At 64.3% G+C, this 57671-nt stretch carries 50 protein-coding genes and 1 pseudogene (1 of these 51 running past the window's edge); 24 read left to right on the forward strand and 27 right to left on the reverse strand.

Going from position 1 to position 57671, the window contains the following annotated elements; genetic code table 11:
• Nucleotides 1-110: pseudogene (locus P0R31_RS06515) on the reverse strand (IS5/IS1182 family transposase); the annotation flags it as partial.
• Nucleotides 111-506: 396 nt separating this feature from the next.
• Between P0R31_RS06515 and P0R31_RS06520 the strand changes: the two are divergent.
• Nucleotides 507-950, forward strand: coding sequence for an SRPBCC family protein (locus P0R31_RS06520; protein WP_275513346.1), 444 nt, complete (start codon nucleotides 507-509; stop codon nucleotides 948-950).
• A gap of 228 nt (nucleotides 951-1178) precedes the next feature.
• The gene (locus P0R31_RS06525; protein ID WP_275513347.1) at nucleotides 1179-1628 is read left to right on the forward strand and encodes a c-type cytochrome; all 450 of its coding nucleotides are present in this window, start codon (nucleotides 1179-1181) and stop codon (nucleotides 1626-1628) included.
• Between the two features lie 41 nt (nucleotides 1629-1669).
• Here the strand turns inward: P0R31_RS06525 and P0R31_RS06530 are convergent, their stop codons facing one another.
• Nucleotides 1670-2995, reverse strand: coding sequence for an Hsp70 family protein (locus P0R31_RS06530; RefSeq protein WP_275513348.1), 1326 nt, complete (start codon nucleotides 2993-2995; stop codon nucleotides 1670-1672).
• 123 nt (nucleotides 2996-3118) lie between these two features.
• Nucleotides 3119-4324: a zinc metallochaperone GTPase ZigA gene (gene zigA, locus P0R31_RS06535; RefSeq protein WP_275513349.1), complete on the reverse strand. Its 1206-nt coding sequence runs from the start codon at nucleotides 4322-4324 to the stop codon at nucleotides 3119-3121.
• A gap of 260 nt (nucleotides 4325-4584) precedes the next feature.
• Here zigA and P0R31_RS06540 point away from each other — a divergent pair, with 260 nt between their 5' ends.
• From P0R31_RS06540 to P0R31_RS06610, 15 genes are all read left to right on the forward strand, one after another.
• The gene (locus P0R31_RS06540) at nucleotides 4585-4722 is read left to right on the forward strand and encodes a hypothetical protein (RefSeq protein ID WP_165935988.1); all 138 of its coding nucleotides are present in this window, start codon (nucleotides 4585-4587) and stop codon (nucleotides 4720-4722) included.
• Nucleotides 4723-5180: 458 nt separating this feature from the next.
• Nucleotides 5181-6185 carry a Bug family tripartite tricarboxylate transporter substrate binding protein gene (locus P0R31_RS06545; protein ID WP_275513350.1) on the forward strand — a complete coding sequence of 335 codons (1005 nt, stop codon included), beginning with the start codon at nucleotides 5181-5183 and terminating at the stop codon, nucleotides 6183-6185.
• A gap of 87 nt (nucleotides 6186-6272) precedes the next feature.
• A complete protein-coding gene (locus tag P0R31_RS06550; protein ID WP_275513351.1) occupies nucleotides 6273-6770 on the forward strand; it encodes a tripartite tricarboxylate transporter TctB family protein in 498 nt (165 codons plus the stop codon).
• 42 nt (nucleotides 6771-6812) lie between these two features.
• Entirely contained in the window at nucleotides 6813-8312 is a 1500-nt protein-coding gene (locus P0R31_RS06555) for a tripartite tricarboxylate transporter permease (protein ID WP_275513352.1), read from the forward strand.
• Nucleotides 8313-8722: 410 nt separating this feature from the next.
• Nucleotides 8723-10015, forward strand: a complete 1293-nt coding sequence (gene oxlT / locus P0R31_RS06560) for an oxalate/formate MFS antiporter (RefSeq protein WP_128262568.1) — start codon at nucleotides 8723-8725, stop codon at nucleotides 10013-10015.
• A gap of 246 nt (nucleotides 10016-10261) precedes the next feature.
• Nucleotides 10262-11584, forward strand: coding sequence for an oxalate/formate MFS antiporter (gene oxlT, locus P0R31_RS06565; protein ID WP_275513353.1), 1323 nt, complete (start codon nucleotides 10262-10264; stop codon nucleotides 11582-11584).
• A 173-nt stretch (nucleotides 11585-11757) separates the two neighbouring features.
• On the forward strand, nucleotides 11758-12186 hold the full coding sequence (locus P0R31_RS06570; RefSeq protein WP_036005729.1) for a CBS domain-containing protein: 429 nt from the start codon (nucleotides 11758-11760) through the stop codon (nucleotides 12184-12186).
• Nucleotides 12187-12366: 180 nt separating this feature from the next.
• On the forward strand, nucleotides 12367-13386 hold the full coding sequence (locus tag P0R31_RS06575; protein WP_275513354.1) for a 2-dehydropantoate 2-reductase: 1020 nt from the start codon (nucleotides 12367-12369) through the stop codon (nucleotides 13384-13386).
• Nucleotides 13386-14168 (forward strand): fumarylacetoacetate hydrolase family protein, encoded by a 783-nt coding sequence (locus tag P0R31_RS06580; RefSeq protein WP_275513355.1) that lies wholly within the window; start codon nucleotides 13386-13388, stop codon nucleotides 14166-14168. Before P0R31_RS06575 ends, P0R31_RS06580 begins: the two co-directional genes overlap by 1 nt.
• Before the next feature lie 551 nt (nucleotides 14169-14719).
• Nucleotides 14720-14923 carry a hypothetical protein gene (locus P0R31_RS06585; RefSeq protein ID WP_275513610.1) on the forward strand — a complete coding sequence of 68 codons (204 nt, stop codon included), beginning with the start codon at nucleotides 14720-14722 and terminating at the stop codon, nucleotides 14921-14923.
• Nucleotides 14924-14974: 51 nt separating this feature from the next.
• Entirely contained in the window at nucleotides 14975-15637 is a 663-nt protein-coding gene (locus P0R31_RS06590) for a hypothetical protein (protein WP_275513356.1), read from the forward strand.
• A 311-nt stretch (nucleotides 15638-15948) separates the two neighbouring features.
• Nucleotides 15949-16944 (forward strand): NAD(P)H-dependent flavin oxidoreductase, encoded by a 996-nt coding sequence (locus P0R31_RS06595; protein ID WP_271545181.1) that lies wholly within the window; start codon nucleotides 15949-15951, stop codon nucleotides 16942-16944.
• Nucleotides 16945-16969: 25 nt separating this feature from the next.
• Nucleotides 16970-17941 (forward strand): zinc-binding dehydrogenase, encoded by a 972-nt coding sequence (locus tag P0R31_RS06600; protein WP_057030077.1) that lies wholly within the window; start codon nucleotides 16970-16972, stop codon nucleotides 17939-17941.
• A gap of 207 nt (nucleotides 17942-18148) precedes the next feature.
• Nucleotides 18149-19522, forward strand: coding sequence for a cation-efflux pump (locus tag P0R31_RS06605; protein WP_275513357.1), 1374 nt, complete (start codon nucleotides 18149-18151; stop codon nucleotides 19520-19522).
• Between the two features lie 226 nt (nucleotides 19523-19748).
• Nucleotides 19749-22079: a PAS domain-containing sensor histidine kinase gene (locus P0R31_RS06610; protein WP_275513358.1), complete on the forward strand. Its 2331-nt coding sequence runs from the start codon at nucleotides 19749-19751 to the stop codon at nucleotides 22077-22079.
• A 3-nt stretch (nucleotides 22080-22082) separates the two neighbouring features.
• On the opposite strand, the gene P0R31_RS06615 is transcribed toward P0R31_RS06610, so the two are convergent.
• Nucleotides 22083-22976 (reverse strand): LysR family transcriptional regulator, encoded by an 894-nt coding sequence (locus P0R31_RS06615; protein ID WP_275513359.1) that lies wholly within the window; start codon nucleotides 22974-22976, stop codon nucleotides 22083-22085.
• A 225-nt stretch (nucleotides 22977-23201) separates the two neighbouring features.
• Here P0R31_RS06615 and P0R31_RS06620 point away from each other — a divergent pair, with 225 nt between their 5' ends.
• From P0R31_RS06620 to P0R31_RS06640, 5 genes are read left to right on the forward strand one after another with little or no spacing between them, the layout of a single operon-like run.
• Nucleotides 23202-23678 (forward strand): formate dehydrogenase subunit gamma, encoded by a 477-nt coding sequence (locus P0R31_RS06620; RefSeq protein WP_275513360.1) that lies wholly within the window; start codon nucleotides 23202-23204, stop codon nucleotides 23676-23678.
• On the forward strand, nucleotides 23675-25231 hold the full coding sequence (locus tag P0R31_RS06625) for a formate dehydrogenase beta subunit (RefSeq protein ID WP_275513361.1): 1557 nt from the start codon (nucleotides 23675-23677) through the stop codon (nucleotides 25229-25231). The genes P0R31_RS06620 and P0R31_RS06625 overlap by 4 nt, the downstream gene beginning before the upstream one ends.
• Before the next feature lie 10 nt (nucleotides 25232-25241).
• On the forward strand, nucleotides 25242-28115 hold the full coding sequence (gene fdhF / locus P0R31_RS06630; RefSeq protein ID WP_275513362.1) for a formate dehydrogenase subunit alpha: 2874 nt from the start codon (nucleotides 25242-25244) through the stop codon (nucleotides 28113-28115).
• Between the two features lie 5 nt (nucleotides 28116-28120).
• The gene (fdhD, locus tag P0R31_RS06635) at nucleotides 28121-28948 is read left to right on the forward strand and encodes a formate dehydrogenase accessory sulfurtransferase FdhD (protein WP_275513363.1); all 828 of its coding nucleotides are present in this window, start codon (nucleotides 28121-28123) and stop codon (nucleotides 28946-28948) included.
• Nucleotides 28938-29171, forward strand: coding sequence for a formate dehydrogenase subunit delta (locus tag P0R31_RS06640; RefSeq protein ID WP_275513364.1), 234 nt, complete (start codon nucleotides 28938-28940; stop codon nucleotides 29169-29171). The genes fdhD and P0R31_RS06640 overlap by 11 nt, the downstream gene beginning before the upstream one ends.
• Here the strand turns inward: P0R31_RS06640 and P0R31_RS06645 are convergent.
• From P0R31_RS06645 to P0R31_RS06690, 11 genes are all read right to left on the reverse strand, one after another.
• Nucleotides 29146-32115: a bifunctional [glutamine synthetase] adenylyltransferase/[glutamine synthetase]-adenylyl-L-tyrosine phosphorylase gene (locus P0R31_RS06645; RefSeq protein WP_275513365.1), complete on the reverse strand. Its 2970-nt coding sequence runs from the start codon at nucleotides 32113-32115 to the stop codon at nucleotides 29146-29148. The two genes, P0R31_RS06640 and P0R31_RS06645, sit on opposite strands and share 26 nt — an antisense overlap.
• On the reverse strand, nucleotides 32112-33572 hold the full coding sequence (locus tag P0R31_RS06650; RefSeq protein WP_275513366.1) for a sensor histidine kinase: 1461 nt from the start codon (nucleotides 33570-33572) through the stop codon (nucleotides 32112-32114). The genes P0R31_RS06645 and P0R31_RS06650 overlap by 4 nt, the downstream gene beginning before the upstream one ends.
• Nucleotides 33573-33734: 162 nt before the next feature.
• Complete coding sequence (locus P0R31_RS06655) at nucleotides 33735-34064, reverse strand: hypothetical protein (RefSeq protein WP_275513367.1); 330 nt, start codon at nucleotides 34062-34064, stop codon at nucleotides 33735-33737.
• Nucleotides 34061-34465 carry a transposase gene (locus P0R31_RS41030; RefSeq protein ID WP_430516812.1) on the reverse strand — a complete coding sequence of 135 codons (405 nt, stop codon included), beginning with the start codon at nucleotides 34463-34465 and terminating at the stop codon, nucleotides 34061-34063. Before P0R31_RS41030 ends, P0R31_RS06655 begins: the two co-directional genes overlap by 4 nt.
• 65 nt (nucleotides 34466-34530) lie before the next feature.
• Nucleotides 34531-35361, reverse strand: coding sequence for an energy transducer TonB family protein (locus P0R31_RS06660; protein ID WP_275513368.1), 831 nt, complete (start codon nucleotides 35359-35361; stop codon nucleotides 34531-34533).
• On the reverse strand, nucleotides 35358-35849 hold the full coding sequence (exbD, locus tag P0R31_RS06665; protein ID WP_275513369.1) for a TonB system transport protein ExbD: 492 nt from the start codon (nucleotides 35847-35849) through the stop codon (nucleotides 35358-35360). Before exbD ends, P0R31_RS06660 begins: the two co-directional genes overlap by 4 nt.
• A gap of 5 nt (nucleotides 35850-35854) precedes the next feature.
• Nucleotides 35855-36805, reverse strand: a complete 951-nt coding sequence (gene exbB / locus P0R31_RS06670) for a tonB-system energizer ExbB (protein ID WP_430516813.1) — start codon at nucleotides 36803-36805, stop codon at nucleotides 35855-35857.
• Nucleotides 36806-37141: 336 nt separating this feature from the next.
• A complete protein-coding gene (locus P0R31_RS06675; RefSeq protein WP_275513370.1) occupies nucleotides 37142-37765 on the reverse strand; it encodes a biliverdin-producing heme oxygenase in 624 nt (207 codons plus the stop codon).
• A gap of 104 nt (nucleotides 37766-37869) precedes the next feature.
• Nucleotides 37870-41244 carry a TonB-dependent receptor domain-containing protein gene (locus P0R31_RS06680; RefSeq protein WP_275513371.1) on the reverse strand — a complete coding sequence of 1125 codons (3375 nt, stop codon included), beginning with the start codon at nucleotides 41242-41244 and terminating at the stop codon, nucleotides 37870-37872.
• A gap of 177 nt (nucleotides 41245-41421) precedes the next feature.
• A complete protein-coding gene (locus P0R31_RS06685) occupies nucleotides 41422-42399 on the reverse strand; it encodes a FecR family protein (protein WP_275513372.1) in 978 nt (325 codons plus the stop codon).
• A gap of 114 nt (nucleotides 42400-42513) precedes the next feature.
• Nucleotides 42514-43023 carry a sigma-70 family RNA polymerase sigma factor gene (locus tag P0R31_RS06690; RefSeq protein ID WP_275513373.1) on the reverse strand — a complete coding sequence of 170 codons (510 nt, stop codon included), beginning with the start codon at nucleotides 43021-43023 and terminating at the stop codon, nucleotides 42514-42516.
• A gap of 752 nt (nucleotides 43024-43775) precedes the next feature.
• On the opposite strand from P0R31_RS06690, the gene P0R31_RS06695 reads away from it, so the two are divergent.
• Nucleotides 43776-44576, forward strand: a complete 801-nt coding sequence (locus tag P0R31_RS06695) for a CbbQ/NirQ/NorQ/GpvN family protein (protein ID WP_275513374.1) — start codon at nucleotides 43776-43778, stop codon at nucleotides 44574-44576.
• Nucleotides 44564-46888, forward strand: a complete 2325-nt coding sequence (locus P0R31_RS06700) for a nitric oxide reductase activation protein NorD (protein WP_275513375.1) — start codon at nucleotides 44564-44566, stop codon at nucleotides 46886-46888. The genes P0R31_RS06695 and P0R31_RS06700 overlap by 13 nt, the downstream gene beginning before the upstream one ends.
• 78 nt (nucleotides 46889-46966) lie before the next feature.
• Here P0R31_RS06700 and P0R31_RS06705 read toward each other — a convergent pair whose 3' ends face one another.
• From P0R31_RS06705 to P0R31_RS06760, 12 genes are all read right to left on the reverse strand, one after another.
• A complete protein-coding gene (locus P0R31_RS06705; RefSeq protein ID WP_275513376.1) occupies nucleotides 46967-47815 on the reverse strand; it encodes an urease accessory protein UreD in 849 nt (282 codons plus the stop codon).
• The gene (ureG, locus tag P0R31_RS06710) at nucleotides 47781-48434 is read right to left on the reverse strand and encodes an urease accessory protein UreG (RefSeq protein WP_275513377.1); all 654 of its coding nucleotides are present in this window, start codon (nucleotides 48432-48434) and stop codon (nucleotides 47781-47783) included. Before ureG ends, P0R31_RS06705 begins: the two co-directional genes overlap by 35 nt.
• Before the next feature lie 3 nt (nucleotides 48435-48437).
• Nucleotides 48438-50147: an urease subunit alpha gene (ureC, locus tag P0R31_RS06715; RefSeq protein ID WP_275513378.1), complete on the reverse strand. Its 1710-nt coding sequence runs from the start codon at nucleotides 50145-50147 to the stop codon at nucleotides 48438-48440.
• Between the two features lie 21 nt (nucleotides 50148-50168).
• Nucleotides 50169-50864 (reverse strand): urease subunit gamma, encoded by a 696-nt coding sequence (locus P0R31_RS06720; protein ID WP_275513379.1) that lies wholly within the window; start codon nucleotides 50862-50864, stop codon nucleotides 50169-50171.
• A 12-nt stretch (nucleotides 50865-50876) separates the two neighbouring features.
• Complete coding sequence (locus P0R31_RS06725; protein ID WP_275513380.1) at nucleotides 50877-51548, reverse strand: urease accessory protein UreF; 672 nt, start codon at nucleotides 51546-51548, stop codon at nucleotides 50877-50879.
• A gap of 3 nt (nucleotides 51549-51551) precedes the next feature.
• Entirely contained in the window at nucleotides 51552-52085 is a 534-nt protein-coding gene (ureE, locus tag P0R31_RS06730; RefSeq protein ID WP_275513381.1) for an urease accessory protein UreE, read from the reverse strand.
• A gap of 77 nt (nucleotides 52086-52162) precedes the next feature.
• Nucleotides 52163-53200, reverse strand: coding sequence for an aliphatic amidase (locus P0R31_RS06735; RefSeq protein ID WP_275513382.1), 1038 nt, complete (start codon nucleotides 53198-53200; stop codon nucleotides 52163-52165).
• Between the two features lie 35 nt (nucleotides 53201-53235).
• A complete protein-coding gene (gene urtE / locus P0R31_RS06740) occupies nucleotides 53236-53931 on the reverse strand; it encodes an urea ABC transporter ATP-binding subunit UrtE (protein ID WP_275513383.1) in 696 nt (231 codons plus the stop codon).
• On the reverse strand, nucleotides 53931-54674 hold the full coding sequence (urtD, locus tag P0R31_RS06745; RefSeq protein ID WP_126258933.1) for an urea ABC transporter ATP-binding protein UrtD: 744 nt from the start codon (nucleotides 54672-54674) through the stop codon (nucleotides 53931-53933). The genes urtE and urtD overlap by 1 nt, the downstream gene beginning before the upstream one ends.
• 3 nt (nucleotides 54675-54677) lie before the next feature.
• A complete protein-coding gene (gene urtC / locus P0R31_RS06750; RefSeq protein WP_275513384.1) occupies nucleotides 54678-55826 on the reverse strand; it encodes an urea ABC transporter permease subunit UrtC in 1149 nt (382 codons plus the stop codon).
• Between the two features lies 1 nt (nucleotide 55827).
• Entirely contained in the window at nucleotides 55828-56721 is an 894-nt protein-coding gene (urtB, locus tag P0R31_RS06755) for an urea ABC transporter permease subunit UrtB (RefSeq protein ID WP_275513385.1), read from the reverse strand.
• A gap of 59 nt (nucleotides 56722-56780) precedes the next feature.
• On the reverse strand, nucleotides 56781-57671 hold the 3' portion of the coding sequence (locus tag P0R31_RS06760) for an ABC transporter substrate-binding protein (RefSeq protein ID WP_275513386.1). Its footprint extends 366 nt past the window's final position; the window shows 891 of its 1257 coding nt (coding positions 367-1257); its start codon lies off the right edge, out of view; its stop codon occupies nucleotides 56781-56783.

Here is a 57671-nt window from a genome sequence, read left to right on the forward strand (position 1 = left end):
CGCGGGGGCATCTTCCGGGCGATCAGCGCCCATTCGGCATCGGTCAGATCGCTTGCGTAACGCAGTCCACTGCGCTGATACTTGATACGAGCGGCTTTGGTCCACGGCATGGTGTCCTCCCTCGAATCTTTGCAAATCCGAAGGAATCACAAGCCCGCTAAAGCCGCTCACCTTTTTTTCGGTCAGGCTCTCAGGATGAGGCTAGTCAGCGTCAGAGCGCGTTGAAACTGCTGCCGCGCACTCCGCCCTCATCCTGAGGAGCCCGCCCAAAGCGGGCGTCTCGAAGGATGGCCATAGGTGAGGTCACTCCCATATGCGATTGCCCTCCTCTGCGCAGAGGGGACGTGCATCAGGCCCGATTGGCGAGCGGGCTCGCGACGTCGGTCGCCCCTGCGACAAATAATCTGCGAGACCCCTGTCGGATCGGCGGCTTGCCCGTCGTCCTCGTGACATGAATGGGCCGTAGAGGCCAGCTCGGACCCATCAATCATCGAAGGATAACAACCATGCCCAATACCGTCCGCCTGCACCGCGTTCTCGCCACCAGCCCGGAGAAGGTCTATCGCGCCTTCCTGGAAGCCGACGCGATGGCGAAATGGCTTCCGCCGAACGGCTTTACATGCACCGTGCATCATTTCGAGCCCAAGGTCGGCGGCACGTTCAAGATGTCGTTCCGGAACTTCACGACGGGCAACAGCCATTCGTTCGGCGGCGAATATCTCGAGCTCGTGCCGGGCGAACGCCTCCGCTACACCGACAGATTCGACGACCCCAACCTGCCGGGCCTGATCGAGGTGACGGTGAACCTGAAGAAGGTCTCGGTTGGTACCGAGATCGACATCACGCAGTCCGGCATCCCCGACGTCATTCCGCCGGAGGCCTGCTATCTCGGCTGGCAGGAATCGCTGCGCAATCTGGCCAAGCTCGTCGAGCCGGAGATCAACCAGTAGCACCGACATCAGCATCGTGGGTGGGCAAAGCAACTCGTCCGTCGTAGCTCGAAGAGCGAAGGCGGAAGCGTGCCCACCCATGCTCTCGATCGCGCAAAGATGGCGGGCACGGCGCCCTGCGCCGTTGCCCACCGACCCGCACCGCATGTGCGGCCTTGATGTGCGTCAAACTGTCGGAAGGACATTGCGGTAGGAGCAGAAGTCTTCCCTGCGCGCGTCGGAGGCGAAATGATGCGATCTGCTATCGAATGGTTGATCATTGCCGGTCTTGCCGCCGGTTTCGCCACCGCCGCCATGGCCGAAGACGTCGACATCGGCAAGGCGGAATTCCAGTCGTCGTGCGCGAGTTGTCACGGCGCCGACGCAAAAGGCAAAGGACCGGTCAGCGGCCAGCTCAAGACAGCACCTTCCGACTTGACGATGTTGACCAAGAGCAACAACGGGGTGTTTCCCACCAACGCCGTTTACGAAACCCTATATGGGTCGAAATCGGTCCCGGCGCACGGCACCCGTGAAATGCCGATATGGGGCGAGCGCTTCAACCCCATCGTCAACCTGCCTCACGCGGTCGATTCCTATTACTGGCAAAAGGCGGGGCCGCAGCAGAACCCGGAGGTCGTCGTGCGGACTCGCATTCTCGCGGTGATCGACTACCTGAACCGAATTCAGCAAAAATAGCGATCCAATGGCGGCGCCGCACGGACGCGGCTCGCCGTCTGCTATGCCTTCGCGGCAGGCCCCCCGCCTGCCGTCCAGCGGTCGGGATCCGGACTGTGCCCGATCAGCGCCAGGCCATAGGCGATCGACTCGAACTGGTCGCCCGACATCAGCCGGTCGTTGCCGAAGCGGTCGGCGAACAATTTTCGGACCGCGGGCACAAACGAGGTGCCGCCGGTCAGAAACACCTTCTCCACCTCACGCGAGGCGATGCGGGCCTCGGCCAGCACCTTGTCGACGGTGGCACCCAGCCGGGCGATGTCGTCGGCAATCCAGGCTTCGAATTTCTTCCGCGTGATCGCGGCGCCAATATCGACGCCACCACCCCTGAAGCGGAAATCCACCTCGTCCTGTGCGGACAGGGCGACCTTGGCGTCGGACACCGCTCGGTAGAGGGAGAAGCCGAGATCGAGATCGACGATGGTGATGAAGTCCTCGAGCAGCTCCGGCTTCAGCGCGGTGCGCGCGAGCTCGCGGAGCTCGCGGAGATCGCCGTTGCTCTTCATCATCGCGAGCTGGTGCCAGCGCGCCAGATTGGTGTAGTGGCCGGTCGGAACCGGCAGCACCTTGTCGAACGAGCGGAAGCTGGAGCCCTTGCCGAGCCGCGGCGAGACGATGTGGTCGACGATGCGATAGTCGAAGGTGTCGCCGGCAACGCCGATACCGGCGTGACTGAGCGGCTCGGCGCGAAGGACGCCGCCCGTACGCGAGAAACGCATCACGGAGAAATCGCTGGTGCCGCCGCCGAAATCGGCCACCAGCACGGTGGCATCGCGCTCCAGCCTGCGGGCAAACGAGAACGCCGCGCCGACGGGCTCGTAGACATAGCGCGCGTGGCCGGCGCCCAAGCGCTCGAACGCGGCGCGGTAGCGCTGCATCGCCAGCGCCTCGTCGGGATTGCCGCCGGCAAAGCGCACCGGGCGGCCGACCGTGATGTTCGCCGCGTCGAAGCCGAACTTGTCCCCGCCGTGGCGCGCCAGCGTGCGCAGGAACGCCGCCAGGATGTCCTCGAATTTGTAGCGCTGCCGGAAGACTTGCGTGGTGTTGAAGCTCGAGCTCGCTGCGAAGGTCTTGAACGATTGCAGGAAGCGGTAGACGTGGCGTCCTTCGAGGAACTGCTCGATCGCCCATGGCCCGCCCTCGGCCTGGGCACCGGCGCCCGGCCGGTCCTCCCAGAAGCACAGGGCCGACACGTAGACGCTGTGGCGTTGCCCGCCATGGTCGAAGCGAATGGCCTCGACCCGGCGGTCGTCCGCCGCCAGCGCAACGACCGTGTTGCTGGTGCCAAAATCGATGCCGATCGAGACGGCGGGCGAGGCGCTCGACATGAACCACTCTGAATGATGCTTGGAAAGGGGGCAGAGCACTAACGGCTTTGCCGCCCCCTTGCAAGACCTGGTCCGAGATGGTCGAGCCCGGACCTCACGCCGAGTGGCTGGCAGGTACGTCGATCAGTTGGACTGATCGCCTCGACGCCAGGCCGGAAACGGATCAGCGAGAGCGGACCATGCGGCGATGTCCATGGTGGACGTATCAGGGACAAGGCATGCGTCCAGCCTGCCACGGATCTCGGCTTCGTCCATGCCGGTGCCGATGAACACGATCTCCTGGCGACGATCGCCGTACAGCTTGTCCCAATACTGGCCGAGCCGCTTGCGCCAGGCCTCATCGTTCGGCCACCGCTCCTTTGGAACGCTCGCCCACCAGAACCCCAGCGCTTCGGTCCTCACGATCGCTCCCGCCTGGCTGATCTCGCCGAGCCATTGCGGCCTCGTCGCCAGCCAGAAATGACCCTTCGCCCGGATCACGCCTGGCCAGGATGCCTTGACGAACTTGTCGAACTTCGCCGGATCGAACGGCCGGCGGGCGCGGTAGACGAAGTTCTTCACGCCATATTCCTGCGTTTCAGGCACGTGGTCGGCGAAACCATAGAGCTCCTTGTACCAGAGCGGATGCTGCTGGGCCTTCTCGAAGTCGAACCGGCCGGTGTTGAGCACGCGGTCGAACGGCACGCGGCTGTGATTGGCCTCGATGATGTCGGCTTCGGGATTCAACGAGCGGATGATCTGCCGTGCCGCCTCGCGCTGTTGCGGCGAGGCATCGTCCACCTTGTTGAGGACGATCACGTCGGCGAACTCGATCTGCTCCACCAGGAGATCGACCAGCGTCCGCTTGTCGCCGTCCAGCGCCTCGCCGCGCTCGCCGAGGAACTCGGTCGAGGAATAGTCCCTCAGCAGGTTGGCGGCGTCGACCACCGTCACCATCGTGTCCAGGTGGGCGACGTCGGAGAGGCTTTCGCCCTCTTCCGAGCGGAAATCGAACGTCGCTGCGACCGGGAGCGGCTCCGAAATGCCCGTCGATTCGATCAGCAGATAATCGAAGCGCCCGCTTTCGGCGAGCGCACGTACTTCCCTCAGGAGATCGTCGCGCAAGGTGCAGCAGATGCAACCGTTGGTCATCTCCACCAGTTTCTCATCCGTCCGCGAGAGGTTGGCACCACCATCGCGGACCAGGTCCGCATCGATGTTCACCTCGCTCATGTCGTTCACGATTACCGCCACTTTCAAGCCGTGCCGATTGTTCAGGACGTGATTCAGCAAAGTGGTCTTTCCAGCCCCGAGGAAGCCGGACAAGACGGTGACGGGGAGTTTGGGCATGGAGATCGAACAGCCTCTTGAGGGGGATGGGTCGAGGATGACGAGACACGGCATCTCACTATGTAATGTTATAACATTACATTCTCTATTCGACTGAGCATGTCAAGGCGCTCGGCCCCGCCCAGGGTTCACCTTATGCCGCAATGCGGAAGAAGGAATGCTGCTATGCAAACAAGAGCATGGACGCTGGCATCTGGCATACATAGATTGTTCCCAGGAATGAGACAGCAAGACTTACTGTTTCAAGAAAGGGATTTCCGATGTCCAAGACCGCGTCCGTTGCTCTCGCCCCCTCCGCCTCGCTGTTCGCCCGCCTGATGGCCGCGATCGACAGCTTCCTGATGGCGAGCGCCGAAATCTCGAATCGCAACGGCGACCTGCCGCGTTTCGGCCTGTAAGAAAGGCATTCCACGGCGCCAACGAGTGGCCGTGGAGCCCCAGTAGACCACAATCCGTTCAATGGCCCCGCATGTCGGGGCCATTTTCGTTTGATGCCGCACCTCGCGGCAACCACCATAGCTGCGACGATTCGTCCACCCCTGCGCGCGCCGATCCGATTGTTGCCCTCTGGCATCTAGCATACCATTCGACCAGCAAGTCCGATTGAACAACCAAAGGTGCAAGGCCGGGACGACGAAGCGCAGCGGAGCAGCCAAGGGGAGCATCTGCACTCACCTTGGCCAAGGCTTAGCCGAAAGGAGCGGATGCCGCGCGTTGTCCCTGCTCATAAGTTTCCACCGGGACTGCCATGGAAGAATCGGCCACAAGGGCCGACACTAGGCATCTGAATCGAGATGGGCTGACGCAAGCCGACAAAGAGCGGCTGCGTTGAGGGTTCGACAGGGAGTGAAACAAGATGAAGCCATTCGTTCTGAATGTCGCCTTGGCGGCAATGGTGATGTCGTGCGCGAGCAGCACCGCAAGCCGAGCCGCCTGGGAGCCGGTCCGTCCGGTCGAGTTCATCGTGCCCGCGGGCACCGGCGGCGGCGCCGACCAGATGGCCCGCACCATCCAGGGCATCGTCACCAAGCACAATCTGATGAAGCAGCCGCTGGTCGTCATCAACAAGGCCGGCGGCGCAGGCGGTGAAGGCTTCCTCGACGTGAAGACGTCGGCGAACAATCCGCACAAGATCATCATCACGCTCTCGAACCTGTTCACGACGCCGCTGGCGACGGGCATCCCGTTCAACTGGAAGGATCTGACTCCGGTTGCGATGCTCGCGCTCGACGAGTTCGTGCTTTGGGTCAATGCCGAGAAACCGTACAGCTCCGTCAAGGACTACATCGACGCCGCGAAGAAGGCGCCAAGCGGCTCGTTCAAGATGGGCGGCACCGGATCCAAGCAGGAAGACCAGATCATCACGGTCGGCATCGAGAAGGCCATCGACGCCAAGTTCACCTACATCCCCTACAAGGGCGGCGGCGAAGTCGCGGTGCAGCTGGTCGGAAATCACGTCGATTCAACGGTCAACAATCCGATCGAGGCGGTCGCGCAATGGCGCGGCGGCAAGCTCCGTCCGCTCTGCGTGTTCGACGCCCAACCGATGGCCTATGACGAGCCGATCGCCGACGGCAAGGCCTGGAAGGATATTCCGACCTGCAAGTCGCAGGGGCTGGCGATGGAATATCTCATGCTGCGCGGCATCTTCATGTCCCCCAAGGCTACGAAGGACCAGGTCGAATATTACGTCGAGCTGTTCAAGAAGGTCCGCGCCACGCCGGAATGGCAGGACTTCATGAAGAGCGGCGCCTTCAACACCACCTTCCTGACCGGCGCCGACTACGCCAAGTGGATCGAGGCCGAGGAGAAGCGCCACCAAGACCTGATGAAGGAAGCCGGCTTCCTCGCATCGAATTGAGCCGTGACATCGGCGGCGGCTGAGGACATCAGTCGTCCTCACGCCTGCCGCGCCCCGCGAAAGATTGCGTTCCCGCCTGGAGGTCCCATGACTGAACGATCCAGATCCGACGCAGGCCCGGCGCACAAGACGCTGGAAATCGGCATGGCGCTGCTGATCGGCGTGTTCGGCCTCATCGTGATCTTCGGCAGCCTGAAGGCCGGCATCAACTGGGGCGCAGAGGGGCCGCGCGCCGGGTTCTTTCCCTTTTACGTGGGCGCCGCAATCGTCGGTGCGAGCGCCCTCAATCTCTGGCATGCGCAGCGCGACGACGATGGCCGGCTATTCGCAGAATGGGGGCAGCTGCGCCAGGTCATGAGCGTCGTGGTGCCGACCGCGATCTATGTCGGCTCGATGCCCTTCATCGGCCTTTACGTCGCCTCGATGGTCTTCATCGCCTGGTTCATGCGCTGGCTCGGCGGCTATCGCTGGCTGACGATTGCCGCGATCGCTATCGGCATGCCGGTCGTGACCTATCTGGTTTTCGAGCGCTGGTTCCTGGTGCCGCTGCCCAAGGGACCGATCGAGGAATGGTTCGGTCTGTGAGAGCCACGCATTCATTCAATCCCTGCTGCAGGACGTTTTGACATGGAAGAGTTGGCCAATCTGTTTCACGGCTTCGCGGTCGCCCTGCAGCCCTACAACATCATGCTGATGGTGATCGGCATCACGCTCGGGGTCATCATCGGCGTACTGCCGGGGCTCGGGGGGGCCAACGGCGTCGCGATCCTGCTTCCGCTGACCTTCAGCATGCCGCCGACATCGGCGATCATCATGCTGTCCTGCATCTATTGGGGCGCATTGTTCGGCGGCGCCATCACCTCGATCCTGTTCAACATCCCCGGCGAGCCATGGTCGGTGGCGACTACCTTTGACGGCTATCCGATGGCGCAGCAGGGCAAGCCCGGCGAAGCGCTGACCGCCGCCTTCACGTCCTCCTTCGTGGGCGCGCTGTTCGCCGTGATCATGATCACGCTGGTCGCGCCGCTGGTCGCGAGCTTCGCGTTGCGATTTGGGCCGGCGGAGAAGTTCGCGGTGTACTTCCTCGCCTTCTGCAGCTTCGTCGGCCTCAGCAAGGAGCCACCGTTCAAGACCATCGCTGCGATGATGATCGGCTTTGCGCTCGCCGCGGTCGGCCTCGACTCGATCACCGGACAATTGCGGCTGACCTTCGGCGTCACCGAGCTGCTCAACGGCTTCGACTTCCTGATCGCCGTGATCGGCCTGTTCGGCATCGGCGAGATCCTGCTGACCATGGAGGAAGGGCTGGCGTTCCGCGGCGGCAAGGCCAGCATCAACCTTCGGGTCGTGCTCCAGACGTGGCGGGAATTGCCCGGCTATTGGATGACCTCGCTGCGCTCCTGCCTGATCGGCTGCTGGATGGGCGTCACGCCCGCCGGCGCGACGCCGGCATCCTTCATGAGCTACGGCATCGCCAAGCGCCTGGCGCGGCGCGGCAACAATTTCGGCAAGGGTGAGGTTGAAGGCGTGATCGCGCCGGAGACGGCCGCGCACGCCGCGGGCACCGCCGCACTGCTGCCGATGCTGTCGCTCGGCGTGCCCGGCTCGCCGACAGCCGCCGTGCTGCTCGGCGGTTTGCTGATCTGGGGCCTGCAGCCCGGCCCGATGCTGTTCGTCGAGCAGAAGGAGTTCGTCTGGGGGCTGATCGCCTCGATGTATCTCGGCAATCTCGCCGGCCTCATCGTCGTGCTCACCTGCGTGCCGATCTTCGCCGCGATCCTGCGCGTACCCTTCGGTATCATCGCGCCGCTCATCCTGGTGCTCTGCGCCATCGGCGCCTATTCGGTGCACAACAGCACCTTCGACGTGATGCTGATGCTGGTGTTCGGGGTGATCGGCTATCTCCTGAAGAAGTGCAATTACCCACTCGCGCCGCTGGTGCTGGCCATCGTGCTCGGCGACAAGGCGGAGGAAGCCTTCCGACAATCGCTGCTGGGCTCGCAAGGCTCGCTCGGGGTGTTCTTCTCCAACGGCCTCGTCAGCACCATCATGGCGCTCGGCTTGGTCGCCCTGTTCTGGTCCGCGATCCAGGAAGGCTACAGCCGGCTGCGCATGTCGATGGCGTAAGGCGAGATCTGCGCAATCCGCATCGGTACCGACGCCAAATTGCCGCACTCCAAACTTCTGGAATATAGAATTCCAGGAATCGCGCCGTCGCCCACCGACGGCGCGTCGGCGCACGCGACCAATGCAGGCGTGCAAGAACGCCAAGTGCACAGGCTTTCAACAACGCCCCGCGACGTCGCCGAGCCAAGATAAAGCGATGTAAAAACAGTCGCTTAGATTGAATCAACTGCAATCGCCCCCATCACGCCGACAGCGATCGGGCTTTACATTTCCGCGCTCATCGCGCATGTGAATAAGCCCGCGCTATTTCGCCGCACCCTCCCGTCCTCGCTTGAATCTTGGCATATTGCATACCAGAGTGCGCACCAGCGCATGCATAAGAATGATCGGCGCGTTTGGGAGGGTTTTTGATGACGGACATGGTGCAGTCGGCAGCAGCGGCCCCGAGTGCCGCGCGCGTAAGCGATGCCTATCGCTGGGCGCAATTGGCCATCGGTGTGGCGGCGATGGTGATGATCGCCAACTACCAATATGGTTGGACGTTCTTCGTCCCCGACATCCAGAAGACGTTCGGCTGGGATCGTGCCTCGATCCAATGGGCCTTCACGCTCTTCGTGTTGTTCGAGACGTGGCTGGTGCCGGTTGAAGGATGGTTCGTCGACAAATACGGCCCGCGCATCGTGGTGCTGGTCGGCGGCGTGCTCTGCGCCATCGGCTGGGCGATCAACGCGCAGGCGACCTCGCTGAACGGCTACTATCTCGGCATGATCATCGCAGGCATCGGCGCCGGCGGCGTCTACGGCACCTGCGTCGGCAACGCGCTGAAATGGTTTCCGGACAAGCGCGGTCTTGCGGCCGGCATCACGGCCGCGGGCTTCGGGGCGGGCTCCGCCCTGACCGTCGCGCCGATCCAGGCCATGATCAAGGACAGCGGATTCCAGACCACCTTCCTCTATTTCGGCCTCGGGCAAGGCATCATCATCTGCCTCCTCGCCTTCTTCCTGCTCGCGCCGAAAGCGGGCCAGGTGCCGAACGTGGTGGCGAATGCCAATATCATCCAGACCCGGCGCAACTACCAGCCGACCGAAGTGCTGCGCCAGCCGATCTTCTGGCTGATGTACTTCATGTTCGTGATCGTCGGCGCGGGTGGACTGATGGTCACCGCGAACCTGAAGCCGATCGCGGTTGACTGGAAAGTCGACAGCGTCCCGGTCACGCTAATGGCGGTGACCATGACGGCGGTGACCTTCGCAGCTACAATCGACCGCGTGCTCAACGGGCTGACGCGTCCGTTCTTCGGCTGGATCTCCGACATGATCGGCCGCGAGAACACGATGTTCATCGCCTTCGGCATGGAAGGGTTCGGCATCTGGATGCTCTACCTCTGGGGCCACGATCCGGTCTGGTTCGTGCTGCTCTCGGGCTTCGTGTTCTTCGCCTGGGGTGAGATCTACTCGCTATTCCCCTCGACCTGCACCGACACGTTCGGCACCAAGTTCGCGACCACCAATGCCGGCCTGCTCTACACCGCGAAGGGCACCGCTGCGCTGCTGGTGCCGATCGCCAACTACATGCAGCAATCGTCGGGCACCTGGGACAGCGTGTTCATCATCGCGGCCGGTGCCAACATCCTGGCCTCGCTGCTGGCGATCGCGGTACTCAAGCCGTGGCGCAAGATCGTGGTCGCGAAATCGACGATCTGACCGGCAGTACAATTCAGCAAGCACGACGCCCGGCCTCACGGCCGGGCGTTTTTCTTTGGCCATCGCCGCATCGCCTCGCCGGGGCGCCTGCGGAGCCACTAAGAAGTGAGAAGTTAGGGCTTGCAATCTGGAATATCGTATACCAATCTCGCGCTCGCGCCTGCGACGATAAGCCACAATATTTGCGACATCAGGTCGTCTTGCGATCCTGCGTCACAGACAATCAGGCGCGTTGGGAGGTTCTCGATGATTTCCATCCCGGACGGCGCCGTCACCGCCGCGCCGCTTCGCTCCGGTTTCCGCTGGCTCCAGCTCGGCATGGGCATCGTCTGCATGGCGATGATCGCCAATCTGCAATATGGCTGGACGCTGTTCGTCGATCCGATCGATGCCGCCCACCACTGGGGGCGCGCCGCAATCCAGCTCGCCTTCACCATCTTCGTCGTCACCGAGACCTGGCTGGTGCCGGTCGAGGCCTGGTTCGTCGACAAATACGGCCCGCACATCGTCATCATGTTCGGCGGCCTGATGATCGCACTGTCCTGGATCCTCAACGCCTCCGCCGACAGCCTCACCCTGCTCTATGCGGCGGCGATCGTCGGCGGCATGGGCGCGGGTGCCGTGTACGGGACCTGCGTCGGCAACGCGCTGAAATGGTTTCCCGATCGCCGCGGCCTCGCGGCGGGCGCGACCGCCGCCGGCTTCGGCGCAGGGGCCGCGATCACCATCGTGCCGATCGCGAGCATGATCGCCTCGAGCGGCTATCAGCACGCCTTCCTCACCTTCGGCATCGCCCAGGGCCTCGTCGTGTTCGTGCTCGCCTTCTTCATCCAGCCGCCGCGCCTCTCCATTCCGCCGAAGAAGAAGCAGCTCAACCTGCCGCAGACCAGGATCGATTTCACCCCGCCGCAAGTGCTGCGCAGCCCTGTTTTCTGGGCCATGTATCTCGTCTTCGTCATGGTCGCTTCCGGCGGGCTGATGACTGCGGCGCAGATCGCCCCGATCGCGCACGACTTCGGGATTGCCGACACGCCGGTGACGCTCGCCGGCTTTCAGATGGCGGCGCTGACCTTCGCGATCTCGCTCGACCGCATCTTCGACGGATTCGGGCGACCCTTCTTCGGCTGGGTCTCCGACACGATCGGCCGCGAGCCCACGATGTTCATCGCCTTCGGCACCGCCGCCTTGATGCTGCTCACGCTCTCGGCCTATGGCCGGGTGCCTGTCGTTTTCGTGCTGGCGACCGCGGTGTATTTCGGCGTGTTCGGCGAAATCTATTCGCTGTTCCCCGCGACCTGCGGCGACACCTTCGGTGCGAAGTTCGCAACCACCAACAACGGCATGCTCTACACTGCGAAGGGCACGGCTTCTCTGCTCGTCCCGCTCGCGAGCGTGATCTCGACCGCCTATGGCTGGAAGGCCGTGTTCGTGCTGGCGGTGGCGCTGAATGCCATGGCGGCGCTGATGGCGCTGCTCGTGATCAAGCCGCTGCGCCGCGCTTTCATCCACGGCCAGGAAGCCGAGCGCACGGAGGCCGCGACCGGCACGGCCAAGACCGAGACGGCGTGAGCGGCTGAACCTTGCCGGCTTGCGAAGGGGCGCAGCGATGCGCCCCTTTCTTTTGGGCCAGGCGATAATGTCAGTACGCCTGTCGCAAGATTTTTCGGATCCGCCAAATCCAGCGCTTGACGATTGGCATTATGTATACCACACTTCCTCACCACTCACCCAGGGAGGTTGCAATGCTGGTCGGAGACATTCTGCGCAAGAAGACGCCGCGCGTTGTCACGGTGCGTATGAACGAAACGGTGGGGATCGCGGCCAAGCTGATGCGCGCCAACAATATCAGCGCGCTGGTGGTCAAGGATGTGGTCCGCTCCGAGGGCAACACCGCGGTTGGCATGTTCACCGAGCGCGACGTGGTGCGCGCCGTCGCCGAGCACGGCGCGGGCGCCGTCAACGTCAAGGTCTCACAGCTGGTCTCGGTGCAGCAGCTGGTGTCCTGCACCTCCACCGACACGATCGAGCACGTCCGGCATCTGATGAACCGTCATCATATCCGCCATCTGCCCGTGATCGACGATTACAGCCTCGTCTCCGTCATCAGCATGCGCGACATCGCCGCGGCGATGGACGAGGCGCTCAACGGCACACCGCAAGCGGCGGCTTAAAGCAATGATCCGGAAAAGTGCGCAGCGGTTTTCCGACAAGATCATGCTCAAACAATAGACTAAAGCGCATCGCGCTTTAGAGCGGCAAAATTTCCCCCTGCGACTGCCGGCCCCGGCTCGGATCCTTCCGAGCCGGACCGGATCTTTCGTCCCAAAATCCGTCTCTCTCGCGAGGATTTCATGAAGATCTGCATCTACGGCGCCGGCGCGATCGGCGGATATCTCGGGGTTCAGCTCGCGCGTGCGGGCGCCGACGTCAGCCTGATCGCGCGCGGCGCGCACCTTGCCGCCATGCGCGAGCGCGGCCTGACACTGCTCGCGGGCGAGGAAAAGCACACCGTTCATCCGCGCTGCACCGATGACCCCACCGAACTCGGCGTGCAGGACTTCATCATCATCACGCTGAAGGCCCATTCGATCACCGGCGTAATCGAAAAGATGCAGCCGCTGCTCGGGCCTCACACCCGCATCGTCACCGCGGTCAACGGCATTCCCTATTGGTACTTTTACAAGCACGGCGGCCAATACGAGAACTCGACGCTGGAGAGCATCGACCCCGGCGGCCGACAGTGGCGCGAGCTGGGGCCCGAGCGCGCCATCGGCTGCATCGTCTATCCCGCCACCGAGATCGAGGCGCCCGGCGTGATCCGCCACGTCTACGGCAACAACTTTCCGCTCGGCGAGCCCTCGGGCGAGATCACCTCCGACGTGCAGCGCCTCGCCGATCTCTTCGTCGCCGCCGGCCTGAAAGCTCCAGTGCTCGACCGCATCCGCGACGAGATCTGGCTGAAGCTCTGGGGCAATGTCTGCTTCAACCCGATCAGCGCGCTGACCCACGCCACGCTCGACGTGATCTGCACCGATCCCGCCACGCGCGCGCTGTCGCGCGCGATCATGGTGGAGACGCAAGCCATCGCCGAGAGCTTCGGCGTCAAGTTCCGCGTCGACGTCGAGCGCCGCATCGAGGGGGCGCGCAAGGTCGGCGCGCACAAGACCTCGATGCTGCAGGACCTCGAGCGTGGCCGCCCGATGGAGATCGATCCGCTCGTCACCGTGGTGCAGGAGATGGGCCGGCTCACCGGCATCGCCACGCCCGCGCTCGATTCGGTGCTGGCCATGGTGACGCAGCGCGCCCGCATCGCCGGCCTCTATGACGGCGTCTCGACACCGGCCGATCCGCGCGCTCTGGCGGTGGCGTGATGACGAGCGTGACCAAATGGCTGCGCTTTCGCCATGCCGGAACGACGGGCTTCGGCACGCTGACGTCCTCCGGCATCACCGTGCACGAGGGCGACATGTTCGGTCGCAACGCCGCAACGGGCAAGATTTTGGCGCCCTCGGAGGTCGAGCTGCTTGCGCCCTGCCTGCCCAGCAAGATCGTCGCGCTCTGGAATAATTTCCACGCGCTCGCGGCCAAGCTGAACCAGCCCGAACCGCCGGAGCCGCTGTACCTGCTCAAGGCCACCACCAGCATCGCCGCACCCGGCGCCGTGATCCGCCGTCCCTCATACTACGACGGCAAGACCACCTACGAGGGCGAGCTCGGCATCGTCATCGGCAAGACTTGCGCCCGCGTGTCGTCTGGGGAAGCCGATGGCTTCATATTCGGCTACACCTGCGTCAACGACATCACCGCCAACGACATCCTGACGCGCGACCCCACCTTCCCGCAATGGGCCCGCGCCAAGGGCATCGACGATTACGGCCCGTTCGGCCCTGTGATCGCGACCGGTCTCGATCCGGCAAAACTCACCGTTCGCACCATCCTCAACGGCGCGGAGCGGCAGAACTACCCGATCTCGGACATGATCTTCAGCGCGCAGGAGCTGGTGAGCAGGATCTCCCACGACATGACCCTCTCGCCCGGCGACCTCATCGCGGTCGGCACCTCGGTCGGCGTCGGCGTGATGAAGGAGCCCGTCAACACGGTGACCGTCGCGATCGACGGCATCGGCGAGCTCACCAACGAGTTTCGGCTGTAGACGTTCTCGCCGCCGCAACGCAGCAAAATTGATCCGGCGCAAATCGTCCGCCGCCGCCTACGCTATCCTCCCCGGCAAAAATTGATTTCCGATGCAAGGGAGGATGCACATGTCGAATGCCGGTAACGCGCTGCTGTGGACGGTGCTATACTTCGCGCTCTCGTTCGCCGCGATCTTCGTGGTCTGGTTCGCCGACAAGATCCGGTCGAACTTGCTCGGCAAGCGATAGCCCCGGGGCAGGTTGGTTCGTCTTGGCGCTGGCGGCTGGCCTGGGTGCACGCGGGCCTGCACAGGGACGTGCGCGCCATCTCGGGATCTGTCCGCAGCGCCTGGCGTTGGCGGCATCCCGGTGGGCAAGCACAGCGCGCCCCCTGTCAGCACCAAGGGTCGGTCGCGCTCGGAAACATCCCGACACATCACATCTCCGCGCGCCCGAGCAATGCCGCCAACATGTCCCGTGCGCGCCGCAACTTGGACGCATTCGGTCGCCCTTTTGAGAGGCGTGTCTGGGGGCACGGCATGACCGTGTTTGGACCAAACCTTCTAGGGGTATCGCTGTGAAGAAGATTGTATTTGCTCTGGGTGCTTCGCTCGTTCTGGTGACGGCTGCAAACGCTGCGGATCTGCCGCGCCGGCAGCCCGTGCCGGTTTATCCGGGCGAGCAGGCGCCGATCGGCAAGATGCCGATTGGCAAGAGCCCGATTGGAAAGGCCCCGATCGGCAAGGCGCCGGGCCCGGTCGCCGCGCGCTACTGACGCGCAGCAAAGGACGCACTGCATTAGACGCCGATGGTCGAGGGGGATAGCGTGACGAACAAAGCTGGTCGATCGGGATCCTGCATCCTTGCGGGCTTCGCTCTTGCGGCCATGCTCTCGTGCACGACACCCTCGGCCTCGGCCCATGAGACCGACAAGCAGACCGACAGGCGCGTTGCCGATGCGAACGCGCTTGCTACCACCGACACCGCCTCGCGGCCACAGCCGCAATCGGCGCGGCGCTCCGTCGCGCGTGCGGAGAAAGGCCCCTATTACGTCGACTTCCGCGCCCGCACGGCTGCGAGCTGGGGCCATGCCTTCGTCTGGTACGGCAAGACCAGTGAGAAGGCCGTCGAGGTTGCGGGCCTGACGCCGGCCGGCGACACGCTCGCTTACGTCCTCGGTCACATCACCTTTGTGCCATCCGAGACCGGCGCCAGCTACGGCGATCTCGATCCGGAATATCTGACCGCGAGCTATCGCGTCTACCTGAACGAAGCCGACGCCAAGCGCGTGTTCGCCTACATCAAGGAGTTGCAGGCCAGCTCTCCGGTCTGGAATGCCGAGACCATAAACTGCACCGGCTTCATCGGCGACATCGCCGAGTTCATGGGATTGAAGGTGCCCCATCGCTGGCAGCGCCCGGAAAACTTCGTCAACAGCCTCAAGGAAATCAACGGCGGGCGCCAGATGGTGCGGCTGTCGGCGAAGTAGCTCTTGGCCCCATACTCGGTGTCATTGCCCGCGTAGCCGGCCAATCCAGTATTCCAGAGACTGCGAGGGTAGAGCCTAGACGCGCGGCGTAGTGGATGCCCCGGTCAAGCCGGAGCGTGACCAGGGCGCGTGAGGAAAGGCTTGTGCCCTCAGGCAGCGGCGCACCCCAATTATCCGCCCCACGGAATCTCGTCGCCTTCCGCATGGTCGCCCCGCCCGGCGGCGCAATAGACTTTTCCCACCCCCAGCGGCATCCTCCCGCCAGCCAATGGATAACAAAGCGCCACACGGGGGCGCGGGGGAAACAGATCATGTTGCAGACACGGTTCACCAAGCTCGTCGGCGTCCAGCACCCGATCGTTCAGGGCGGCATGCAATGGGTCGGGCGCGCCGAGCTGGTCGCCGGCGTTGCCAATGCCGGCGCGCTCGGCTTCATCACGGCACTGACCCAGCCGACGCCGGAGGACCTGACCAAGGAGATCGCGCGCTGCCGCGACCTCACGGACAAGCCGTTCGGCGTCAACCTCACCATCCTGCCGGCGATCAAGCCGCCGCCCTATGCCGAATACCGCGCCGCGATCATCGAGAGCGGCATCAAGGTGGTCGAGACCGCCGGCAACAAGCCGCAGGAGCATGTCGACGAGTTCAGGAAGCACGGCGTCAAGGTCGTGCACAAATGCACCAGCGTCCGCCACGCGCTCTCGGCCGAACGCATGGGCGTCGACGCCATCTCGATCGACGGCTTCGAATGCGCCGGCCACCCCGGCGAGGACGACACGCCCGGCCTGATCCTGATCCCCGCCGCCGCCAACAAGATCAAGATTCCGATGATCGCCTCGGGCGGCTTTGCCGATGGCCGCGGCCTGGTCGCGGCGCTGGCGCTGGGAGCGGAGGGCATCAACATGGGCACCCGTTTCATGGCCACCAAGGAGAGCCCGATCCATCAGCTCATCAAGGAGAAGATCGTCGCCAATGACGAGCGCGAGACCGAGCTGATCTTCCGCACCATGCGCAACACCTCGCGCGTGGCCAAGAACGCAGTCTCGACCAAGGTCGTCGCGATGGAGAAGGAAGGCGCCAAGTTCGAGGACATCCGCGAGCTCGTCGCCGGTGCCCGCGGCAAGATGGTCTATGCCACCGGCAATTCCGACGAAGGCATCTGGTCCGCCGGCCAGGTGCAGGGCCTGATCCAGGACATCCCGAGCTGTGCCGAGCTCGTCTCCCGCATCGTGCGCGAGGCGGAGGCGATCATTCGCAGCCGGCTGGAGGGGATGATCGTTCAGCCACAACGCGAAGCAGCGGAATAGTCATCGCAAGACGTGAGAGTATTGCATGAAAGCCTACGTCTACGGCCCTGAAGGCGCGAGGATTTCCGACGTCGCTCAACCAAAGCCCAAAGGCACGCAGGTGCTCGTCCGCGTTCGCGCCTGCGGCCTCAACCGCGCCGACACCGGCATGCGCAAGGGGCACGCCCATGGCGCGGCCGGCGGCGTCGGCACCGTGCTGGGCATGGAATGGGCCGGCGAGGTGGCCGAGCTCGGGCCCGATGCGAAGGGCGTGAAGATCGGCGACCGCATCATGGGATCGGGCGGCGCGGCGTTCGCCGAATATACGCTGGCCGATCACGGCCGGCTGCTCCACACGCCCTCGAACATGAATTTCGAGGAGGCCGCCACCCTCCCCGTCGCGCTCGCGACCATGCACAACGCCGTCGTCACGATCGGCGGGGTTCAGGCTGGCCAGAGCGTGCTGGTGCAGGGCGCGAGCTCCGGCGTCGGGCTGATGGCGATGCAGATCGCCCGGCTCAAGGGCGCGAAGCTCGTGATCGGCTCGTCCACCGACGCGTATCGCCGCGGCCGGCTGAAGGAGTATGGCGCGGATCTCGCCGTCGACAGCTCCGATCCGAAATGGGTCGACGAGGCGCTGAAGGCGACCAACGGCGAAGGCGTCGACCTCGTCGTCGACCAGGTCTCGGGCAAGGTCGCGAACCAGAACCTCGCCGCGACGAAGATCAAGGGCCGCATCGTCAATGTCGGCCGCCTCGGCGGCACCCACGCCGACTTCAATTTCGACCTGCACGCGGCCCGCCGCATCGACTATGTCGGCGTCACCTTCCGCAGCCGTACCATCGAGGAGGTCCGCGAGATCTTTGCCGAGGTCCGCAGGGACATCTGGGGCGCAGTGGAATCGCGCAAGCTGCAACTGCCGATCGACAAGGTGTTCGCGTTCGACGACATCGACCAGGCGTTCGAGCACATGGAAGCGAACAAGCATCTGGGGAAGATCGTGGTGACAGTGCCGTAGGGCGCCGGCAGCGGCCCGGTAGGGTGGGCAAAGCGAAGCGTGCCCACGATCTGCTTCCATCGCGGACGAATGGTGGGCACGGCGCTAACGCGCCTTTGCTCATCCTACGGGGCCGGAGCGAGGCGTAGACCGCTCCTGCAACTCACTCGCGACTACTTCTGTGGATCGGCGCTTGATGTCCCACACGGGGCTGCTAAATCCCCCGCCATGACCTCCCAGCATGACAAAACCTCGGTCGCGGCCATCTCGATTTTCGCCAGCGGCGGCATGGCGGCGGCCAAGTTCGCGGTCGGGATCGCGATCGGCTCGCTGGCGCTGATCTCGGAAGCCCTGCATTCCTTGATCGACCTGGTTGCGACCATCATCACCTGGGCGGTGGTGCGGGTGTCCGACAAGCCTGCGGACGAGGAGCACCATTACGGCCACGGCAAGCTGGAAAGCATCTCCGCGCTCGGCGTCACCGCCCTGCTCTACGTGCTGGCCGGCGGCATCCTGGTCGAGGCCTACAGCCGGCTGCGCGAGGGAACCCCGCCGCCGACCATCTCGGCCGTGCCGTTCGTGGTGCTGGTGATCGATATCGCCGTCAATCTCTGGCGCGCCCGCGCCCTGCACCGTGCCGCGCGGGAGACCAGAAGCCAGGCCTTGGCGGCCGACGCGCTGCATTTCGCCTCGGACGTGATGGGCTCCTGCGCCGTGATCGTGGGCCTGATCCTGGCCGGGCTCGGCTTCTGGTGGGGCGACACCGCGGCGGCCGCAGCGGTTGCCGTGATGATCGCAGCGCTCGGCCTGCGCATGGCCGGCTCGACCGTGCAGACGCTGGTCGATCGCGCTCCCGAAGGCGCGCAGGAGAAGGCCAAAGCGGCGATCCGCAGCGTGCCCGGCGTGATCGACGTCGAACGCTTGCGCGTGCGCATGGTCGGAGCGACCACGTTCATCGACACCATCGCGAAGGTGCCGCGGACCTACCCGATCGACCGGGTCGAGGACATCAAGCGCAACGCGCAGGCCGTCGTCACCAAGGCTTTCGGCGATGCCGACCTCACCTTCGCCGCAGTGCCCGTCGCGCGCGACAACGAGACCGTGCGCGACCGCATCATGGTGATCGCGCGCAATTCCGCCCTCGCCGTCCACCATGTCACGGTGCACGATCTCGGCGTCAAGCTGATCGTCAGCATCGACCTCGAGGTCGATGCCAACATGCAGCTCGAGGCCGCGCACGACATCGCCAACACGCTGGAGCGCAACATCCAGGAGGAGTTCGGCGAGGACGTCGAGGTCGACGTTCACATCGAGCCGCTGGAACCGGAACTTCCGTTCGGGGTCGATGCCACGCCGGACCGGGTGCGGACCATCGCCGCCGCGCTGACGGAATATGCCGCCGGCAGCGAGATCCACGACATCCACAATGTGCGGGTCCGCAACACCGACGCCGGCGAGATCGTCAACTTCCACTGCCGCGCAACACCGTCGATGAGCGTGATCAAGGTGCACGAGCATGTCGACGCGATCGAGCGTGCGTTGCGGCGCGCGTTCCCGAGCGTGAAGCGCGTCATCAGCCACGCCGAGCCGCCGCGGGCGTGATGAAGAATGCGCGACGAGTCACACGTTCTCGTTTCGGACTCGTTGCACCCGTGCATTTGCGGACGCGCGATGCACAAACTGCGTGTTGGATAAGAATAATTTCGCGTTAACGATTCGTTGACTCTCGACAGCCCGAGAAAACTGGATTCAAATCGGTGTGATTCGGAAGTGACGTGGGGCTGCTTCCGGACTTCAGTTGCAAGCTGGTTTTCAGGGGGCCGAAGGCATGTCGCGCGCAGACGCCGCGAGCGCGTGCGTCCAATCCGATTCGATCAAGGGATTGGCGCAATCGATCGCGAAACCTGCCTATCACCGACTCCTGATCGCGGAGCCGGCACTTCGTCGCGCCGTGCCGACGCTCATCATCGCCTTCCTGATCACGATCTGCCTCGGTGCCTTCGTGCAGGTGGTCGATCAGACGCGCCAGAAGCGGATGGTGATCCGCCACGACATATCGGCCCTCGCCGACCTGCTCGCCGAGCGCATCGATCGCCTCACCTCGGTTCGGCAGGAGCGGCTCAAGAACATCGAGAGCCTGCCGACGCTGCTGCCCGACCTGATCCCGACCTGGGGCACCGCCTCGGGCCGCCACGTCATCGTCACCTCGGCCGGCATCGACCGCCGCGTCCTCGCCCGCGTCCCGATCGACAACGATCCCTCCGGCAACGACCGCCTGCTCGATGCGATCACCACGGCGCAACTGCTCGCGGCGCCGACGCGCGACGGCAACATCTCCGACATGACACTGCCCAATGGCAACGCCGCGATGGCGACTTCGCGGCAGATCAAGTCGATGCCCGGCTTCGTCACCGTGATCCAGGAGCGCAACGAGCCGATCTGGGGTTCGGACGCCGCGCTTTCGGTGACGCTGTCGGCGACCACCGGCTTCGTCGTCCTCATCCTCGGCTTCGCCTTCCACTGGCAGTCGACCCGCGCCCGCGAAGGCGATCTCATCAACGACGCGGTGCGCGGCCGGATCGACACCGCGCTCAACCGCGGCCGCTGCGGGCTGTGGGACTGGGACCTGTCGCGCGGCCGGATCTTCTGGTCGCAGTCGATGTTCTCGATGCTCGGTCTCGACGGCCGTCACGAGCTCCTCACCTTCGGAGAGGTCAACGCGCTGGTGAAGTCCGACGACATCGACCTGTTCGCGATCGCCGACCAGCTCATCTCCGAGAAGATCGACCACATCGACCAGACCTTCCGCATGCAGCATGTCGACGGCCACTGGATCTGGCTCCGCGTCCGCTGCGAGAAGACGCGCGGGGCGACCGATTCCAGCGTGCACCTGATCGGCATCGCGGTCGACATCACCGAGCAGAAGAGCCTCGCCGAGAAGACGGTGGAAGCCGACCTCCGCCTGCGCGACGCGATCGAGACCATTCCGGAGGCCTTCGTGCTGTGGGATGCGAGCGACCGCCTGGTGCTCTGCAACTCGCACTTCCAGCGCCTGCACAAGCTGCCTGACAGCGCCGTCATCCCCGGCACCTCCTACGAGACCGTGCTCGAGGTCGGCCGCATGCCGGAGGTGCGCACCCGCCACAACGAGACCGCGGCCCAAGGCCCGGGGGCGCGCACCTTCGAGGCGCAGCTCGACGACGGCAGCTGGCTGCACATCAGCGAGCGCCGCACCAAGGACGGCGGATACGTCTCGGTCGGCACCGACATCACCCGTATCAAGGAGCACGAGCAGAAGCTGGTCGACAACGATCTGCGCCTGCGCGCCACCGTCATCGACCTCAAGCGCTCGCAGGCCGCGCTGGAGCGCCAGGCGGTCGAGCTCGCCGACCTCGCCGAGAAGTACCAGCGCGAGAAGACCCGCGCCGAGGAAGCCAACCAGACCAAGTCGAAATTCCTCGCCAATATGAGCCACGAGCTGCGCACGCCGCTCAATGCCATCATCGGCTTCTCCGAGATCATGGGCTCGGGCATGTTCGGCGAGCTCGGCAGCGAGAAGTACCAGGAATATTGCCAGGACATCCTGACCAGCGGCCATTATCTGCTCGAGGTCATCAACGACATCCTCGACATGTCCAAGATCGAGGCCGGCCGCATGAAGCTCGACATGGAAGAGCTCGACCTCGCGCAGACGCTCGCCGAATCCATGCGGGTCGTCACCGGCCGCGCACAGGACAAGCACCTGACGCTGGATGCCGACATCGCAAAATCCATCTCGGTCGTCGCCGATCGCCGCGCCACCAAGCAGATCATCGTCAACCTGCTCTCCAACGCCGTGAAGTTCACGCCGGACGGCGGACGCGTCGTGGTGCGCAGCCGCCAGCTCGACGACAGGATCGTGCTGATGATCGCCGACACCGGCATCGGCATCGCACCGCATTCGCTGGCGCGGCTCGGGCGCCCCTTTGAGCAGGTCGAGAGCCAGCTCACCAAGACCTATCACGGCTCGGGCCTCGGCCTTGCCATTGCCCGCTCGCTGGCGCAGCTCCACGGCGGCACGATGCGCCTGCGCTCGAAGATCGATGTCGGCACCGTCGTGCGCGTGACCCTGCCGCGGGATGCGGTGAAGGCGGGATCGGGGATATCGGCCGCGGCTTGAATCCTACAATTGCAGTGTCGGCGCGACTTCGCGCGCGACGTTGACCAGCGCTGCGATCAGCGGCGTCATGGGATCACGCTGCGGGATCACCAAGCCGATGCTGTAATTGACCTCGGGGTCGACGATCGGGATCGACCGCACGGTGTCGGACAGGCCGAGTGTCTCGGCAAGCTTGGCCGGCATCACGCTGGCCCAGCGCCCGGTCTTGACGTGCGTGAACAGCACCAGCAGCGAGTTCGACGTCAGCGTCGGCGTCGCCTCCGCGCCGACTGAGCGCAGCGCGCGGTCGATGATGCGGCGGTTCTGCATGTCGGGGGTCAAGAGGCACAGCGGCACTTGCCCGACCTCGGTCCAGGTCACCGTCTCGCGATCGCCGAACATCGCATCCGGCGCGGTGAGCAGGCGATAGCTCTCGTTGTAGAGCGGGATGGTGCGCACCTTGCCGATCGGCTCGTTCTCGATATAGGTCAGCCCCGCATCGACCTCTAGATTTTCGAGCAGCCCGAGTACCTCGGACGAGGTGGTGGACTGGATGCGGAAGCGCACCTCGGGATGCTTGGCACGGAACGGCGTCGTCAGCGCGGCGACCATGCCGAGCACGGTCGGGACCGCCGCGATGCGAATCTCGCCGGAGAGCTGATGCTTCAGCCCGTTAATCTCGTCGCGCATGGCGCGGGCATCGCCGACGATCCGCCGCGCCCAGTCCAGCGCCCGCTCGCCTTCAGGGGTAAATCCCTGAAAGCGCGAGCCGCGCTGGACCAGCATCACGCCGAGAATCTCCTCGAGCTGCTTGAGCCCGGTCGACATCGTCGGTTGCGTCACGCCGCAGGCTTCCGCCGCGCGTCCGAAATGCCGCTCCTTCGCCAGCGCCAGCAAGAGTTCAAGCTTGTCGATCAACCGGTCGTCCCCTCGATTTCCAACGTGGCATGCAAGGTAGCACGCCGGGCCTGCACCAACACGTAAAAACCGGCAGCCGATCCAACTTTCATTACCAATCCGTATCGATCATTTACGTTTGCAAATCGATCGGAATCCGCAATCGCAGCACGGAACAGCTTTATTGATCTGCGAATGATTCCAACTAGTTTGCGGCGAAGGAAACGCTCTGGTTGAGAACGAAAAATGACAGCGGTTTTTGAGCCTTGGAACGAGACGCGCGGCGCCGAGATCATCGCCGAACACGCCAACCAGGAGGGTGCGACGCTGGTCATCCTGCATGCCCTGCAGGAGGCGTTCGGCTATGTGCCGGAGGCGGCGATTCCCATGGTGGCGAAAGCGCTCAATTTGTCGCGCGCCGAGGTCCATGGCGTCTTCACCTTCTACCATGACTTCCGCCACAAGCCGGCCGGCCGTCACGTGCTGAAGCTGTGCCGCGCAGAAGCCTGCCAGGCTGCCGGGGGCGATGCGCTGGCTGCGCGGGCGGAAGCGAAGCTCGGCGTCTCGCTCGGCAACACCACGGCCGACGATCGCGTCACGCTGGAGCCGATCTACTGCCTCGGTCTGTGCGCGACCGCGCCATCCGCGATGCTCGACGGCCGCCTGATCGGCCGGCTCGACCAGAAGCGCCTCGATGCGCTGGTTGCGGAGGCGCAGCGATGAGCATGCGTTTCTACGTCTCACGTGACGCCGGCGCGATTGCCGTCGGCGCCGATGAGGTCGCTCTCGCGCTGGAGCAGGCCGCCGCCAGGCGCGGCGTTGCCATCGAGATCGTCAGGACCGGCTCGCGCGGAATGTACTGGCTGGAGCCGCTGGTCGAGGTCGCAACGCCGCAGGGACGCATTGCCTTCGGCCCCGTGACCGCGGCCGACGTGCCCTCGCTGCTCGATGCGCTCGCCAGCAACACGCCGCATCTCCTGCGGTTAGGCGTCACCGACGAGATCCCCTGGCTGAAGCGCCAGACCCGCCTCACCTTCGCCCGTTGCGGCGTGATCGATCCGCGCTCGCTCGACGACTATTGCGCCCATGGCGGCTACAAGGGCCTCGCGCAGGCTCTGTCGCTTGGCCCGGATGCGGTCCTCACCGAAGTCACCGCATCCGGCCTGCGCGGCCGCGGCGGCGCCGGCTTCCCGACCGGCATCAAGTGGAAGACCGTCGCGCAGGCGAAGGCCGACCGCAAGTTCATCGTCTGCAACGCCGACGAGGGCGACAGCGGCACCTTTGCCGATCGCATGATCATGGAAGGCGATCCGTTCCTGGTGATCGAGGGCATGACCATCGCCGGCCTCACCGTCGGCGCGTCCAAGGGCTACGTCTACATCCGCAGCGAATATCCGCATGCGGTCGAGGCGATGAATGCCGCGATCGCAGCGGCCAGGCGCGGCGGCTATCTCGGCGACAAGATCGGCGGCTCGACCACCAGCTTCGATGTCGAGGTACGCGTGGGCGCCGGCGCATACGTCTGCGGCGAAGAGACGTCGCTGCTGGAAAGCCTCGAAGGCCGCCGCGGCATCGTGCGTGCAAAACCGCCGCTGCCCGCACATCACGGCCTGTTCGGCAAGCCGACCGTGATCAACAACGTGCTGTCGTTTGCCGCGATCCCCTTCATCCTCAGCAAAGGTGCAAAAGCCTATGCGGATTTCGGCATGGGCCGCTCGCGCGGCACGATGCCGATCCAGCTCTCCGGCAACATCCGCCACGGCGGGCTGTTCGAGACCGCATTCGGTGTGACGCTCGGCGAGCTCGTCGACGACATCGGCGGCGGCACCTTTACCGGCCGCCCGGTCCGCGCGGTGCAGGTCGGCGGGCCCCTGGGGGCGTATTTCCCGCGCGCCCTGTTCGATACGCCGTTCGACTACGAGGCCTTTGCCGCACGCGACGGCCTGATCGGCCACGGCGGCATCGTCGTGTTCGACGACAGCGTCGACATGCGCAGGCAGGCGCGATTCGCCATGGAGTTCTGCGCCGTCGAATCCTGCGGCAAGTGCACACCCTGCCGGATCGGCTCGACCCGCGGCGTCGAGACCATCGAGAAGGTCATGAGAGGCGAGCACGTCCATGAAAACATCGCGCTGGTCGAGGACCTCTGCAACACCATGAAGTTCGGCTCGCTCTGCGCACTCGGCGGCTTCACGCCTTACCCGGTGCTGAGTGCATTGAAGCACTTCCGGGAGGATTTTGTCCCGGCGCCGACCACGTTGCAGGCCGCGGAATAGGAGAACGACAATGTCTCTGATCGAAGAAATCGACTACGGCACGCCGGCTTCCAAATCCACGACGATGGTGACGCTGACCATCGACGGCAGAGAGGTCACGGTGCCCGAGGGCACCTCGATCATGCGCGCCGCGATGGACGCCGGCCACCAGATCCCGAAGCTGTGCGCAACCGACATGGTCGACGCGTTCGGCTCGTGCCGCCTCTGCCTCGTCGAGATCGAGGGCCGCGCCGGCACGCCCGCCTCCTGCACCACGCCCGTCCTGAACGGCCTCGTCATTCACACCCAGACCGAGCGGCTGAAGAAGCTGCGCAAGGGCGTGATGGAGCTCTACATCTCCGATCATCCGCTCGACTGCCTCACCTGCGGCGCCAACGGCGATTGCGAGTTGCAGGACATGGCCGGCGCCGTCGGCCTGCGCGACGTGCGCTATGGCTATGAGGGCGAGAACCACGTCTCCGCCAAGACGAACGGCTGCACCAACGACAATTGGATGCCGAAGGACGAGTCCAACCCGTACTTCACCTACGATCCTTCCAAGTGCATCGTCTGCTCGCGCTGCGTCCGTGCCTGCGAGGAGGTGCAGGGCACCTTCGCGCTGACCATCTCCGGCCGCGGCTTCGACAGCCGCGTCTCGCCGGGCATGAGCGAGAGTTTTCTGGGCTCGGAATGCGTCTCCTGCGGCGCCTGCGTGCAGGCCTGCCCGACCGCGACGCTGACCGAAAAGTCCGTGATCGAGATCGGCCAGCCCGAGCACTCCGTCGTCACCACCTGCGCCTATTGCGGCGTCGGCTGCGCTTTCAAGGCGGAGATGCGCGGCGAGGAAGTGGTGCGCATGGTACCCTACAAGGACGGCAAGGCCAATCGTGGCCATTCCTGCGTCAAGGGCCGCTTCGCCTGGGGCTACACCAACCACAAGGAACGCATTCTCGAGCCGATGATCCGCGAACGCATCGAGGATCCCTGGAAGGAAGTCTCCTGGGACGAGGCGTTCTCGTTCGCCGCCGCCAGGATGCGCAGCATCCAGGAAAAATACGGCCGCGATGCCATCGGCGGCATCACATCTTCCCGGTGCACCAACGAGGAAACCTATCTGGTGCAGAAGCTGATCCGCGCCGGCTTCGGCAACAACAATGTCGACACCTGCGCCCGCGTCTGCCACTCCCCGACCGGCTATGGCCTCGCCACCACCTTCGGCACCTCCGCCGGCACCCAGGATTTCGACTCGGTCGAGCACACCGATGTCGTGCTCATCATCGGCGCCAACCCGGCCTCCGCCCACCCGGTGTTCGCGTCCCGCCTGAAGAAGCGGCTGCGCCAGGGCGCAAAACTGATCGTGATCGATCCGCGCCGCACCGAGATGGTGGAATCGCCACACGTGAAGGCGCTGCACCTACCCCTGATGCCCGGCACCAATGTGGCAGTGATGACCGCGCTGGCGCATGTCATCGTCACCGAGGGCCTCGTCAACGAAGCCTTCGTGCGCGAGCGCTGTGACTGGAGCGAGTTCGAGGAATGGGCCACCTTCGTTGCCCGGCCGAACAACAGCCCGGAAGCCACCGCCATCCTCACTGGCGTCAATCCGAAGGATCTGCGCGAAGCGGCCCGGACCTACGCCACCGGCGGCAACAGCGCGATCTATTACGGCCTCGGAGTTACCGAGCATAGCCAGGGCTCGACCACCGTGATCGCGATCGCCAATCTCGCGATGGCAACGGGCAACATCGGCCGTCCCGGCGTCGGCGTGAACCCGCTGCGCGGCCAGAACAACGTGCAGGGCTCCTGCGACATGGGCTCGTTCCCGCACGAGCTGCCCGGCTACCGCCACATCTCGGGCGATGCCGTGCGCGACCAGTTCGAGGCGCTGTGGAACGTCAAGCTCAACCCCGAGCCGGGCCTGCGCATTCCCAACATGTTCGATGCCGCGGTCGAAGGCACGTTCATGGGTATCTATGTGCAGGGCGAGGACATCCTGCAGTCCGACCCCAATACCAGCCACGTGGTCGCGGCACTGTCGGCGATGGAATGCGTGATCGTCCACGACCTGTTCCTGAACGAGACCGCGAACTATGCCCACGTCTTCCTGCCCGGCTCGAGCTTCCTGGAGAAGGACGGCACCTTCACCAATGCCGAGCGCCGTATCCAGCGCGTGCGCAAGGTGATGACGCCGAAGAACGGCCTGGCCGACTGGGAGGTCACCATCGGCCTTGCCAAGGCGATGGGCTTCGAGATGAACTACAGCCATCCTTCCGAGATCATGGACGAGATCGCGGCGCTGACGCCGACCTTCGCCGGCGTCTCCTACGCCAAGCTAGATGAGCTCGGCTCGGTGCAGTGGCCCTGCAACGACGGGGCGCCCGAGGGCACGCCGGTGATGCATATCGACGGCTTCGTCCGCGGCAAGGGCAAGTTCGTCGTCACCGAATATGTCGCGACCGACGAACGCACCGGCCCGCGCTATCCCCTGTTGCTCACCACGGGCCGCATCCTCAGCCAGTACAATGTCGGCGCGCAGACGCGGCGCACCGACAACGTCGTCTGGCATGCCGAGGACCGCCTCGAGATCCATCCGCATGATGCCGAGCAGCGCGGCGTTCGCGACGGCGACTGGGTGCGGCTGAAGAGCCGCGCCGGCGAGACCACGCTGCGCGCGGAGATCACCGACCGCGTCGCGCCGGGCGTCGTCTACACCACCTTCCACCATCCGGACACGCAGGCCAACGTCATCACGACCGATTATTCGGACTGGGCGACGAACTGCCCCGAATACAAGGTCACGGCAGTGCAGGTCTCGCCCTCGAACGGCCCGTCCGACTGGCAGAAGGCCTATGATGCGCAGGCGCGCCAATCCCGCCGCATCGTACCGGCCGAAGCCGCGGAGTAACCGTCATGCACGTCGCAGTCCAGGCCATCGATCGCGACATCTGGCGCAACAATGCGGCGTCCGGAGGAACGCGATTCGTCCCCGAGGAGACGCCGCTGGCGCTGACCTATAATGGCGGCACCTATGCCGTCATGATGGGGACGCCGCAGAACCTTGCGGATTTTGCGGTCGGTTTCAGCGTGAGCGAAGGCATCGTCAAGTCGGTGGACGACATCAAGTCGCTCGAAATGGTCCGCCTCGACGACGGCATCGAGCTGCGCATGTGGCTCGCATCGGAAGATGCCGCGCGCATCAACCAGCGCCGTCGCCACATCGCAGGTCCCACCGGCTGCGGCATCTGCGGCATCGAGTCCATTGCCGAAGCCGTGCGGCCCGCCGCGATCGTCCGGGACGGGCAGACCTTCACACCCGAGCAGGTCATGGCGGCGATGCAGGCCATCGCGCCGCTGCAATCGATCAATCTGCAGACCCGCGCCGTTCACGCCGCCGCGTTCTGGTCCGCTGCCGGCTCCATCGTCGCGTTGCGCGAGGATGTCGGCCGCCATAACGCGCTCGACAAGCTCGCTGGCGCCCTGGCGCGGAGCCGCACGGAGCCAGGCGGCGGCATGGTGCTGCTGACGAGCCGCGTCTCGGTCGAGATGGTGCAGAAGACGGCCGCGATCGGCGCGCCGGTGATGGTCGCCGTATCCGCGCCGACCGCGCTCGCGGTGCGCACGGCGGAGGCCGCCGGCATCACGCTTATCGCCATCGCCAGGCAGGACGGATTCGAGGTTTTTTCACATGGCGGCCGGGTCGTCGCGCGCCATGCCACGGAGGTTGCCGATGTCGCCTGACCGCCTGATTTACATGGCCAACCAGATCGGCAAGTTCTTTGCGAGCCAGGGCCCCGACAAGGCCGTGCCCGGCATTGCCGAGCACATCAGGAAGTTCTGGGATCCTCGCATGAAGCGTGCGATCTTCGCCCATATCGATGGGGGCGGCGCGGGCCTCGAACCGAACGTGCGCGAGGCTCTCACCGCGTTGAAGCAGGCTATGACCCTTCCAGCAGCGCCCTGAACACCCGCCGTACCTCGCTCTGCGTCTCCTTCACCCGTGCCTCCAGCGAGGAGAAATCCGGCGCGTCGCCGGCGCGCGCCATGACGCGCTGCAGGTCGGTGCCGGCGGTATCAGGCTTGAAGCGCTCGCTGACGCAGAGCCGCAGGATCTGCGTCAGGTCGTGATAGAGCCGCGCCGCGGCGCGCAGGATCTCCGTCTCCGATTGCGCGAGCACGCCGATCCTGCAGGCATTCTCCAGCACCTGCATGGTGCTGACGTCGAGAATCTCGGGCTTGTCGTGCGCGTGCACGAGCTGGAGATATTGCGCGATGAAGTCGATATCGACCATGCCGCCGGCGGCATGCTTGAGATCCCAGCAATCCGCCTCGCCCTTCTCCTGCGCGATCGCGCGCCGCATGTCGGCGACGTCGTTGGCGGTGATGGCAGGATCGCGGCGGCGGGTCAGGACATCGCGGATGACGCGCTCGATCCGTTCCCGGAATTCGGGCGAAGCCGAGACCACGCGCGCACGCGTCAGGGCCATGTGCTCCCAGGTCCAGGCTTCGTTCGCCTGGTAGTCCGCGAACGAGACGAGGCTCGAAGCCACCGGACCTGCGCGTCCCGAGGGCCGCAGCCGCATGTCGATCTCGTAGAGCACGCCGTAATTGGTGCGGGTCGTGAAGGCGCTGATCAGGCGCTGGGTGAAACGGGCGAAATAGTGTGCGCCGTGAAGCGATTTCACCCCGTCGGAGTCCGGATGCTCGCCGTCGAAATCATAGATCAGGATCAGGTCGAGATCGGACGAGGCCGTCATCTCGCGGCTGCCGAGCCGGCCCATCGCGACGATCGCGGTCTGCTGCCCCTTGATCCGGCCGTGCTGGGCGGCGAAGCGATCGGCGACGAGACCGTGCACGGTGTGGACGATTCCCTCCGCGACGTCGGCGAAGGCCGTGCTCGCCTGCTGCGCCGAGACGGTGCCGGAGAGGATGCGCGTGCCGATCAGGAACAGGCTCTCCTGCCCGAACAGGCGCAGGCGATCGAGGAACTCCTCGTATGAGCCGGCGTCCTGCACGGTGGTCGCGAGCCGCCCCGACAATTCCTGCCTGTCGGGCATGGCCCCGAAGAAGCGCGGATCGATCAGGCCGTCCATCAGCTGAGGCTGTCGCGCCAGCATGTCGCCGAGCCGGGGCGCGGCTCCCAGCACCAGCGCCACCAGCGCGACGAGATCGCGGTTCTGGCCGAGCAGCGTGATCAGCCGGCCGCCGCGCTGCAGCGCACCGAGGAAATGATCGAACGAAACGACGGCGCGATCCGGCTCCTCGGCGTGGGCAAGTCCGTCGATCAAGGCCGGCACGAACTCGACGAAGGCGCTTCGCGTCGCCTCAACGCGGAAGACGCGATAGTCGCCGGTGATCCAGTCGCGCACCGTCTGCGCGACCGCGGCGGGCTTCTTGAAGCCGAGCGTCGCGAGGTGCTGGAGCAGGCGCGGATCATCGGGGCCCGCACCGTAGTCGAGCGCCGGCAGCCTCGCCGTGCCGGTGGGGTCATCGCCCTCGAACAGTTTTTCGTAATGGCCCTGGACGATCTGGAGCTGGTGCAACAGGTCGCGCGCAAAGGCCTCGCGATTCCGATAGCCGAAGAACCACGCAAAGCGCTCGACTGCTTGCTTGTCCTCCGGCAGCGTGTGGGTCTGCTCATCGGCGATCATCTGCAGGCGATGCTCGACACGGCGCAGGAATTCGTAGGCGGTCGCCAGCTCGTCGCGCGCCGCCACAGTGATCCAGTTGCGGGACGCGAGTATGTCGAGCGCCCCCAGCGTCGGCCGCACCCGCAATTCGGGATGGCGGCCGCCGGCGATCAATTGCTGGGTCTGCGCGAAGAATTCGATCTCGCGAATGCCGCCGCGTCCGACCTTGACGTTGTGGCCCTCGACCGCAACTTCGCTCTGGCCGCGATAGGTCTGCATCTGCCGCTTCATGTCGTGCACGTCGGCAAGTGCGGCAAAGTCGAGATGCTTGCGCCAGACGAACGGCGCGATCTCGGCGAGCAATGCCTCGCCCGCTTTTGAATCGCCGGCACAGGTCCGCGCCTTGATCATCGCGGCGCGCTCCCAGGTGCGCCCTTCCCGCTCGTAATAGTTCAGCGCGGCGTCCCGGGAGATCGCCACCTGCGTCGAGGACGGATCGGGCCGCAGCCGCAAGTCGACGCGGAAGACGTAACCGTCATAGGTGCGCTGCTGCAGGATGCGCGCCATGCCTTGCGTCACGCGGACGAAGAACGGCTGCGGTTCGATATCAGGCGCGAGGGTCGTGGCATCGGGATCGAAGAACACGATGAGATCGATGTCGCTGGAATAGTTCAGCTCGCCCGCACCCATCTTGCCCATCGCGAGCACGATCAGGCCGCAGCCTTCTTCGGGTGCCTCCGGATTGGGCGGCGAGAGCTTGCCGCGTGCGGCTTCCTGCCGCAGCAGATATTGCAGCGCCGCCTGCACCGAGGACACCGCGACATCGGTCAGCGCCGCCGTCACCCGCATCACCGGCCAGACACCGCCGATGTCGCACAGCGCGATCAGCAGCGCAGCCTCCGCCTTCATGCGGCGGAGCAGCCGCATCACCTCGGCCTCCTCCGAAGCCGCGAGCACCGCGCTGCGCGCCTCCGCGATCAACGCCGCCAGATGCGCATCCGGATCGCATTCGAGCAGCCGGATCAGGCGCAAGGCATCGGCGCGCACCAGGTCGAACAGATAGGGCGAGAATTCCGCAATCCCGGTCAGGATCTCGCGGGCGAAGGGATGGCCGAGATGCGTTTCAAGACGGGCCGATTGTGCCGGCTCGAGCTCGGCCAGCCAGCTTTCGAAACGGCGTTCGTCGGATGCGGAAACGGCAATATGGGGAGCCTCCGCGAAGCGTGCGGCCAGCCTCTCACCATGCTTGTCCGCGTTTCCCGGCGCGGAATGGTTCATGCCACCTTCTGTGGCACATCCGGTATTGGCGGAGCAACCCTGTCGCCGGCACCCGCGCGCGCCGGCAGCACGAGCGTGGCGACGAGGCCGGGATGGGCATCGCCCAGGCGCAATTCGCCGCCGTGCAACGTCGCCACCGCCGAGGCGAGACTGAGGCCGAGGCCCGAGCCCGGCAGCGTGCGGCTGGCCTCCAGCCGCACGAATCGCTCGATGACGTGCTTGCGGTCGGCTTCGGGGATGCCGGGGCCGTGATCGGTGACGCTGAGCAGCACCTGGTCGCCTTCGCGCCTCGCCTCGATCGTGATTTGCCGCGCGTCCATGCTGACCACGGTTCCCGCCGGCTGTGCCGCTGGCTGGCCGTATTTGATCGCGTTTTCGACAAGATTGGCGAGCGCCTGGCTGATCAGCTCGCGATTGGCATGAACCGGCGTCGGCTCGCACTTGACCTTCAGGGTCATGCCGTCGTCCTCGGCGAGCGGCTCGTAGAGCTCATGGATGCCCTCCGCGACCTCCGCGGCATCGAAGTCGTCCATGTTGCCGCGCGCCTGTCCGGATTCCGCGCGCGCGATCATCAGAAGCGCATTGAAGGTCCGGATCAGCCCGTCGGATTCCTCGATGGTCCGCTCCAGCGCGGCGCGATAATCCGCCTCGCAGCCCGATTTCGCCAGTGCCTCCTCGGCGCGATTGCGCAGCCGGGTCAGCGGCGTCTTGAGGTCGTGGGCGATGTTGTCGGAAACCTCCTTCAGCCCAGCCATCAGCGCCTCGATCCGCTCCAGCATGGCGTTGAGGTTCTCGGCGAGGCGATCGATCTCGTCGCCGCTGCGCCCTACGGGCAGGCGCTCACTGAGATCGCCGGTCATGATCCGCTGCGCCGTGCCGGTCATCGCGTCGATGCGCCTCAGCACCCGTCGCGCGACGAAGATGCCGCCGCCGAGGCCGAGCACGACGACGATCAGGACCGAAAACTGCGCCGCCTTCGCGACGATGCCGAACAGGCGCCGCCGCTCGGCGAGGTCGCGGCCGATCAGAAGCCGGAAGCCGTTCTCCAATTCGGTGACGCGAACGAGCGCGCGATGATCGCGGTCATCGCTGTCCTCGATCCGCCGGTAGGCCGTCTCCGACCAGCCGCGCGTCGCCATCACGCCCGGCGCCAGCGAGCCGACATTGCCGGCGATCGCCTGGCCCGTCGGCGTGGTCACGAGGTAGAGGTTGGCGCCCGGCCGCAGTGCCCGATACTCGATCGTGCGCACCAGGCGAACCATGCCGCCGCGGTCGTAGATCTCGTTGATCTCCGAGGTCTCGGCATTGACCGTCTGCGTGATCTCCTCGGTGATCAGCCGCCGCGTGTTCCAGGCGAAATAGGCCAGCAGCGAGGCCGCGAACATCGCGAACAGCAGCAGATAGACCAGCGTCAGCCGGAACGCCGTGGTGCGGACGAGTTTACCGAACGCCGTCACGGATCATGCACCATTCGGACAAAACGAATTCATGACTATCCCTTCGCCTCGCGGGCGCAGTTGGCCATGCCCCGCGGGGTTTCGGCCATCAATCACAATAAGGGTGGAACAAGGCCCGCTCCACTTAAAAGTCTGCAATCTTTTGTTCCCGAACGCTCTCTTCTAGGACGGGGGAATTCCAAGCATTTTTAAGATCATGGCCTGGATCCCAAGCGCAAGAAGATTGCCGCCGGCACCTTCGACAAAGAGCTTTAGCGGCGCAACGATCTGGCTGCGCTGCGGCTCGGGCCATGCGTTGGCGTGCGGCTTGATCTGTTCGACCAAGTTGACAACCGCCAATGGTTGAAGCTGATTAATGACATTGATGCTGATATCAGTACCAAAGGTGACTTCCCGGCTCCTCTGGATTGGAAGCTCGATGGAATGCCGTGAATGCCAGTCATAAAGTTCGGATCGTCCACAACATAGCCTTCCACTAGAGCGCGGGCTCATAAACTCTGGTCCAGAGGCGGGTTGAGGCGAGTGCGACCGCAGCGAGGAAGTTGCGTGCGACCTTGTCGAAGCGGGTAGCAATTCGCCTGAAATGCTTGAGCTTGCAGAAGTAGCGCACAACCAGGTTGCGTTGGCGATAGACGCGAGGGCTGACGGAGCGTTGCACCACTCGCTGAACTGGTGGAAGGGATATGAGCTTTGGCGCCGCTTGCCCGCATCATGTTCAGGAGAGCGTCGGCGTCGTAACCACGGTCGGCCACGACATCACGGCATTTAAGGCCCTCCAGCAAGAACGGGGCAGCACGCAGATCGTGAGCCTGACCGGGGGTTAGCACCAACCGAACCGGCAATCCGTTCTCATCGACGGCGGCGTTGATCTTAGTGCTCAGTCCTCCACGCATCGAAAGAACAGATGGCACCTGACGCCCCGGATACCGCAGTCATCTTGCAGCAGAACCATGATGTGTCATCGCGTGCTGAAGCGTACAGGCGCGGTGATGGATCGCCTGGCGCCTGGCGGAGGTGCCGGCACCGGCGAGGCACGGTGCACCAGCGCGATCACCTCTCGGTCGAGTTCAGCTGAGCCTGCCGAACGGGCGAGGCTTGCGGAGAGCACATTGCCTCTCTCATCGATGGAGAAGCGCACATAGGCAACGCCGCCCTCGCCCCTCGACTGGGCACCTGACGGATAGCGCTTGTGCCGTTCCAGATGTCCCATCAGGAGCGATTGCCAGCTGGCAGGTGACAGCGAGGAGGCCCCAGACGCCGTCTGCGCGGCGGCGGTGCGGCTCGATTGTGGGGCTTGTGCCTGGGCGCGGATCGCAGCTTGGGCTTCCGTTGCGGCGTGCTCCTTGCGCGGCTTTGGCTTCTGCGTTGACTTTTCCATTTTGGGCGCAGCCGCTGGTAGCGAAACCTCGACCTTCTCCAGGTGTGGCGGTTTCTCCCTGACAACCTGCTCGACAAGCTCGGGCTCGACCGTCGGTTCGGGCGGCGGGTCCTTGGGCGGGTCCTTGGGCGCCTCCTCCTGCTTCTGCTCAAGCTGGGCGACGTTTTCCTCGACGGTTCTCAACGCCGGCGTGAGCTCGTTCATTTCCGTCATCGCCGCCTGCGGCGCCTCGGCCAATTCGATCATGACGGCGGTAGGCGGTGCGTCGGCCGCGGCAACGACGAGGTCGGATCGCAGCAGCCAGGCTGCGATCCCTGCATGGATCGCAACCGTGAAGACCGCCCCGGAGGCCCAGAGCGCCGTCTCCGCAAGCCTGACCTCGCGCGTGACGAATCCGCCGGAACGATTCACGGTGCACCTGTCGTCGGCGGCGACGTCGGATCTTTGCCTGGAATGGCGGTATCGAACGTCGCCGATGCGGGTGCGAGCTCGAGGCCGACCAGCGCGACCTTCAGATAGCCGGCCCCCCGCAGCAAGTTTATCACCTCCATGAGATGCTGGTAGTCGACCGTCCTGTCGGCTCGCACGAAGATGCGCGTGTCCTTGTTGCCTTGTGTAGCGCCGTCCAGTGCGGCCTGAAGGCTCTCGCGCGCCACCGGATCGTTGCCGAGAGCGACCGTCAGATCTTCCCTCAGGGACAGATAGAGCGGCCTGTCGGGACGGGGTACAGGTTGGGCGGTCGACGCTGGCAAGTCGACATGGATATCGACTGTCGCGAGCGGAGCCGCCACCATGAAGATGATGAGGAGCACCAGCATCACGTCGATGAACGGCGTGACATTGATGTCGTGGCTCTCCTCGATGCCATCATCGAAGCGTTCGCGTATTCCACCGGCCATGACGTCTACTCGGCTGCCAGCGGAAGTGCCGCCCGCTGCGCCGTGCCTGGAATCTTGCGGAAATCGAGATCGCGGCTGACGAGGCGTTCGACCCCGGCGGCCGCGTCGGCGAGCAATTGGCGATAGCCCGCGATGGAGCGGGCGAACACATTGTAGAGGACCACCGCCGGAATCGCCGCGACGAGACCCATCGCAGTGGCGAGCAGGGCCTCGGCAATGCCGGGCGCGACCACGGCGAGATTGGTGGTCTGTGCCTGCGAGATGCCGATGAAGGCGTTCATGATTCCCCACACCGTCCCGAACAGGCCGACAAAGGGAGCGGTCGCACCGATCGTCGCCAGTAGTCCAGTGCCCCGGGTCAGGCGCCGGCCCGCCTGGGCCTCGATACGAACAAGACTAGAAACGACACGCTCCTTGAGACCACCATTTCCGGCGAAGTCCAGCGCCGCCGCCGAGCGTGCCATTTCCTCGCTGGCCGATCGCACCATGAAGGCGGCTGGCCCACCGCGCTCGATCAGAGCGTATTCGGCTGCGGCAAGGCTGTCCGAAGCCGTAATGACGTCGAACGCGCGTCGAGCCCGGGCCCGAGCGCAGGAAATTTCGACCGCCTTTGCGAACAGCACCATCCAGGTCAGGAGCGACGCACAGGCGAGGCCGACCATCACGGCCTTGACCACCCGGTCGGCGGCAGCAAACATTCCCAGCGGTGACAGGTCATGCGGCATGCCGGCGCGCGGGTCCGGGCTCCGCGACGAAACCTCGGAACGAACCGCCGAGACGGTCCCGGCCGGAGTCGGCCTGACCGCCTCTGCAACCTCTGCCGAAGCCGGTGCGGCGAGGCTCGCGGCAGGCAGCGTGTCCGGCTGCTGTGCCATCGCGCAGGACAATCCCGATGCCAAGGTGACGATCAGCACGAACGCCGTCATCGTCCAACGCCGTTTCTCCGAGCGAGTCATGTCACTCCTTCCCATCGTCTGTTCCCAGTTCACTTTCACCGAAGCGTTAAACGCCCCCGCATCGCCCGCCGTTCGGCAGATGATGCGCACCGCTGGCTGGCTAGCTTCTGAAGCGATCAGTGTTCGCTGGCTTGCGGTTTGCCCATCCTCGCGCGGAGGAAAGCTCTTGACGAAGACGCCGACGACGAACGCTACGATCGCTTGCATGACCCAAAGGCGCTCTTCTTCGGGCAGGCAAGTGATGACCGTGCAAGCGTTCAGGAAGATAAGAAACGATGCAGCAAATACCAATTCAGCGCTCATCATGGCCTCTCGCCAGTTGCTATTCGCTCGCCGTCATTTCCCCGCTGCCGGTTGCAGCAGACGGGACACCAGCTCCCGCACGCGGGAAAAAGCAGCTCGCGCTCCGGCGACGGCACGTTCCTCCTCGGGGCCGGAGAGGTTCACGGTATCGAGCGCACCCGTGAACTTCCTCCAATGCAAGGCACGCCCCTCCGGAGCGGCCGCCAGATGACGCGCACCAAAGGATTCCGACAGCCCAAGCTTTCCGGCTGCCTTGAGCAGGAACGCCGCGCCGAGATTCGAGCCTTCCGCGACATAGAGCCAGCCGAGCGCCGTCGGCGTATCGATGTCGGCGTCTGCGCGGCCGAATTCGGCCACGTCGCGGTTGACGATCGGCGCGATGCCCAGATCGTTCAGATCCTGTGCGATCAATCCAAGCCGCCGCCGGCTTGCGAGATCGGGCAACAATCGACCGAGTTCGGGACTGGAATAGAGCGCGTCGATCATCCGATGGAATTCATGCTGCACGTTCACGAAGCGGCCATACCTCTCACGGCTGGCGAAGGGGTTTTGCGCCATGATCGATTCATCGAGACTGTTGTGCTGCCCCTCCGTCTCGGCTTTGAGGCGTCTGGACCGGCTGGTTTCGAGAGGCGTTTCGATGTCGGCGGTGCTCATGCGCTAGTTCTCCCTGAAGGCGCGATTGATCTGATCCGAAAGTGCTGCCTGCTCGCTCGTCATGTCGAATCCGATCCAGATTGCTGTCCTCACCATCGGAACGATCAGAAGCGGTAGTTCACGCCGAACTTGATTGCATGCAGGTCGAGGTCGTTCTCCGCCTTGCGTCCGTTGGTGGTTTGGGAGGAGCCCGGCACTGTCCGGTTGGTATAGACCCGGCATGTGCCGTTCGGCAGAAACACAACACAGACCCTCATGGTCGATGGACCCATGGCGCCGGCGGTGGCACTCGGGAAAAGGAAATCCTGATTGCCGAAATGGTCATAGGAATACTCGCCCTTCAGCGTCCAATGATTGGTGAGCGCATACTCGAAGCCGGCGCCCAAGGTCCAACCGCGGCGTATCGCCGAGGCTTGTTCCATGAACCTCACCTGCGTGCCGGCCACCGCTCCGGTCTGTGCCAGATATTGCGTACGCGTTTCGGTCTCGTTCAGGAACGCGATGCCGCCTGCCGCATAGAGCAAGGTGCGATCGAAGGCGTAACCGAGCCGCGCACGCAGCGAAGCCGTCCAATCGAATCTGTAGTCGGTCTTGGCCTGAAGGAAGCTACCCGCAGCCAGCTGCGGCGACTCGGTTGCGATGGCCTCCTGCGTGGCCCTCAGCTTGGTCCAGGAGAACTCGCCCTCGGCGCCGATCACCAGGCGGTTGGCGAACTGATAGTTGAATCCGCCCTGGAATCCCCTCGTGAGATCGGAGACGTCGACGCTGGCCGACTCCGTCGCGGCGACGGCGTCAGGCGTTCCGTTGCCGGTCTTGGTCACTCCCCGGCTCTTGCCCAGGCCGTAGCCGAGATGCCCGCCAACATACAAGCCGGTCCAGTCGCTTCCCGGCGCGCCGAGCGAGGCATTGCCCAAATTGACTTGTGGGTGCTTGCGGACCAGCGGACTGGTGTCGTCCAGCGTCGTCGTGTAGCTGACACGGGCCGTACGGCCTGGAGACGGGACGCCGATCGAGGTGAGCGCGCCGAAATAGTACTGATCGGTGATGTTCTCGATGCTGAAGTTCACGATCGAATTGGCATCGATCTTGTAGCTGCCGAAGAGGTCGTACACGCGGTAGGACGGCCAGGTGAACGTCGCCGAGCCGGAGGGTGGCCAGACGCTGCCCGAGCGCGCCGAGGAAAATTGCGTCCGCGCACCCAATGTCAGTCTCTGGTCGAATAGCCGGATGCCCGCCGTGACGCTTCCGGCGTATTCCGGCGGGACATAGTTCGCGGCGTAGTCGTTCTTGAGTGCACCCGTCGCGCTGGCGACCGCCGTAGAGAGCGGCGGTGCGCAGGTGGAGGCGGTCTCGCAATATTCGATCTTCGTGTATTTCGTGAAGTTGCCTTCGAGGAAGAGCGAGCCGGCGTCGTATCCGCCGGAGATCTCGAAGCCGCGGAAGTTTGCGCCGTGGATGTTGTACCATTGGTATTTGTGATCACCCGTGACGCCTTCGTCCCCCGTCTGGAAGCGGACGATGTAATCGTCGTAGTGATTGTCGAAATAGGACAGCTTGACGCGAAGCTTGTCACCGGCGCGGACGACGTCATTGCGCAGGATGTTCACGCCGCCTTCGTAGTTCTTGGAGATCTCGGGCCGCAGGTTCGGGTTGTTCCAGAGCAGCCCCTGATAGTGCCAATGGGATTCGCGAAGGCTCGGCGGACGGAAGCCTTCCTTGTACTGACCGTAGAACTGAATGCCTTCAACCGGCGAAATGGTGATGCCGGCATTGGGGCTTGCGCGTCCGCCGGAGCGATCCGGAAACTTGGTGAGATACCCCTCACCCACGGAGCTGTAGTGGTCGTAGCGCAGTCCAGCGGAAAGCGTCAGCCAGCTGATCGGCTTCAGGCTTCCGTTGCTGAACGTTCCGGTCATCAGCCGCACGCCGGAGGGGCCGTTGGTCTCCCAGCCTTCCGATCCGGTAATCGAGCTCGCGAACTGCTCCGCCGTCGCGTGCTCGCGCGTGAACTCCACGCCATTGTCCCAGGTGAGCTGGCCGAGCGGCGTGGCGAACACCGACGTGTTGCCGGTATCGCCGCCAAGGGTCGTCACGCCCGAGGGCCCCGGCAGCAGGCCATGACGCTCCGATGCCGAGTCGCTCAGCCAGAGATTGGCCCGGAAGTTGACATGGGGATTGTCCGACGGCTGAAACTTGTACTTGGCCGTGTAGGTATCGACATGCGTTTCCGAGAGCGGAAACTGGCCGTATTGCAGGATCCCCGAGTTCAGCGCGAACTGATAGCTGAGCTCATCGAGCTCGCCATAGCGCGAATTATACGAGAGGTAGCCGAGCTCGAGAGATTGGCCGTCGCCCCATTTCAGCTTTCCCTTGGCCAGGAACGAGTCGGTATTCTCCGACGTGTTGAAGACTTCCTGTCCGGGGCCGATGAGCGCATTGGCGTTCGCCGCTGGCTTGAACGTGATGCCGGCAGGCACGTCCGTTCCGGCGAAATAGTTGCCCTGGACGTGCTTCGAATAGGCGACCACGAATTCGTAATTCTCCTTGATCGCCGCAACGGCCGCACTGCCCGACTGGGAGCCGCCGTTGAAGAACGATGGACGGCCCTCGCTGACTGGGTTGATCGTGGTGCTGGACAGGAAGCTCGGCGCGCGTTCCGCCACCGCATTGGTGCCGACCGTGCCCTTGAGACGAACACCGTAGGACTGACCGTCCTTGACGATGTCGCCCGCATCGAGGGTGCGCAGATTGATCGTGCCGGCGATACCGCCGACCCCAACGCCGGTGCTCGGCCCCTTGGAGATGTCGATGCCGCCGATGAGGTCGGGATCGACATAGGTCTCGTCGCGATTTCCGATATAGCCGCGGTAGGAGCTCGTGGTCTGTCGCGCGCCGTCGATCATGGTCGCGACGCGTCCCATGCCCTGAAGACCGCGGATGTTGGGATTGATCGAGGTGCCGACATGGCTGCCCGCCGAGATCACGCCGGGCGCGTTGACGAACACGTCGCCGGCGGACGTGGGCGGCACGCGGTCGATCTGTTCGCGGGAGACATGCGAGACGGAACCGGGCGTCTCATAGGGCGTATCGGGCGTGAAGCCGTCGGAGCGCTTGGCCGTGACGTCGATCGTGTCGAGGAGAAGCGAACCGTCGGAGGGAGGCGGCGCGCCGGCCTCCTTGTTTGCCGGATCGAAGATCGTGACGGCGTTGCTGCTGGTGAAGCGATAGGACAGGCCTGATCCCGTCAGAAGCTGCGCTATCGCCTGCTGCGGCGTGAACGCGCCATTGAGACCGCCGGTTTGACGGCCGCGCGCGATGACGCCGCTATAGACCAGTTGAAGCTGCGAGGCGTCGGCGAAGCGATTGAGCGCGGTGGCGAGAGGTCCGGCCGGAATTGCATAGGTTCGGACGGCGGCACTGCTCGGATTCTGCGCAGCCTGCGCAATGGCTGCCGACGACAGCATGCCCGTCGCAAACATCGCCGTCGTCGCCAGGAAAGCTACCTCGATCCGTTTCCTCGTACTCGTCCCCAACACCACGCCCCCGTCACTTCACAGTCGCAACTCGCACCGGCCGCGGGCCGGTGCAGTCGCCTTCCGAGAGTGAGACGCAGGAGCGCTGGAAAAGAGGAGGTCGACGAAGCGAGTTTTTCTTGATCAGTGATGCAGCAAGATCAGAAGGCTGCTCAGCCGCGTCGAGTGCAGACCGAGAGTTTGCTCGATAACTTCCAGTGCTTGCAGAGGATTCCCGGTATCGAAGACACCACTGACCGGATGGCTGCTGATGGAGCCGTCGATGATTTGAATCCGTCCAGAATGGTAGCGATTGAGCTCGGCGATCACCTCACCGAGAGGACGATCGACGAAGATCAGTTTGCCGCGTCGCCAGGCGGTCGCCGCATCGGCATCGACGACCCGCACGGCGCCGAGCCCGCGGCGCGAATAATCGAGCGCCTCGCCCGGAGAAAGCTCGACCGCCGTCCGGCCAGCCGCCGGATAGGACACGCCCACATGGCTTTCCAGCACGGTGACCGTCGCGGCCTCGTCGTCCTTGCGGACGGCGAACACCGTGCCGCGCGCGACGGCCTCGCCGGACGCGGCAGCGACGACGAACGGCCGCGCGGCATCCCTGGCGACGGTAAACACGGCCTCGCCGCGCAACAGGCGAATGCGCCGCCGCTCGCGCGAATAGTCGACGGCGATGGCGCTGGCAGTGTTCAAGGCGACGCTGCTGCCATCATCCAGCATCACGGTCCGGGCCTCGCCGGTCGCCGTCATGGCATCTGCCTCGAGCCGCATGGGAAGGTCGAGCGCATAGCCGGCGGTGACGGCCACCACGACCGCCGCCGCCGCGAGCGCCCAGCGGCGGGGCCGGGATGTGCGAGACGGATGCCGCCGAAGCGGGACCGCGCGGACATCACGCTGTCGCGGGAATCCCGTGCTTAGTTCGGGACGCGGGATGCGGCCGAGATCGTCCCAGGCGCCGGCGACTTCCTCGTAAGCCGCACGATTGGCCGGCTGCATCAGCCATGCCCGGAAGCGCGCCTGCTCGCCAGCATCCAGCACCCCGGCGTCTTGGCGCACATACCATTCCGCCGCCTCGTCCAGGGCCGTCGGCTTCTCCCCGTCATTCATGGATGATTCGTCGTTCCAGCATGAAAACAGCGCCGCAAGAGTGGCGATCGCCCGCCATCTCACTCTCTAAGACGGAGCCATTCTAAAACACAGGAGGTCAGCTGGGAGAAAAAATCAATCGCCTTCGCTCAGACGCCTGGTACAGTGAACGAGCGCGTGCCGGAGGTGCTTTTCAACCATATTCCGACTGATTCCCATACGTTTGGCGATCTCGTCCGGCTCGAGGTCGTCGAAGCGTCGAAGGATGAAGCAATCGCGACACCGGGGCGGCAACTCGAAAACTGCCTTGGTCAGAAGCGCCAGCCGCTGCCTCGCCATGAGCTGCCGCTCGGTGTCGGCCGTCTCGTCAACCACATCGAGATGATCGGAAGGCTGAGCGGCCGCGCCAAGGCGGGTCTGCTCGCGGCGCTGCTGATCGATGACGAGATTGCCGACGAGCCGGTAGAGATACGCACGCGGATTGGCGATCTTGTCATTGCCCGAGCTGGCAAATCGCAACCAGGCTTCCTGCACGACATCTTCGGCAGCAACGGGGTTGCGGAGCTTGCGGGAGGCGTAGGACCGCAATTCTCCGTAATACGCTTCGATCAGCGTCGCGATAGGGGCAACCACTAGATCGGACATTTGAATCCGAAACACACAGCATCCACACACCGGCGCGGACAGCCATGTCATACGTTCAGGAGATTAGTGGCGCAACATCGATATCTTAGAGCACCTCCAATTTCGTGAGCCGCTGCACCATATGCGGTCTCAACCGCGGGGGGACTGGCCTTGAGCTGAGTGGCACAGGCCAGGATGATCGCGATGCGCCAACACTTCGTTCAAGGACACATCTCCGCATTCTCGCGGCGAATTTGCCCGAGCTTTGCTTCGTCACTCTCCCTCTGAAAGCCAAGAGGGCGCAGGGAAGGCCGGGTGCTGACCTCGCACCCGCGGTCCGCTGCGCGAAGATGTAGCGCAGCCATGGATCAAGGACGATCAATGATCTATCTGTCGCGTTGCTGCGCTGATCCGGCAGGAAATGGGCATTCGTCGCTCTGCCACATTCCCTCAATTACACTCGGAACTATCGAAAGCGCGATGCGCGCTGGGTCATTTATTCCAGCGAGTTCAACCAACACCTTGAACGCCTGCTGCACGCGCACGATCGCTCGCTGTCCATACAGGGCCGCGTCGTGGCAGAACAATCGCAGGACGTGCTTGTCTTGATTGCGTATTTCGGCTCTAATCGCGATTGAAGCGCCTATTGCGCGCCATCCTGCACGCTCCAGGGCCGTAGCGTGCTCCCCAGGCAAAGGCTGCCACACCCTATGCTTGAAGGGCGGCAATGCTTTGAGTTTCAAGGTGTCGCTCCCCACCTAACGGAGCACCTCATGCCGCTCGATGCATATCGGATCAACACCGAGCCCTATTACGAGCCTCAGGCCACCGAAGTCGATATTTTCACGGCCGCCTACCGTGAGCGCCTGCCGGTGATGCTGAAGGGACCGACCGGCTGCGGCAAGACCCGGTTCGTCGAACACATGGCGTGGCGGCTCGGCAAGCCGCTGATCACGGTCGCGGCCCATGAGGACATGACGGCTGCCGACCTCGCCGGCCGCTATCTGCTCGAACCATCGGGCACGGTCTGGCATGACGGCCCCCTCACGCAGGCCGTCCGTCACGGCGGCATCTGCTATCTCGACGAAATCGTCGAAGCGCGGCAGGACACAACCGTGGTGATCCACCCGCTGACCGACGCGCGGCGCATCCTGCCGCTGGAGAAGCACAACGAGATCGTGCCGGCGCATGCCGAATTCCAGCTCACGATCTCCTACAATCCCGGCTACCAGAGCGCTGTGAAGGACCTGAAGGAGTCGACCAAGCAGCGCTTCATCGCGATCGATTTCGGCTATCCCCCACCGTCCACCGAAAGCACGATCATCGCCCGTGAAAGCGGTGCGGACAGCGATTTGGCGACCCTTCTGGTCCGGATCGCCGAGCGCTCCCGCAATTTGCAGGGACACGGCCTCGACGAAGGCGCGTCGACCCGGATGCTGATCCACACGGGACGCATGGTCCGCGCCGGCCTGCCGCTGACCGCGGCCGTACGGGCCGGCATCGTGCTGCCGATCACGGATAATCCCGACATCCGCGCGGCGCTCACCGACGCCATCGCTGCATGCGTTCCGTGAGCGCGAAGCCATCTGCGGCGCTGCAAGTGCAGTCCGAGCCGGAAGGCGTCGCGCGGCGGCTACATTTGATGATGCGTCAGCGCGACGCATTGCGGCCGCTTTTTCTGGCGACGTGGGACACGCTCTCGAAGCAATTCGATGCTGCCGAACTGGATGCCTGGGCCGGCGCAGTGCTCGAACTCGTCAACGTCAATGCTGGCCCTGCCTGCCTGATCGCCTATTGGGAGGCGAGCCGCAATGCCGTATCGACGCGCGAGATTGTACCTCTATTGTGCGCGGCGCAAATCGGCGCTGAAATCTGCCGCCATGCCGGTGCGCCCGCCGCAACCGCATCGTTGAACGCGCTGGCGATCGCGCGCCGTAGCTTTGGAGCTGCGGCGCTATCGCGATGGTGGCGCGCGATGGAGATGCTGGCGCGGCAGGCGCCAGAGTCCGTGCTACCGGCCGCCGGCCGCATGGGACAAATCCTCTTGCCCGGCACGATCGAGGCTTTCGAGGATTTCATCGCCGCCGGCCTGCGCTCAGCGGCCGGCGATCGCAACCGCCGTCTTGCCTTCTTCTCCCTGCAGGATGACCTGGCCCGCCGCATGATCGCGCGCGATCCTGGCGGCGTCGGCTTCCCCAATGTCGAAGCCGAGGTGAAGGCCTTCACCACCGCGTTGTGGGGCGAGCTACCGTTGCTGCGCGGCATGGCTGGCGACAGCATGGACAAGCCGCAACGCCGCAGCACAATTTCCGGTCCGATCATCCGACTGCCGGAAACCTATCGCGGTGTGCAGGGCGATGCCGCCCGCAGGCTGTTTAGCGCCGCCACCGCACATGCGCAGGCACATCTGGTCCTCGGAGGGGCCCGGTTTCCGATCGGCACGCTGAAGCCGCTGCAGGTCGCCCTGGTCAACCTGATCGAGGATGCGCGTGTCGAGACACTGGCAATGCGCGCCCTGCCCGGACTGCGCCGGCTATGGGCGCCCTACCATGTCGCCGCGCCCGGCGGCGTAGCGACCGCGACGGTGCTGCTAGCGCGGCTGGCGCGTGCGTTGTTCGATCCGGCCCATGTCGACGATGACGGGTTCGTGGCTAAAGGCCGCGCGCTGTTCGCAGCCGCGCTGCCGCGCATCGGGGATTCCGCGATCAGCCGCGAGATCGGCACGTTGCTCGGCAACGACCTCGGCCAGATGCGGGTGCAGTTCAATGCCAGGACCTATGTGGTCGAACCGGTGTACCGCGACGATGGACTGGGACTGTGGGATTTCGGCGCAGACGCGCAGCCCCCGGACGACGTGCTGGACCTGTTCATCGATGCCCTGCGCGTGGACTCGCAGGAGCGTGCTGACGGCAGCAGCCAGCAGGCCGAACCCGGCAACGCCGAGGCCGCGATCGGCCGCGGTCGCCCCGTCGCGCCCGATGACCGCGGCACGGTCATCGCGCGCTATCCGGAATGGGACCGTGTCCATGGCATCGAACGACCCGACTGGACCGTCGTACGCGAGGTCGCGGCCAAAACCGCCGATCCGCATACGATCGACGAGGCGCTCGACCGCGCGGGTGCGGTGCGCAACCGCGTCGCGCGCCTGATGCGGGGCCTCCGTATCGGCCGCACCGTGCGCCTGAAGCGGCAGCATGACGGGCACGATCTCGATGTCGATGCGATGCTGGACGCCGGCATCGCCTTACGCAGCGGCCGGGAGCCTGACCCTCGCGTGTTCCGCTCATCGAAATCGGTGCATCGCGATCTCTCCGCGCTGTTCCTAATCGATACTTCGCACTCGACATCCGACCGGCTCCTATCGGGCTCAACCGTTCTCGATGTCGAACGCCTCGCCGTTGCGATCCTCTCCGAAGCGATGGATCAGTTGGGCGATCCCTTCGGCCTGCTCGCCTTCGCCTCCAACGGCCGCGAGGACGTCCGAATGACCATCATCAAGGGCTTCGATGAGGCTTACGACCGGCATTGCCGGGCCCGGCTGGCAGGGCTCAGCTCCGGCCTGTCGACCCGGCTCGGCACGGCACTGCGTCATGCCGGCAACGAGATGGCGACCGCCTCGACCAGCCGAAGGCTTCTGATCGTGCTTACCGACGGGGAGCCGTCCGACATCGACGCGTCCGATCCGCTCGATCTCGTCGAGGATGCCAGACGCGCAGCGGTCGATCTCCATAGTCGCGGCATCGACGCCTATGGCGTCGTGCTCGGCACGGCCGGCATCGCATCCGCCGCGCGCATCTTCGGACGCGGCAACACCATGCCGGTGCGCCGGGTCGAGGATCTGCCGACACGGCTGTCGGAGCTCTATTTCCGTCTGGCCCGGCGCTGAGCCCGAGATCGCTGAAATCGGAAAAGAAGCCGGCGTGCCGTCCTGCGCGCCTGCGCGGGAAACGACGGGGAGCAGGCATCACTTCCTTCGACGCGCCAGGGGAGCATCGAGCGCGGCATGGGCCGCGACATGGAACGTCGCGTCGAGCGCGCGCGCCAAGACGCCACCATCCGGGGCAAGGATGCGCAACACGAGGCCTGCGCCGTTCGGCGCCAGCGAACATCCGGCCAGCGCGCCACAGCGGCCGGCGGCCTGCTCCATGTCGGCCAACGCCGGCAATCGGCTCGGCGGCGCAATCAGCACGAAGTTTGCCACGGCGGCCATCGGGCCCAGCGCCCCGTTGCGCGTCTCGTCGCCGTCGATCGCGCCGATGTCCTTCATCAGCAACCTGCGGCCCGGACGTGAGACGATCAACCGGCTCTCGAAGCGCGCGAACGGCCTCGCCTTCGCTTTGGGATCATGGACCGCAAAACCATCGGCGAGACACAGCACGGCGTCGTCGGCAACCACGGCTTCCGTTTCCAAGGTGAGATCGGCACTGGGAAACAGCACATAGGGATCACTGGTCAGGGCGCAGAACGCGCCCTTTTCCACCCTCACGGCTTGTCGCTGGATCGCACCGCTCGCGCGGCCGTCATGCACGACGGTCGCGGCCTGTGTCGTCATGTGAAACGCGGCCTGGTCACCAACGCGCACGTCGAGCTTGATGCGGTCGCCGGCGTACAGACCGCCCGAGGCGGATTGCAGATAAAGCGTGAGCAGATCGGGCCTGGCGGCATCGAGATAGAACCCGCGGGTAATATGCAGGGGATAGCCGATCTGCTGACGGCGCAGGACGCTGCGACCGCCGGCGCGATCGACGACCAACGCGCCGTCGAGCGAGCGTCCGGTCTCAGACCCGGAACAGGACTGCGGCAGAGATCGCATCGACGACCGCCTCCACACCGACGCCGCTCTTCAAATTGGTCGGTATCACCGGCTTCGCGCCCCGCACCTGCCGCGCATCCGCCAGCATGCGATCGAGATCGACGCCGACATGGGGCGCGAGATCCACCTTGTTGACGACAAGCAGGTCGCAACGCAGCAGGCCGGGCCCTTTCTTGCGCGGAATGTCGTCGCCGCCGGCGACGTCGATCACGAAGATCCACCAGTCGACCAGATCGAGCGAGAAGGTCGAGGCGAGATTGTCGCCGCCGGATTCGAACAGGATCAGCTCCAATCCCGGGAAGCGGGCCTCGAGCTCGTCCCCCGCCGCAATGTTCAGTGTCGGATCTTCCCGGATCACGGTGTGCGGGCAGGCGCCCGCCTCGACCGCCGAAACGCGGGCAGGATCGATCAATCCGGATCGCCGCAACCGCTCGGCATCCTCCTTGGTGACGAGATCGTTGGTGACGACGGCAAAATCGATGTTGCGCCTCTGAAGCACCGGGATCAGCGCCTCGATCAGCGCCGTCTTGCCCGAGCCGACCGGGCCGCCAATTCCGACTCGTGCCGCACTGGCATTACCGCGGGCCTCGTTGTCAGATACACGCAGGGCATGGAGCATGGCTCACCTCAACATGTAGCGGCGGGCCAGCGGCAGTTCACGGGCCGGCTCGCAAGTTGCCAGCACACCATCGACAAACACATCGAAGGTCTCCGGATCGACGGTGATGTGCGGACATGTGTCGTTCCACAACATGTCTCGCTTGCTCAGCTTGCGGGTGCCTTGCACCGGCAGCAGCTTCTTCGCCAACCCCAGCTCGGCGCCCAGGTCGCGCGCCAGCGCCAGCGGATGGACGAAGCAGGCCGACAGCGCCGACGCGGCCCTGCCGAACGCGCCCCATTGCGGCCGCATCAGGATCGGTTCGCATGTCATCAGCGATGCCGCGCTGTCGCCCATCGCGCCCCAGGCGATGAAGCCTCCCTTGATGACGAGCTCCGGCTTGATGCCGAAGAAGGCCGGCCGCCACACCACGATGTCGGCGATCTTGCCCGGCTCCAGCGATCCGACTTGGTCGGCGATGCCGAACGTCCTGGCGGCATTGATGGTGTATTTGGCGATGTAGCGCTTGATACGCGCATTGTCGCCAAAGCCCGGCTTGTCCTCCGGCAACGCCCCGCGCTGGTCCTTCATCTTGGAGGCAAGCTGCCAGGTCCGGCAGATCACTTCGTGGATACGGCCCATGCCCTGGCTGTCGGAGCCCAGCATCGAGATCGCGCCAATGTCGTGCAGCACGTCCTCGGCCGCGATGGTCTGGGCACGAATACGGCTTTCCGCAAAGGCGACGTCCTCGGGAATGGCCGGATTGAGGTGATGGCACACCATCGTCATATCGAGATGTTCGTCGAAGGTGTTGACCGTGTAGGGATTGGTCGGATTGGTCGAGGACGGCAGGCAATGCATTTCGCCGGCGACGCGGATGATGTCGGGCGCATGACCGCCGCCGGCGCCCTCGGTGTGGTACATGTGAATGGTGCGGCCACCGATCGCTTCCAGCGTATTCTCGACGAAGCCGGATTCATTCAGCGTATCGGTATGGATCTGAACCTGGAAATCGTAGTCATCGGCAACCTTGAGGCAAGTGTCGATCGCTGCCGGCATCGAACCCCAATCCTCGTGCAGCTTCAGCCCCATCACCCCGGTCTCGAGCTGCTCGATCATCGGCGCCGCGCGATGGGCATTGCCACGGCCGAGAAAACCGAAATTCATCGGCCAGGCCTCGGCGGCCTGCAGCATCTTGCCGGTGTTGAACGGGCCGCCGGAATCGATGCCGACCGTGATCGGTCCGAGCGAGCCGCCGATCATGGTGGTGATGCCGCTCGCGATCGCATGCTCGACGAGGCCCGCGCTGTCGAAATGCACGTGCACGTCGATGGCGCCGGGGGTCGCGATCAGCCCCTCGCAATCCCGCACCGTGGTGCCGGTGGAGACGATCAGGTTCGGATCGACGCCATCCATGATGGCGGGATTTCCGGCTTTGCCGAAGCCCACGATGCGGCCATGGCGGATGCCGAGGTCGCCCTTGACGATCCCCAGCACCGGATCGATCATCAGCACGTTGCAGAGCAGGAAATCGAGCGCGCCCTCGGCGCTGGTGATCCCGGCCATGCCGATGCCGTCGCGCAGGGTCTTGCCGCCGCCATGCAGGCATTCGTCGCCATAGACCGCATGGTCGTGTTCGACCACGGCATAGAGCGAGGTATCACCGAGCCTGACGGCATCGCACGTGGTCGGGCCGTAAAGGGCGGCATAGTCACGCCGGTCGATCATCGCCACGCAGCAGTCTCCTTTCAGGTTTCAGGCGCCCTTGAAGCCGCGCGCATGGGCTCGCGTCAGCGCCGCCGCTTGAACAGCGGGATCGGACGCCGCACCGTCGGTGAGATTGTTAAGTCCGGTCAAATGCTGGTCGCCGCCGAACTCGACCAGATTGACCTCCTTCGAGGCCCCCGGCTCGAACCGCACCGCCGTGCCGGCCGGAATGTCGAGCCGCATGTTGATGGCGCTGGCGCGATCGAACTCGAGCGCCTTGTTGACCTCGAAGAAATGAAAATGCGAGCCAATCTGGATCGGGCGATCGCCGGTGTTGACTGCTGTCAAGGTCAGTGTGCGTCGCCCGGCATTGAGTGCGATCTGGCCGTCCTGCGCCAACACGACACCCGGACGTTCGGTGTCGGCCTCCGTGCCCGGGGCGGGCCGGATCGGCTCGTGCACCGTGACGAGCTTGGTGCCGTCAGGGAAGACACATTCCACCTGGATGATGTCCATCATCGCGGCGATGCCGGGCAGCACGTCCGCGGACGACAGGACGGTCGAGCCATAGCCGATCAAGTCGGCGACGGAGCGGCCGTCACGCGCGCCCTCCAGGATCTCGTCGGTGATGAACGCGACGGCTTCCGGATAGTTCAGCTTCAGTCCGCGGGCGCGGCGGCGGCGCGCCAGCTCGGCGGCGTTGAAGATGGTCAGGCGCTCCAGTTCGGTTGGCGTCAGCAGCATTCGAAATCACCCTCAATTGGCGAACAGCCGCAGATCGGCCTGGGCGTGCCGTGCCGCGGCAATATCGAGGAAAGGCACGAAACCGGACAGTTCGACGTCATCCGGCACCTCCTGAGCAGCGAGCTGCTCGATCAGCGGCAGGCATCGCTGCAGCACGCCCTGCCCTTGCAGCGCGCCAATGCCACCCAGCCTGATCGCGGCAGTGATCACGCCGGACGCCGCCGTATAGCCGGAGCAGAGTTGCGCCAGCGCCTCGTCCAGCCCGAGTTCGGACCACACGGCGCCCTGCATGACGGCGATATGTCCCAGACAATTCCCCGCCTGCACGTCATCGCGTAGCGCGATTGCCAGTGGCTGGCCCAGCCGCGCGTGCGAAGCAAGATAGGCCCCCCCATTGCGGCGCGAGCCCGCGCGCAACGTCTCGATCAGCGTGGAGGCCTCGACCTCGCGATCGACCGCTGCGATGGCTTCCAGATCGCCCCCGGCACGGTACGACCACAGCAATGCGACCCTGTCGTAGCTGGCCCAGCGCTGCTTCAACATCGCAGCGACCAATGCCTCGAAGTCGCCCAAAGTCATGTCGCGGCGAAGCGCGAGAGCGCCCTCGATCCCATAGGAAAACGCGAAGGCCCCGCTCGGAAACGCGCCGTCCGCCTGCCAGATCGCCTGCAAAACCGAGAGCATGACTCAATGATCGTGATGATGGTGATGGCCGCCGCGGGCGCCGCCGGGCTGGGGCGGCTCAACGGCTTCGACCGCGTCCGCACTATCTTCATCGAGTATCGTGACGCCGACCCGGCGGGCGCTGATCAGGTTTTCCAGGCGCGCAGTGTAGTCTTCCGGCCGGCCTTCCAGCGCGACCAGCAGCACCTCGCCGCCAAACCGCACCCGCCAGTGCAGATTGCCGACGTGGTAGCCGAGCTCCACGGCGTCCGCGATTGAGCGCGGCTCCAATCGCAACCAGCGTTCGGTCGCGGCGCGGACTACGATCGCACGGTCGGGCTCCAGCAGCAGCACGGCGCCGTCGAAAAGCTTTTCATGACGAGGCAAGGCGATCGCCAACTCTTCACCGCCGCGCGTGGTGATCAAGAGACGCCGCCGCGCCAGATCGGTCGCCGGCACATTGGCGATATCGACCGCCCCCTCATGCTCAAGACGGTGAAGCGCCTCGGACAAAGCGGGCTCAACCCTGCTCCCCAGCACGTGTTCGATGCGCAGCATCGCAGAAACCTCGCGAATTTGATGATCAAGCAAGATGGGCGGCGGATATCAATCCGCCGCCACCGACGATATGCGTTCTAGCGGTGCGCCACCTTCTTGTTCGGGATTCCCTCGATCGGACATTCCTCGGTCCCCACTGTGGTGCGCGTGAAGGACTCGACCATCTCCCGCGTACCTTCCGGATCGGCGATCCACTTGGCGTAGAAATCATATGGGCAGGCTGCCACGCCGCGATCACCCTCCCCGGAATTGATCATCCCCGTGTAACCGCGATGCACCAGCTTGAAGAGATGGTTCTGCGACTGGCCGTTTTGGCGGGCGTCGCGGATCAGCGACTTCGACAGCTGGGCATAGTTGATGCCGTACTCTTCCTCGCCGCATTCGCCGAGTGTCCGGCCGTCGAAGCCGATGATCGCGGAATGGCCGAAATACGAATAGACGCCGTCGAATCCCGTGGCGTTGGCGACCGCGACATAGACGTTGTTCGCCCAGGCCATCGCCTTGGCCATGATGACCTGCTGGTCTTTGGCCGGATACATATAGCCCTGGCACCGCACGATCAGCTCGGAGCCCTTCATCGCGCAATCGCGCCAGATCTCGGGATAGTTGCCGTCATCGCAAATGATCAACGAGATCTTCAGCCCCTTGGGGCCCTCGGAAACATAGGTGCAGTTGCCGGGATACCAGCCCTCGATCGGAACCCAGGGCATGATCTTGCGATACTTCTGGACGATCTCACCCTTGTCGTTCATCAGGATCAGGGTGTTGTACGGCGCCTTGTTCGGATGCTCCTCGTGGCGCTCGCCGGTGAGCGAAAATACGCCCCACACCTTGGCCTTGCGGCAGGCCTCGGCGAAAATCTCGGTTTCGTCGCCCGGGATCACCGAGGCTGTCTCGTACATCTCCTTGGAATCGTACATGATGCCGTGGGTGGAGTATTCCGGGAAGATCACCAGATCCATGCCGGGCAGACCGGTCTTCATGCCGACGACCATGTCGGCGATCTTGCGGGCGTTGTCGAGCACCTCCGCCTTGGTATGAAGGCGCGGCATCTTGTAGTTCACGACGGCGACGCCGATCGTGTCATTGCTTGACGTGATATCACCGTGCAGCATCTCGCTCTCCTTTAAGAAGTTCTTGCAGCTTCAGCTCACACCGCCATATGACGATGGACCATCTCGTCGGTCAGTTCGGAAATCGCCCCGGACACGACCACGCGTCCCTTCTCCATCATGGCGAAGCGATGCGCAGCGCGACGCGCGAACGAGACGTTCTGCTCGACCAGGATCACGGTCAGGCCCACCTCCCGATTGAGGCGGATGATGATCTTCTCGATCTCCTCGACGATCGACGGCTGGATGCCTTCGTTCGGTTCATCGAGCAGGATCACCTTGGGATCGGCGGCAAGCGCACGCGCGATCGCGAGCTGCTGCTGCTGCCCGCCCGAAAGCACGCCGCCATTGCGGGTCAGGTTGTTCATCAAATAGGGAAACAGCTCGGCGACCAGTTCCGGGATCTCGCGCTTGCCGTCATGCCGGGCGAACGAGCCCATCAGGATGTTCTCGCGGATCGTGAAATCCGGAATGATCTCGCGCCCCTGCGGTACATAGGCGATGCCGGCCCGCGCCCGCTGGAACGTCGGCTCCTTGCCGATCTCGCGCTCGTTCAGCCTGATCTGCCCGTCTGTCCGGTCGGTCAAGCCCATCAGCGTCTTCAGCAGCGTGGTCTTGCCGGTGCCGTTACGTCCGAGCACCGCCGTAACCTCGCCGCCAGGCACCTCGAGGCAGACGTCGTGCAGGATGTGGCTGCGATCGTAGAAACTATCGACATGCGAGAACGCCAGCATCAGGAAATTCCCTTCGAGCCGAGATAGGCTTCCTTCACTTTCGGATTGGTCTCGATATCCGTAACGCTGCCCTCGGCGAGAACCTGGCCCAGATGCAGCACGGTGATGCGTTCCGCGATCTCGCGCACGAAGGCCATGTCGTGCTCGACGACGATGATGGTGTGGCGGCCCCGGAGGTTGTTGACGATCAGGGACGTCTTGTGCGTCTCCGCCTGAGTCATGCCGGCGGTCGGCTCGTCCAGCAGGATGATCTTCGGATCCTGCGTGATCAAAAGGCCGAGCTCCAGCCATTGGGTCTGGCCGTGGCTCAGATAGGCAGCAACGCGGTTGGCTTCCTCGGCTAGCCCGATCAGTTCCAGCACCTCGTCGACCTTCGCCTTGGCCGGAAAGCCGAAGCCGAGATTGGCGAATACGCCGGGATTCTTGCAGCTCGCCACTTCGAGATTGCGGCGGACCGTGAGCTCCTTGAACACGCTCGGAATCTGGAACTTGCGACCAATGCCGGCGCGCGCGATCCGATGCTCTTCCCAATTGGTGATGTTGGTATCATGCAGGAAGACGCGGCCTTCGGTCGACTTGGTCTTGCCCGAGATCAGATCCATCAGCGTGGTCTTGCCGGCGCCGTTTGCACCGAGCAGAACCCGCAACTCGCCCTCCTCGATGATCAACGACACGCCGTTGACGGCCTTGAAGCCCTCGAAGTCGACGCCGAGCCCGTCGATGGTCAATGCTGCCTGCGCCATGGGCTACTCCGCGAGCTGTGAGGTGGCACCGTGGACACGCAGCGCGGGCGACGCACTTGGCGACTTGCGCGCGACCACGCGATCGATCAGGTCGTGAGCAAGCCCTGCAATGCCGCGCGGCAGATAGAGCACGACCAGCACGAAGATCAGTCCGATGATGGCCTTCCAAGCCTCTGCAAACCCCTGGACCTCGCTGACAGTTGCCGAAATCATGTTGATCGCAATTGCGCCGATGCAGGCGCCGAGGATCGAGGCGCGGCCGCCGACCGCTGCCCACACCACCATGGTGATCGAAAAGCTCAGATCCATGAAGGTCGGCGATGCGAATTCCGAAACGATGACATAGAGCATGCCGGCGAAGCCCGCGATGGCCGCCGAGACCGCGAAGAAAAAGGTCTGGTAGGCCGGCACGTCGAAACCGAGATAGCGGGCGCGATTCTCGTCGTTGCGAACCGCCTGCAAGATCACGCCGGCGCGGGTGTCGATCAGCAGCCGCGCCGCGAGCAGCACCAGGCTCAGCGAGCCCGCGATCAGGTAATAGGTCGGCACGATATAGGGATCAAACTCGAACTCGCCAATCTTGAACCAGCCCAGATCGGTCAGGCCGTTGAAGCCGTTCGTGAGCGGCTGGGCATCGATCATCACCAGGCGGACCAGCAGCACCAGCGCCAGCATGATGATGGAAACGAACACGCCGGAGATTCGCTTGCGGAAGACGATGAGGCCGACCACCACCGCCATCAGGACCGGCAGGATCAGGCCCATGGCAAAGCCGAACCATTGGCTCTGAAATGGCAGCCACAGGAACGAGGCCTTGGTGATGCAGCAGAGCTCGGTCTTGGCCCCCGGCTCGGCGTTCCACAGCATGAAATCCGGCACCGGCTTGTCGGAACCCTGCTGCAGGCTGGTGGCGCTGGCCAGCTTCAACGACATCGCCAGCATGTAGGCTCCGGCGCCGAAGAACAGTCCCTGGCCGAGATTGAGGATGCCCGCATAGCCCCAGGACAGCGCGACTGCGATACCGAGCATGCCGAACACCAGATATTTGGCGATGCGATTCAGCCAGAACGGGTCCATTACCAGCGGCACCAGCATAATCAGGATAACGAAGCCGGCGTAGATCGCCCAGTCGATGCGGCGCTGCGACGACATCTCAGCGCCCCTTGAGGGCGAACAGGCCCTTCGGCTTGAGAATGATGATCGCGATCACCACACCGAACACGACCGCGCGTGCCAGGATATCGTTGGTCGCGGCGGCAACCACACCGTTGATCTCGCCGAGAATCCCGGCCGACAGCACTGATCCAAGCAGACTGCCGACGCCGCCCATCACGACGACCAGGAAGCCGTCGACCACCATCGGCGTGCCCATGTCCGGAAACACCGTCTTGAAGCCGGACATCATCACGCCGGCGACGCCGGCAAGGCCCGAGCCGAACGCAAAAGTCAGCGCGTTGACGCGGTCGACATCGATGCCGCACGCCGCGGCCATCTTCGGATTGCGGATGATGGCGCGGACCTGGGTGCCTGCGACGGTGCGGTAGATCAGGAACCAGGTGGCGAGCGCAAGGACCGCTGTGACGAGGATGATGAAGGTCCGGTAGCGATTGATATCGGCACCGGCAATATGAAGGGTTCCCTGCAATATCCCGGGTACATCGACATTCTGCAGGCCGGGGCCAAGCCCCTGGATATGGATGCCGAAGAACGAGAGCCCGAACTCCAGCCGCACGGCCTGCTGGATCAGGATCGCGACGCCCCAGGTCGCCAGCAGGGTATCGAGCAGCCGTCCGTACAGTTTGCGTACCACGATGCGCTCGATCAAGAGCCCGAGCAGCGCCGTCACGATGAAGGCGAGCGGGATTGCGACGAAGATGTTCGTCCCGAGCCAAAGGCCCGACAGCACCGTCACATAGGCGCCGACCATGACCATCTCGCCATGCGCCATGTTGATGACGCCCATGGCGCCATAGGTGATCGCAAGGCCGAGGGCAACCAGGAGAAGGATCGAACCCAGGCTGAGACCGATGAACAGAACTTCGAGCATGGCAACACCTCATCGTCCATCGCACGGCAGACCGCGCGATGGACCAGGTTTCCCTGACGTCAGGTTTTCAGCTTGGTTGCGTCGAGCCCCTTCGACGTGCAGAAGAGGTTCGTCGGCGTCTCGCCATAGGCGACATAGGGCAGCGGCATCACCGGCTCCTTGTAGGCATCGATGATCTTGCCCTGACCGTCCGGTTGCCACTGCGCGATGCGCGGGGTCAGGTAGGTGTGCAGGTTCTCGGCTTCGATCTTGACGTGGCCGTTGGGCGCGTCGAATTCCTGACCCTTGACCGCCTCGCGGATCGCAACCGGCGTGACCTCGGCGGCCTTCTCGACCGCCTGCTTCCACAGGAAGACCTGGAAATAGGACGATTCCAGCGCGTGGTGCGTCACCGCCTTCGGATCCTTCACGAAGGCCCGATAACGCTCGACGAAGGCCTTGTTGCGGTCGGTATCGATTGCCTGGAAGTAGGGAAACGAGGTGTACGAGCCGACGGCATAATCGGCACCCATCGCCGCGATCTCAATCTCGGAGGTCACGGTCGCGCAGATCGGAAGCTTGTCGTGGGTGAGACCCTGGTTCTTGTACTCGCGGTAGAATGCGATCACGGAGTCGCCGACCACGTTGGACAGCACGACGTCGCAGCCCGAGTTCTTGATCTTGTTGACCATCGAACCCCACTCGGAATGGCCAAGCTCGAGATATTCATCGGCGATCCATTCGCCGCCGTTCTTCTCGATCAGAATCTTGGAGACCTTGGCCATCTCGCGCGGATAGATGTAGTTCGATCCGACGATGAAGAACTTCTTCTTGCCCAGCGTCTTGATGATCCAGGGAATGAAGTTCGAGAGCTGCTGGTTCGGAACGGCGCCGGTATAGACGACGTTCTTCGAGCACTCGAAGCCTTCGTAATAGGTCGGATAGAAATAGAGGTTGTTGCGTTTCTCGAA

Source organism: Bradyrhizobium yuanmingense (assembly GCF_029167105.1).
Lineage (GTDB): Bacteria > Pseudomonadota > Alphaproteobacteria > Rhizobiales > Xanthobacteraceae > Bradyrhizobium > Bradyrhizobium yuanmingense_A.

Excerpts from the sequence above, each read along its gene's own strand:
- P0R31_RS06520 (WP_275513346.1), top strand. The coding sequence starts at position 507 with ATGCCCAATACCGTCCGCCTGCACCGCGTTCTCGCCACCAGCCCGGAG.
- P0R31_RS06525 (WP_275513347.1), top strand. The coding sequence starts at position 1,179 with ATGATGCGATCTGCTATCGAATGGTTGATCATTGCCGGTCTTGCCGCC.
- P0R31_RS06530 (WP_275513348.1), bottom strand. The coding sequence starts at position 2,995 with ATGTCGAGCGCCTCGCCCGCCGTCTCGATCGGCATCGATTTTGGCACC.
- zigA (WP_275513349.1), bottom strand. The coding sequence starts at position 4,324 with ATGCCCAAACTCCCCGTCACCGTCTTGTCCGGCTTCCTCGGGGCTGGA.
- P0R31_RS06540 (WP_165935988.1), top strand. The coding sequence starts at position 4,585 with ATGTCCAAGACCGCGTCCGTTGCTCTCGCCCCCTCCGCCTCGCTGTTC.
- P0R31_RS06545 (WP_275513350.1), top strand. The coding sequence starts at position 5,181 with ATGAAGCCATTCGTTCTGAATGTCGCCTTGGCGGCAATGGTGATGTCG.
- P0R31_RS06550 (WP_275513351.1), top strand. The coding sequence starts at position 6,273 with ATGACTGAACGATCCAGATCCGACGCAGGCCCGGCGCACAAGACGCTG.
- P0R31_RS06555 (WP_275513352.1), top strand. The coding sequence starts at position 6,813 with ATGGAAGAGTTGGCCAATCTGTTTCACGGCTTCGCGGTCGCCCTGCAG.
- oxlT (WP_128262568.1), top strand. The coding sequence starts at position 8,723 with ATGACGGACATGGTGCAGTCGGCAGCAGCGGCCCCGAGTGCCGCGCGC.
- oxlT (WP_275513353.1), top strand. The coding sequence starts at position 10,262 with ATGATTTCCATCCCGGACGGCGCCGTCACCGCCGCGCCGCTTCGCTCC.
- P0R31_RS06570 (WP_036005729.1), top strand. The coding sequence starts at position 11,758 with ATGCTGGTCGGAGACATTCTGCGCAAGAAGACGCCGCGCGTTGTCACG.
- P0R31_RS06575 (WP_275513354.1), top strand. The coding sequence starts at position 12,367 with ATGAAGATCTGCATCTACGGCGCCGGCGCGATCGGCGGATATCTCGGG.
- P0R31_RS06580 (WP_275513355.1), top strand. The coding sequence starts at position 13,386 with ATGACGAGCGTGACCAAATGGCTGCGCTTTCGCCATGCCGGAACGACG.
- P0R31_RS06595 (WP_271545181.1), top strand. The coding sequence starts at position 15,949 with ATGTTGCAGACACGGTTCACCAAGCTCGTCGGCGTCCAGCACCCGATC.
- P0R31_RS06600 (WP_057030077.1), top strand. The coding sequence starts at position 16,970 with ATGAAAGCCTACGTCTACGGCCCTGAAGGCGCGAGGATTTCCGACGTC.
- P0R31_RS06605 (WP_275513357.1), top strand. The coding sequence starts at position 18,149 with ATGACCTCCCAGCATGACAAAACCTCGGTCGCGGCCATCTCGATTTTC.
- P0R31_RS06610 (WP_275513358.1), top strand. The coding sequence starts at position 19,749 with ATGTCGCGCGCAGACGCCGCGAGCGCGTGCGTCCAATCCGATTCGATC.
- P0R31_RS06620 (WP_275513360.1), top strand. The coding sequence starts at position 23,202 with ATGACAGCGGTTTTTGAGCCTTGGAACGAGACGCGCGGCGCCGAGATC.
- P0R31_RS06625 (WP_275513361.1), top strand. The coding sequence starts at position 23,675 with ATGAGCATGCGTTTCTACGTCTCACGTGACGCCGGCGCGATTGCCGTC.
- fdhF (WP_275513362.1), top strand. The coding sequence starts at position 25,242 with ATGTCTCTGATCGAAGAAATCGACTACGGCACGCCGGCTTCCAAATCC.
- fdhD (WP_275513363.1), top strand. The coding sequence starts at position 28,121 with ATGCACGTCGCAGTCCAGGCCATCGATCGCGACATCTGGCGCAACAAT.
- P0R31_RS06640 (WP_275513364.1), top strand. The coding sequence starts at position 28,938 with ATGTCGCCTGACCGCCTGATTTACATGGCCAACCAGATCGGCAAGTTC.
- P0R31_RS06645 (WP_275513365.1), bottom strand. The coding sequence starts at position 32,115 with ATGAACCATTCCGCGCCGGGAAACGCGGACAAGCATGGTGAGAGGCTG.
- P0R31_RS06655 (WP_275513367.1), bottom strand. The coding sequence starts at position 34,064 with ATGAGCCCGCGCTCTAGTGGAAGGCTATGTTGTGGACGATCCGAACTT.
- P0R31_RS41030 (WP_430516812.1), bottom strand. The coding sequence starts at position 34,465 with ATGCGTGGAGGACTGAGCACTAAGATCAACGCCGCCGTCGATGAGAAC.
- exbD (WP_275513369.1), bottom strand. The coding sequence starts at position 35,849 with ATGGCCGGTGGAATACGCGAACGCTTCGATGATGGCATCGAGGAGAGC.
- exbB (WP_430516813.1), bottom strand. The coding sequence starts at position 36,805 with ATGACTCGCTCGGAGAAACGGCGTTGGACGATGACGGCGTTCGTGCTG.
- P0R31_RS06675 (WP_275513370.1), bottom strand. The coding sequence starts at position 37,765 with ATGAGCACCGCCGACATCGAAACGCCTCTCGAAACCAGCCGGTCCAGA.
- P0R31_RS06680 (WP_275513371.1), bottom strand. The coding sequence starts at position 41,244 with ATGTTTGCGACGGGCATGCTGTCGTCGGCAGCCATTGCGCAGGCTGCG.
- P0R31_RS06685 (WP_275513372.1), bottom strand. The coding sequence starts at position 42,399 with ATGAATGACGGGGAGAAGCCGACGGCCCTGGACGAGGCGGCGGAATGG.
- P0R31_RS06690 (WP_275513373.1), bottom strand. The coding sequence starts at position 43,023 with ATGTCCGATCTAGTGGTTGCCCCTATCGCGACGCTGATCGAAGCGTAT.
- P0R31_RS06695 (WP_275513374.1), top strand. The coding sequence starts at position 43,776 with ATGCCGCTCGATGCATATCGGATCAACACCGAGCCCTATTACGAGCCT.
- P0R31_RS06700 (WP_275513375.1), top strand. The coding sequence starts at position 44,564 with ATGCGTTCCGTGAGCGCGAAGCCATCTGCGGCGCTGCAAGTGCAGTCC.
- P0R31_RS06705 (WP_275513376.1), bottom strand. The coding sequence starts at position 47,815 with ATGCGATCTCTGCCGCAGTCCTGTTCCGGGTCTGAGACCGGACGCTCG.
- ureG (WP_275513377.1), bottom strand. The coding sequence starts at position 48,434 with ATGCTCCATGCCCTGCGTGTATCTGACAACGAGGCCCGCGGTAATGCC.
- P0R31_RS06720 (WP_275513379.1), bottom strand. The coding sequence starts at position 50,864 with ATGCTGCTGACGCCAACCGAACTGGAGCGCCTGACCATCTTCAACGCC.
- P0R31_RS06725 (WP_275513380.1), bottom strand. The coding sequence starts at position 51,548 with ATGCTCTCGGTTTTGCAGGCGATCTGGCAGGCGGACGGCGCGTTTCCG.
- ureE (WP_275513381.1), bottom strand. The coding sequence starts at position 52,085 with ATGCTGCGCATCGAACACGTGCTGGGGAGCAGGGTTGAGCCCGCTTTG.
- P0R31_RS06735 (WP_275513382.1), bottom strand. The coding sequence starts at position 53,200 with ATGCTGCACGGTGATATCACGTCAAGCAATGACACGATCGGCGTCGCC.
- urtE (WP_275513383.1), bottom strand. The coding sequence starts at position 53,931 with ATGCTGGCGTTCTCGCATGTCGATAGTTTCTACGATCGCAGCCACATC.
- urtD (WP_126258933.1), bottom strand. The coding sequence starts at position 54,674 with ATGGCGCAGGCAGCATTGACCATCGACGGGCTCGGCGTCGACTTCGAG.
- urtC (WP_275513384.1), bottom strand. The coding sequence starts at position 55,826 with ATGTCGTCGCAGCGCCGCATCGACTGGGCGATCTACGCCGGCTTCGTT.
- urtB (WP_275513385.1), bottom strand. The coding sequence starts at position 56,721 with ATGCTCGAAGTTCTGTTCATCGGTCTCAGCCTGGGTTCGATCCTTCTC.